At 71.1% G+C, this 55,828-nt stretch carries 54 protein-coding genes and 1 pseudogene (2 of these 55 only partly in view); 32 read left to right on the top strand and 23 right to left on the bottom strand.

The features are described from left to right. The 7 genes from ACFULQ_RS09935 to ACFULQ_RS09965 form a co-directional block, all read left to right on the top strand. A protein-coding gene (locus ACFULQ_RS09935) for an acyl carrier protein (protein WP_030314748.1) crosses the window boundary here: on the top strand, nucleotides 1–211 show its 3' portion. The gene continues 41 nt to the left of window position 1, outside the view; the window shows 211 of its 252 coding nt (coding positions 42–252); its start codon lies off the left edge, out of view; the stop codon is at nucleotides 209–211. Nucleotides 212–215: 4 nt separating this feature from the next. Then, nucleotides 216–668, top strand: a complete 453-nt coding sequence (locus ACFULQ_RS09940) for an SRPBCC family protein (protein WP_383540683.1) — start codon at nucleotides 216–218, stop codon at nucleotides 666–668. Between the two features lie 38 nt (nucleotides 669–706). Next, nucleotides 707–1,660, top strand: coding sequence for a PfkB family carbohydrate kinase (locus ACFULQ_RS09945; RefSeq protein ID WP_383540836.1), 954 nt, complete (start codon nucleotides 707–709; stop codon nucleotides 1,658–1,660). 164 nt (nucleotides 1,661–1,824) lie between these two features. Beyond that, on the top strand, nucleotides 1,825–2,310 hold the full coding sequence (locus ACFULQ_RS09950; RefSeq protein WP_383540684.1) for a methyltransferase family protein: 486 nt from the start codon (nucleotides 1,825–1,827) through the stop codon (nucleotides 2,308–2,310). Nucleotides 2,311–2,312: 2 nt separating this feature from the next. Next, nucleotides 2,313–3,122 carry a cyclase family protein gene (locus ACFULQ_RS09955; RefSeq protein WP_383540686.1) on the top strand — a complete coding sequence of 270 codons (810 nt, stop codon included), beginning with the start codon at nucleotides 2,313–2,315 and terminating at the stop codon, nucleotides 3,120–3,122. A 21-nt stretch (nucleotides 3,123–3,143) separates the two neighbouring features. Further along, nucleotides 3,144–4,418, top strand: a complete 1,275-nt coding sequence (locus ACFULQ_RS09960) for an acyltransferase domain-containing protein (protein WP_383540688.1) — start codon at nucleotides 3,144–3,146, stop codon at nucleotides 4,416–4,418. Between the two features lie 30 nt (nucleotides 4,419–4,448). Continuing rightward, nucleotides 4,449–5,039 (top strand): TetR/AcrR family transcriptional regulator, encoded by a 591-nt coding sequence (locus ACFULQ_RS09965; RefSeq protein ID WP_383540691.1) that lies wholly within the window; start codon nucleotides 4,449–4,451, stop codon nucleotides 5,037–5,039. 45 nt (nucleotides 5,040–5,084) lie between these two features. Here ACFULQ_RS09965 and ACFULQ_RS09970 read toward each other — a convergent pair whose 3' ends face one another. The 3 genes from ACFULQ_RS09970 to ACFULQ_RS09980 all read right to left on the bottom strand — a co-directional run bounded on the left by ACFULQ_RS09970 (nucleotide 5,085) and on the right by ACFULQ_RS09980 (nucleotide 8,635). Beyond that, a complete protein-coding gene (locus ACFULQ_RS09970) occupies nucleotides 5,085–6,284 on the bottom strand; it encodes an FAD-dependent oxidoreductase (RefSeq protein WP_383540693.1) in 1,200 nt (399 codons plus the stop codon). 34 nt (nucleotides 6,285–6,318) lie between these two features. Next, complete coding sequence (locus tag ACFULQ_RS09975; protein WP_383540696.1) at nucleotides 6,319–7,866, bottom strand: MFS transporter; 1,548 nt, start codon at nucleotides 7,864–7,866, stop codon at nucleotides 6,319–6,321. Nucleotides 7,867–7,969: 103 nt separating this feature from the next. After that, a complete protein-coding gene (locus ACFULQ_RS09980; protein WP_383540697.1) occupies nucleotides 7,970–8,635 on the bottom strand; it encodes a response regulator in 666 nt (221 codons plus the stop codon). A gap of 567 nt (nucleotides 8,636–9,202) precedes the next feature. On the opposite strand from ACFULQ_RS09980, the gene ACFULQ_RS09985 reads away from it, so the two are divergent. The 3 genes from ACFULQ_RS09985 (at nucleotide 9,203) to ACFULQ_RS09995 (ending at nucleotide 12,143) form a co-directional block, all read left to right on the top strand. Then, nucleotides 9,203–9,676, top strand: a complete 474-nt coding sequence (locus ACFULQ_RS09985; protein ID WP_383540700.1) for a hypothetical protein — start codon at nucleotides 9,203–9,205, stop codon at nucleotides 9,674–9,676. A gap of 122 nt (nucleotides 9,677–9,798) precedes the next feature. Then, on the top strand, nucleotides 9,799–11,115 hold the full coding sequence (locus tag ACFULQ_RS09990; protein WP_383540703.1) for a beta-xylosidase: 1,317 nt from the start codon (nucleotides 9,799–9,801) through the stop codon (nucleotides 11,113–11,115). Nucleotides 11,116–11,174: 59 nt separating this feature from the next. Further along, on the top strand, nucleotides 11,175–12,143 hold the full coding sequence (locus tag ACFULQ_RS09995) for a WxL protein peptidoglycan domain-containing protein (RefSeq protein ID WP_383540705.1): 969 nt from the start codon (nucleotides 11,175–11,177) through the stop codon (nucleotides 12,141–12,143). A gap of 38 nt (nucleotides 12,144–12,181) precedes the next feature. Here the strand turns inward: ACFULQ_RS09995 and ACFULQ_RS10000 are convergent, their stop codons facing one another. Next, nucleotides 12,182–12,520, bottom strand: a complete 339-nt coding sequence (locus tag ACFULQ_RS10000; protein WP_030314780.1) for a P-II family nitrogen regulator — start codon at nucleotides 12,518–12,520, stop codon at nucleotides 12,182–12,184. Further along, entirely contained in the window at nucleotides 12,517–13,836 is a 1,320-nt protein-coding gene (locus tag ACFULQ_RS10005; RefSeq protein ID WP_383540708.1) for an ammonium transporter, read from the bottom strand. The genes ACFULQ_RS10000 and ACFULQ_RS10005 overlap by 4 nt, the downstream gene beginning before the upstream one ends. Nucleotides 13,837–13,986: 150 nt before the next feature. Here ACFULQ_RS10005 and era point away from each other — a divergent pair, with 150 nt between their 5' ends. Further along, nucleotides 13,987–14,946 (top strand): GTPase Era, encoded by a 960-nt coding sequence (gene era, locus ACFULQ_RS10010; protein WP_383540711.1) that lies wholly within the window; start codon nucleotides 13,987–13,989, stop codon nucleotides 14,944–14,946. 191 nt (nucleotides 14,947–15,137) lie between these two features. Here era and ACFULQ_RS10015 read toward each other — a convergent pair whose 3' ends face one another. After that, nucleotides 15,138–15,992 (bottom strand): helix-turn-helix transcriptional regulator, encoded by an 855-nt coding sequence (locus ACFULQ_RS10015; protein ID WP_383540713.1) that lies wholly within the window; start codon nucleotides 15,990–15,992, stop codon nucleotides 15,138–15,140. 118 nt (nucleotides 15,993–16,110) lie between these two features. Here ACFULQ_RS10015 and ACFULQ_RS10020 point away from each other — a divergent pair, with 118 nt between their 5' ends. Continuing rightward, complete coding sequence (locus tag ACFULQ_RS10020; RefSeq protein ID WP_383540716.1) at nucleotides 16,111–16,965, top strand: NAD-dependent epimerase/dehydratase family protein; 855 nt, start codon at nucleotides 16,111–16,113, stop codon at nucleotides 16,963–16,965. Between the two features lie 70 nt (nucleotides 16,966–17,035). Here the strand turns inward: ACFULQ_RS10020 and ACFULQ_RS10025 are convergent, their stop codons facing one another. From ACFULQ_RS10025 to ACFULQ_RS10040, 4 genes are all read right to left on the bottom strand, one after another. Next, on the bottom strand, nucleotides 17,036–18,274 hold the full coding sequence (locus ACFULQ_RS10025) for an MFS transporter (RefSeq protein WP_383540718.1): 1,239 nt from the start codon (nucleotides 18,272–18,274) through the stop codon (nucleotides 17,036–17,038). Continuing rightward, nucleotides 18,271–19,605: a GH1 family beta-glucosidase gene (locus ACFULQ_RS10030; protein ID WP_383540721.1), complete on the bottom strand. Its 1,335-nt coding sequence runs from the start codon at nucleotides 19,603–19,605 to the stop codon at nucleotides 18,271–18,273. Before ACFULQ_RS10030 ends, ACFULQ_RS10025 begins: the two co-directional genes overlap by 4 nt. A gap of 67 nt (nucleotides 19,606–19,672) precedes the next feature. Beyond that, nucleotides 19,673–19,939 carry a protealysin inhibitor emfourin gene (locus ACFULQ_RS10035; RefSeq protein WP_383540724.1) on the bottom strand — a complete coding sequence of 89 codons (267 nt, stop codon included), beginning with the start codon at nucleotides 19,937–19,939 and terminating at the stop codon, nucleotides 19,673–19,675. Nucleotides 19,940–19,960: 21 nt separating this feature from the next. Continuing rightward, on the bottom strand, nucleotides 19,961–21,028 hold the full coding sequence (locus ACFULQ_RS10040; RefSeq protein WP_383540727.1) for a M4 family metallopeptidase: 1,068 nt from the start codon (nucleotides 21,026–21,028) through the stop codon (nucleotides 19,961–19,963). 319 nt (nucleotides 21,029–21,347) lie between these two features. Here ACFULQ_RS10040 and leuA point away from each other — a divergent pair, with 319 nt between their 5' ends. From leuA to ACFULQ_RS10070, 6 genes are all read left to right on the top strand, one after another. After that, nucleotides 21,348–23,069, top strand: a complete 1,722-nt coding sequence (gene leuA, locus ACFULQ_RS10045; RefSeq protein ID WP_383540730.1) for a 2-isopropylmalate synthase — start codon at nucleotides 21,348–21,350, stop codon at nucleotides 23,067–23,069. Between the two features lie 184 nt (nucleotides 23,070–23,253). Then, complete coding sequence (locus ACFULQ_RS10050; RefSeq protein ID WP_383540734.1) at nucleotides 23,254–23,949, top strand: TerB family tellurite resistance protein; 696 nt, start codon at nucleotides 23,254–23,256, stop codon at nucleotides 23,947–23,949. Nucleotides 23,950–24,224: 275 nt separating this feature from the next. Further along, entirely contained in the window at nucleotides 24,225–26,300 is a 2,076-nt protein-coding gene (locus tag ACFULQ_RS10055) for an MMPL family transporter (RefSeq protein WP_383540737.1), read from the top strand. Continuing rightward, on the top strand, nucleotides 26,297–27,589 hold the full coding sequence (locus ACFULQ_RS10060) for a sensor histidine kinase (RefSeq protein ID WP_383540740.1): 1,293 nt from the start codon (nucleotides 26,297–26,299) through the stop codon (nucleotides 27,587–27,589). The genes ACFULQ_RS10055 and ACFULQ_RS10060 overlap by 4 nt, the downstream gene beginning before the upstream one ends. After that, a complete protein-coding gene (locus tag ACFULQ_RS10065; protein WP_383540742.1) occupies nucleotides 27,586–28,248 on the top strand; it encodes a response regulator in 663 nt (220 codons plus the stop codon). The genes ACFULQ_RS10060 and ACFULQ_RS10065 overlap by 4 nt, the downstream gene beginning before the upstream one ends. A 2-nt stretch (nucleotides 28,249–28,250) precedes the next feature. Further along, nucleotides 28,251–29,483: an exo-alpha-sialidase gene (locus tag ACFULQ_RS10070; protein ID WP_383540744.1), complete on the top strand. Its 1,233-nt coding sequence runs from the start codon at nucleotides 28,251–28,253 to the stop codon at nucleotides 29,481–29,483. Here ACFULQ_RS10070 and ACFULQ_RS10075 read toward each other — a convergent pair. The 3 genes from ACFULQ_RS10075 to ACFULQ_RS10085 all read right to left on the bottom strand — a co-directional run bounded on the left by ACFULQ_RS10075 (nucleotide 29,480) and on the right by ACFULQ_RS10085 (nucleotide 31,956). Beyond that, on the bottom strand, nucleotides 29,480–30,415 hold the full coding sequence (locus tag ACFULQ_RS10075; RefSeq protein WP_383540746.1) for a dihydrodipicolinate synthase family protein: 936 nt from the start codon (nucleotides 30,413–30,415) through the stop codon (nucleotides 29,480–29,482). The two genes, ACFULQ_RS10070 and ACFULQ_RS10075, sit on opposite strands and share 4 nt — an antisense overlap. Before the next feature lie 96 nt (nucleotides 30,416–30,511). Further along, on the bottom strand, nucleotides 30,512–31,432 hold the full coding sequence (locus ACFULQ_RS10080; protein ID WP_383540749.1) for a hypothetical protein: 921 nt from the start codon (nucleotides 31,430–31,432) through the stop codon (nucleotides 30,512–30,514). After that, entirely contained in the window at nucleotides 31,429–31,956 is a 528-nt protein-coding gene (locus tag ACFULQ_RS10085; RefSeq protein WP_383540752.1) for a SigE family RNA polymerase sigma factor, read from the bottom strand. Before ACFULQ_RS10085 ends, ACFULQ_RS10080 begins: the two co-directional genes overlap by 4 nt. Nucleotides 31,957–32,037: 81 nt before the next feature. Between ACFULQ_RS10085 and ACFULQ_RS10090 the strand changes: the two genes are divergently transcribed. Continuing rightward, entirely contained in the window at nucleotides 32,038–32,463 is a 426-nt protein-coding gene (locus tag ACFULQ_RS10090) for a protein phosphatase (RefSeq protein WP_383540755.1), read from the top strand. 75 nt (nucleotides 32,464–32,538) lie between these two features. Here the strand turns inward: ACFULQ_RS10090 and bla are convergent. Further along, a pseudogene (gene bla, locus ACFULQ_RS10095) lies at nucleotides 32,539–33,440 on the bottom strand (class A beta-lactamase). Between the two features lie 150 nt (nucleotides 33,441–33,590). On the opposite strand from bla, the gene ACFULQ_RS10100 reads away from it, so the two are divergent. Then, nucleotides 33,591–34,712: an abortive phage infection protein gene (locus ACFULQ_RS10100; protein WP_383540757.1), complete on the top strand. Its 1,122-nt coding sequence runs from the start codon at nucleotides 33,591–33,593 to the stop codon at nucleotides 34,710–34,712. A gap of 22 nt (nucleotides 34,713–34,734) precedes the next feature. Here the strand turns inward: ACFULQ_RS10100 and ACFULQ_RS10105 are convergent, their stop codons facing one another. Together ACFULQ_RS10105 and ACFULQ_RS10110 are read right to left on the bottom strand one after the other, a co-directional pair. Next, nucleotides 34,735–36,228 carry an alpha/beta hydrolase gene (locus ACFULQ_RS10105; protein ID WP_383540760.1) on the bottom strand — a complete coding sequence of 498 codons (1,494 nt, stop codon included), beginning with the start codon at nucleotides 36,226–36,228 and terminating at the stop codon, nucleotides 34,735–34,737. Between the two features lie 66 nt (nucleotides 36,229–36,294). Then, nucleotides 36,295–36,762, bottom strand: a complete 468-nt coding sequence (locus ACFULQ_RS10110) for a GNAT family N-acetyltransferase (protein WP_383540763.1) — start codon at nucleotides 36,760–36,762, stop codon at nucleotides 36,295–36,297. A gap of 545 nt (nucleotides 36,763–37,307) precedes the next feature. On the opposite strand from ACFULQ_RS10110, the gene ACFULQ_RS10115 reads away from it, so the two are divergent. From ACFULQ_RS10115 to ACFULQ_RS10150, 8 genes are all read left to right on the top strand, one after another. Further along, nucleotides 37,308–37,610, top strand: a complete 303-nt coding sequence (locus ACFULQ_RS10115) for a hypothetical protein (RefSeq protein WP_383540765.1) — start codon at nucleotides 37,308–37,310, stop codon at nucleotides 37,608–37,610. 46 nt (nucleotides 37,611–37,656) lie between these two features. After that, nucleotides 37,657–39,504, top strand: coding sequence for an SCO2524 family protein (locus ACFULQ_RS10120; RefSeq protein ID WP_383540767.1), 1,848 nt, complete (start codon nucleotides 37,657–37,659; stop codon nucleotides 39,502–39,504). A gap of 2 nt (nucleotides 39,505–39,506) precedes the next feature. Beyond that, entirely contained in the window at nucleotides 39,507–40,424 is a 918-nt protein-coding gene (locus tag ACFULQ_RS10125) for an SCO2523 family variant P-loop protein (protein ID WP_383540769.1), read from the top strand. Then, nucleotides 40,421–41,401 (top strand): SCO2522 family protein, encoded by a 981-nt coding sequence (locus ACFULQ_RS10130; RefSeq protein WP_383540771.1) that lies wholly within the window; start codon nucleotides 40,421–40,423, stop codon nucleotides 41,399–41,401. Before ACFULQ_RS10125 ends, ACFULQ_RS10130 begins: the two co-directional genes overlap by 4 nt. A gap of 1 nt (nucleotide 41,402) precedes the next feature. After that, complete coding sequence (locus ACFULQ_RS10135; RefSeq protein ID WP_383540773.1) at nucleotides 41,403–42,371, top strand: SCO2521 family protein; 969 nt, start codon at nucleotides 41,403–41,405, stop codon at nucleotides 42,369–42,371. A gap of 36 nt (nucleotides 42,372–42,407) precedes the next feature. Beyond that, nucleotides 42,408–43,406 carry a hypothetical protein gene (locus ACFULQ_RS10140; protein WP_383540775.1) on the top strand — a complete coding sequence of 333 codons (999 nt, stop codon included), beginning with the start codon at nucleotides 42,408–42,410 and terminating at the stop codon, nucleotides 43,404–43,406. Nucleotides 43,407–43,602: 196 nt separating this feature from the next. After that, complete coding sequence (gene recO, locus ACFULQ_RS10145) at nucleotides 43,603–44,355, top strand: DNA repair protein RecO (RefSeq protein ID WP_383540776.1); 753 nt, start codon at nucleotides 43,603–43,605, stop codon at nucleotides 44,353–44,355. A gap of 19 nt (nucleotides 44,356–44,374) precedes the next feature. Continuing rightward, entirely contained in the window at nucleotides 44,375–45,223 is an 849-nt protein-coding gene (locus ACFULQ_RS10150) for an isoprenyl transferase (RefSeq protein ID WP_383540779.1), read from the top strand. A 34-nt stretch (nucleotides 45,224–45,257) separates the two neighbouring features. Here the strand turns inward: ACFULQ_RS10150 and ACFULQ_RS10155 are convergent, their stop codons facing one another. The 5 genes from ACFULQ_RS10155 to ACFULQ_RS10175 form a co-directional block, all read right to left on the bottom strand. Beyond that, nucleotides 45,258–47,657, bottom strand: a complete 2,400-nt coding sequence (locus ACFULQ_RS10155) for a M4 family metallopeptidase (protein ID WP_383540782.1) — start codon at nucleotides 47,655–47,657, stop codon at nucleotides 45,258–45,260. Between the two features lie 150 nt (nucleotides 47,658–47,807). Beyond that, nucleotides 47,808–48,227: a Fur family transcriptional regulator gene (locus tag ACFULQ_RS10160; protein ID WP_383540784.1), complete on the bottom strand. Its 420-nt coding sequence runs from the start codon at nucleotides 48,225–48,227 to the stop codon at nucleotides 47,808–47,810. A 58-nt stretch (nucleotides 48,228–48,285) separates the two neighbouring features. Further along, complete coding sequence (locus tag ACFULQ_RS10165; RefSeq protein ID WP_383540787.1) at nucleotides 48,286–49,188, bottom strand: metal ABC transporter permease; 903 nt, start codon at nucleotides 49,186–49,188, stop codon at nucleotides 48,286–48,288. Then, nucleotides 49,188–49,970 (bottom strand): metal ABC transporter ATP-binding protein, encoded by a 783-nt coding sequence (locus ACFULQ_RS10170; RefSeq protein ID WP_383540790.1) that lies wholly within the window; start codon nucleotides 49,968–49,970, stop codon nucleotides 49,188–49,190. Before ACFULQ_RS10170 ends, ACFULQ_RS10165 begins: the two co-directional genes overlap by 1 nt. Further along, nucleotides 49,967–50,914 (bottom strand): metal ABC transporter solute-binding protein, Zn/Mn family, encoded by a 948-nt coding sequence (locus ACFULQ_RS10175; protein ID WP_383540793.1) that lies wholly within the window; start codon nucleotides 50,912–50,914, stop codon nucleotides 49,967–49,969. The genes ACFULQ_RS10170 and ACFULQ_RS10175 overlap by 4 nt, the downstream gene beginning before the upstream one ends. 132 nt (nucleotides 50,915–51,046) lie before the next feature. On the opposite strand from ACFULQ_RS10175, the gene ACFULQ_RS10180 reads away from it, so the two are divergent. From ACFULQ_RS10180 to ACFULQ_RS10195, 4 genes are all read left to right on the top strand, one after another. Next, entirely contained in the window at nucleotides 51,047–52,429 is a 1,383-nt protein-coding gene (locus ACFULQ_RS10180; protein ID WP_383540796.1) for a glycine--tRNA ligase, read from the top strand. 114 nt (nucleotides 52,430–52,543) lie between these two features. After that, the gene (locus ACFULQ_RS10185) at nucleotides 52,544–53,551 is read left to right on the top strand and encodes an aldo/keto reductase (protein ID WP_383540798.1); all 1,008 of its coding nucleotides are present in this window, start codon (nucleotides 52,544–52,546) and stop codon (nucleotides 53,549–53,551) included. Between the two features lie 28 nt (nucleotides 53,552–53,579). Then, nucleotides 53,580–54,173 (top strand): TetR family transcriptional regulator, encoded by a 594-nt coding sequence (locus ACFULQ_RS10190; protein WP_383540801.1) that lies wholly within the window; start codon nucleotides 53,580–53,582, stop codon nucleotides 54,171–54,173. A 36-nt stretch (nucleotides 54,174–54,209) separates the two neighbouring features. After that, entirely contained in the window at nucleotides 54,210–55,115 is a 906-nt protein-coding gene (locus ACFULQ_RS10195) for a UTP--glucose-1-phosphate uridylyltransferase (RefSeq protein WP_383540804.1), read from the top strand. Nucleotides 55,116–55,118: 3 nt separating this feature from the next. On the opposite strand, the gene ACFULQ_RS10200 is transcribed toward ACFULQ_RS10195, so the two are convergent. Continuing rightward, nucleotides 55,119–55,325 (bottom strand): hypothetical protein, encoded by a 207-nt coding sequence (locus ACFULQ_RS10200; protein ID WP_383540806.1) that lies wholly within the window; start codon nucleotides 55,323–55,325, stop codon nucleotides 55,119–55,121. Between the two features lie 86 nt (nucleotides 55,326–55,411). Then, on the bottom strand, nucleotides 55,412–55,828 hold the 3' end of the coding sequence (locus ACFULQ_RS10205; protein ID WP_383540809.1) for an MFS transporter. It continues 1,011 nt past the right edge of the window; only the last 417 of its 1,428 coding nucleotides appear in the window; its start codon lies off the right edge, out of view — the gene reads right to left on this strand; its stop codon occupies nucleotides 55,412–55,414.

Raw genomic sequence — 55,828 nt, forward strand, 5'->3', positions numbered from 1 at the left:
CGGGTTCGACGCCGCCGAACTGGCGGACGACCGGCGGCTCGCGGAGGACCTCGACATCGACTCGACCGAACTGGTGGAGATCGTCGTCGCGTTGGAGCAGCACTTCGGGATCGGCATCGACGCCGAGGCCGAGGGCGGGTTCACGGTCTTCGGGGACCTGGTGGAGTGCGTCGGACGACTGCTGTCCGCGGGCAGCACGGTACGGGGGTGACGCGGTGCCGCGCATCGAGAACACCATCGTGATCGGGGCCGACGCCCGGCTGGTCTTCGACCTCACCAACGACATCGAGCGCTGGTCGGAGATCTTCGACGAGTACAGCGGCGCCAAGGTCCTCTCCGAGGAGCGCGAGGGACGCTGGACGGAGATCGTCTTCGAGCTCACCAACGAGGAGGGGGCGAGCTGGCGGTCCTGGCGCATCCTCGATCACCGCGGGCTGGTCGCGGTCGCCGAACGCCGGGATCCGCTCTACCCGTTCCGCTACATGCACCTGCGGTGGAGCTACGAGCCGGTCCCCGAGGGGACGGCGATGACCTGGGTGCAGGACTTCGAGCTCGACGAGAAGTTCCCGGTGCCGCTGGAGACGGTCCTGGAGCGGATGAACACCCACACCCGGCACAACCAGGCCGGCATCAAACGCAAGATCGAGTCCGGAGACGTACGGCCGTGAGGTCCCCGGCGCGGGTCGCGGTGACCGGGTCCATCGCGATGGACCACCTCATGTCGTTCCCCGGCCGCTTCACCGAGCAGCTCGTGCCGGACCAACTGCACACCCTGTCCCTGTCGTTCCTCTCCGACCGGCTGGAGATCCGGCGCGGTGGCGTCGCCGCCAACATCGCCTACGGGCTGGGGCGGCTCGGTGCCGCGCCGGTGCTGGTCGGCGCGGCGGGGGCGGACTTCGCCGACTACCAGGTGTGGCTCAAGCAGCACGGGGTCGACACCGACTCGGTGCTGGTCGTGCCCGGTGAGCACACGGCCCGGTTCGTGTGCACGACGGACGCGGACCACAACCAGATCGCCACGTTCCACGCGGGCGCGATGCGGGCGGCGTACACCATCGCCCTGCGGGACGTGCGCGCACGCGTCGGCGGGCTGGACCTGGTGGTGGTGTCGCCGAACGACCCCGCGGCGATGCTGCGGCACACCGAGGACTGCCGCGGCGGGGGGCTGCCGTTCGTCGCGGACCCCTCGCAGCAGATCACCCGGATGGGCCGGGGCGACGTGCGGTCCCTGCTGGCCGGGGCCCGGCTGCTGTTCACCAACGCCTACGAGTCGGCGCTGCTGCGGGAGTGCACCGGCTGGGACACCGGCCAGGTGCTGGAGCGGGTCGGCGCCTGGGTCACCACGCTCGGCGCGGACGGGGTGCGGCTCGAACGCGCCGGCCACGACCCGGTGGTGGTGCCGGCGGTTCCCGAGGTCGCGGTGGCCGACCCGACGGGCGCGGGGGACGCCCTGCGCGCGGGCCTGCTCGCCGCGCTCACCCACGGCATTCCGCTCATCCCGGCCGCCCGTCTGGGCTGCGCCCTCGCCTCCTTCGCCCTGGAATCCATCGGCACCCAGACCTACGCCCCGCCCGCCCGCGCGGTGGCGACCCGCCTCCGCGAGGTGTACGGGGACCGCACGGCACGGGAACTGGCCTCGGTACTGGGGAGGTCGCGGTGAGCCGGGGACGGCGACCGAAGGCCGGGGGGCCGGTGAAGCGGGGATGGTATCCGAGGGCCGGCGGTCCGGTGGGTGCGGAGCGGCGCCCGGGGACTGGGGACCCTGTCACCCCGCAGCGGCGCCCGGGGACAGGGTCCCCCGGCACCCCGGAGCGGCGTCTTCGCGTGGGGCCGCTGCTGATTCCTCTCGTCGTCGCCGGGGCCGTCCCCCTCGTGCTGGGGCGGTGGCTGTCCGGGCCCCGGCTGCCTCTCGCGGGCTGGCTCTCGGTGGGGGGCGGCGGCGTTCTCGTGGCGGCGGGTGCCTGGATGGTCGCCGATGCCGTCGATCGGGTCTATCTGCGCCAGGCCACACCGCTCGGCGACCGGCCGCCCGAGCGGCTGGTGCGGTCCGGCGGGTACGCGGTGATCAGGAACCCCATGGCCGCCGGGATGACCCTCGTCCTGCTCGGCGAGGCCCTGCTGTGGTCCGCGCCGAGCATCGCCCTGTGGGCCGCGTTCGTGCTGGGCGTCTCCTGGACGGCCGCCCGGCGCGTCGAGGAACCGAGTCTGGCCGAGGCCTTCGGCGAGGAGTACGCCGCCTACCGGCGTGCGGTGCCCGCCTGGACACCCGGCACCCCGGTACGGCACCGACCGCGCACGAACGAGGAGTAGCCGTGTTCGTCGACCTGAGCATCCCCGTCAGCCGCCGGGCCCCCGGCGTCGAGTTCGAGCAGTGGCTCCACCACGACGGCATCCGCCATCTCTCCCGCAGGATCCGGGCGTTGCCCGGCGACAGCCGCCGCGACCGGCTCCGCAACCACCTGCGCTGGCTCACCGGAAGCCGCCGGCTGCGCGAGCGGGACCTGCCGGGCGGCTGCTTCCTGTCCAACGAGTTCTACCGGATGTCCGTCCACCAGGGCACCCACGTCGACGCGCCCTTCCACTACGGCCCCGAGTGCGAGGGACGCCCCGCCAGGAAGATCCTGGACCTGCCCCTGGAGTGGTTCTGCGGACCCGGCGCGGTGCTCGACGTACGCGGCTGCGGGGGCCGGGTGACGGCCGCCGACGTCAAGGAGGCGCTGCGCACGACGGGTGCGGACGTCGGCCCCGGCTCGGTGGTGCTGTTCCGCACGGACTCCGATCTGCGCCTGGGCACCCCCGCGTACTTCACCGAGTCGACCGCCATCAGCCCGGAGGCCGTCGACCACCTCCTCGACCTCGGCGTGAAGGTGCTCGGCACCGACTGCTGGAGCTTCGACGGCCCGGCCCGCCGGATGGTCGAGGACTTCTTCGCCACCCGCGACCCCGAGGCCCTGTGGCCGACCCATCTGCACGGCAGGCAAAGGGAGTTCATCCAGATCGAGGGGCTCGCCGGACTGCGGGCGCTGCCCCGGGGCCCGTTCACCTTCATGGCGTTCCCGATCGCCCTCGCGGACGCCGGCGCGGCCTGGTGCCGGGCGGTGGCCCGAACGGACCCCGAGTGACCCCTCGCGAAGGGCAGCCACATGACGACCCACCCCCGCACCGCCCAGCTCCTCACCCTGTCCGCCCCGACCCCTGAGGCGCTGCGCGAGGCGGCCCGGGAGGCCGCCGCCCGGCTCACCCGGGCCGACGACGCCACCCTGGAGCGGCTGTGCGCCGAGGCCGCGGGAGGGCCGCATTCCAGCCACCGTATGAGCGTCGTGGGCCGGACCCCCGGCGAGCTCGCCGGCCGTCTCCGCGCCCACCTCGCGGGCGAGCCGGTCAAGGAGGTCGCCACAGGTCACGCGGCCCCCGGGCGCACACCGCCGGTCGGTTTCCTGTTCAGCGGCCAGGGCGCCCAGTTCGCCGGCATGGGGCAGGGCCTGTACCGAACGGAGGCGGTGTTCAGGGAGACGTTCGACCGCTGCGCCGAGGCCGCCCGGCCCTTCGTCGCCGTACCGCTGCACGACCTGCTCGACCCCGCCGCCGGTGCCGTGGTGCACCGCCTCGCCCATGCCGCGCTCGGCACGTTCTGCCTGGGCACGGCGCTGGCGGAGCTGTGGCGCAGCTGGGGCGTCGAACCGGCGGCGGTGCTCGGGTTCAGCTTCGGCGAGTACGGTGCCGCCTGCCGCGCGGGCGTCCTCTCGCCCGAGGACGCCGTACGGCTGCTGGGCACGGCCGTCACGTTGGCCGAGCGGGTCACCGACGGCGCGATGGCGGTGGTGGGCCTGGGGGAGCGGGCCGCGCGGGACCTGCTCGCCGACACCGAGCCGTCGGTCGGGATCGCCGCGGTCATCTCACCGCACGAGGTGTCGCTGTCGGGCCGGGCCGAGGCGCTCGCCCGGATCGTGGACCGGCTGACCGCCTCCGGGGTGCGCACCAGCTCCCTGCCGGTGCGGGCGGGGCTGCACTCGCCGCTCCAGGAACCGGCCCTGGCCGAACTGCGGGCAGTGGCCGGCGAGGTCGGCACCCGGGCGCCGCGCATCCCGTACGTCTCCACGGTGACCGGCGCCCAGGTCACCGGGCCGGTGGGACCCGAGCACTGGTGCCGTCACCTGCGGGGCCCGGTGCGGTTCCTGGACGCGCTCCGGGTCCTCGACGCACAAGGCATCCGGATCTCCCTGGAGGTCGGTCCGGGGCGGGCGCTGGCCGGGCTCGGGGCGCGCTGTCTGCCGGGCGGCGGACGGCTGTGGCCGGCCTCGCTGGGCCGCTCCACCGACGGGACCGGCGCGATGCTCTCGGCCCTGGGGCGGCTGCACACGGCCGGGGTGCCGGTGCGCTGGCCCGCGGTCTTTCCCGGGGCCGCGTCCGTGGGATAGGGGCGAGGGCAGCTCTCTATACTGTCCCCGATGGTTGACGAAGAAATCACCCGCTCGGCTCCGGGGCGGCCCCGCAGCGCGGAAGTGTCCCGGGGAATCAATCTGGCCGCACTGGCCCTGTTGCGGGAACGCGGGCCCCAGGGAGTCACCGTGGAAGCGGTGGCCCAGTATTCGGGTTCCGCGAAGACGACCATCTACCGCCGGTACAAGGACCGTTATGAACTCCTGCGGTCGTCGTTGGCGTTCGTCGAGAATATCCCCGAACCCGAAGCGGGGCTTCCGGTACGCGAGAAACTGAACTATTTGCTACGGCAATTCAGGCATGGGTTGGAAGAGGTCGTCGGGCTGCGCGCCCTGGTCGCCCTGTTGCACGGCGACGAGGACCCGGAGTTCACCCGGGCTTTCCGGGAGACCATCCTGCGGCCGCGCCTGGAGACCATCCTCGCCACGCTGCGGGAGGGCGTGGCCGACGGAGAACTGCGGGCCGACGCGGACTACGAGACGGTCGTCAGCATGATGGCGGGCTCGTACATCGCCCGGTACGCGGTCCGGGGCACCCCACCGCCCCCCGACTGGGTGGACTCCGTACTCGACACGATCTGGCCGGCGATCCGCTCCTGAACCGCGAGGCGGGCCCCCGTGCGGTCCGGGCCGCGGGCGATCCCCTCACGCGATGTGCTCCGGGCGCAGGCCCACCCCGATGAAGCGGGCCGTCCAGCGGGTCAGGGACGGGAAGCGGCGGACCAGGCGGGCGGCCAGCGGGCGCTCCACCGTGGAGCGGCGGTCCTTGGGGTACAGGTCGGCCAGCATGTGCACCTGGGCGGTCTGCACCGCCCGCACCGGCAGTTCACGGCGGCGCTGCACCCGGGCCAGCTCGTGCGGGGTGGGGGTGCGTCCGGCGCGCAGGGTGGGTCCGAGCATCCGGGCGGCGGCCACCGCGTCCTGCACGGCGAGGTTGATGCCGACCCCGCCGGCCGGCGACATGGCGTGCGCCGCGTCCCCGATGCACAGCAGTCCCGGCCGGTACCAGGTGCGCAGCCGGTCCACCCGCACGGAGAGCAGCTTCACGTCGTCCCAGTCGCGGATCTCGCGCCCGACCCGGTCGCCGAACGGCGGGTGCACGGAGGCCACGTCGGCCCGGAGCCGGTCCAGGCCCTCCGCCCGTACGGCGTCGTACTGGCCCTGGGGGATGACGTAGGCGATCTGCCAGTAGCTGCCGCGGTCGATGGTGATCAGGACGAAGCCCCGGCCGGTGTGCAGAAAGCTCATGGTCTCCTCGGGGTCGCGGGGGAGGCGGAACCAGAGCACGTCCATCGGGGCCGCGCTGGCCGACACCGGCAGCCCGACGGCCCGCCGCATGGTCGAGTGCCGGCCGTCGGCGGCGAGCACGAGGTCGGACCGGATCTCCAGCGGCCCGTCCGGGGTGTCCGCCCGCACCCCCCGCACCCGGTCGCCCTCCCGGATCACCGAGACCCCCTCGGCCTTCTGGTACAGCCGGAAGCCGGGCAGTTCACCCGCCTTGCGGGCCAGGAAGTCCAGCACGTCCCACTGCGGCATGAACGCGATGTAGGGGAAGGGGCCGCCGATCCGGGAGAAGTCGGCGAAGGTCACCGGACCCGCGGCGGTGCGCACGGTGATGTCGGTGACCTTGGTGTGCGGGATGCGCAGGAACTCCTCCAGGTACCCCAGTTCGTCGATGATCCGCAGGGTCGAGGGGTGCACGGTGTCGCCGCGGAAGTCCCGCAGGAAGTCGCCGTGCTTCTCGAGGACGACCACCTCCACGCCCTGCCGGGCGAGCAGCAGACCCGCCATCATCCCCGCGGGTCCGCCGCCGACGACGACACACCGGGCGGTCTCGGTCTTCATGGAGTGCTCCTGGGGGTCCGGGACCGGTGCGGGGTCAGTGCCCCGCCGCGATCGGCAGGGGGTCGCCGTCGGGTCCGGTCGTGGTGAGGTCGCGGCCGCGGATCAGCGGGATCACGGCGAGCGCGCCGACGAACGCCACCACCGCCGCCACCGTCAGGATCGAGTTGAGTCCGTCGACGAACGCGGTGTGCGCCGCGTCGGTGAAGATCCCCCGCTGCTCCGGGGGCAGCTGGGGCAGTACGGCGCCGATCTGGCCCGAGGCCACGGCGTCGCCCAGTTCGTCCGCCCGCCCCGTCAGCGGGGTGCCGGCGAGGGTCTCGGCGACCGCGTCGCGCACCCGGTGGGCGAAGACCGCTCCCAGGGAGGCGATGCCGAGGGCGATGCCGAGCGAGCGGCAGGTGTTGCTGAGGCCGGAGGCGACACCGACCCGGGCCGGTTCCACCGCGCCCATCGCGGCGGCGACCACGTTGGGGTTGACCACGCCGACGCCGAGCCCGGTGACCAGCTGTCCGGCGAGCAGCGCGGTCCAGTCGTCGGAGGCGTCGAGTCCGCCCATCAGGAGCAGGCCGAGGCCGATGAGGGCGAGGCCCCCGGAGACCAGCCAGCGGGCCGGCAGCAGGGTGCCGGCCCGGGCCGCGACCGCGGAGGCCACGAAGATCGACAGGGTCAGGGGCAGCAGCCGGAGCCCGGCCGCCAGGGGGGCGTGGCCGAGCACGGTCTGGAGGTAGAGCGTCAGGTACAGCAGCAGGGCGAAGGCGGTGGAGCTCATGGCCAGCACGCCGACCGCGGCGCCCGTGGTGGTGACCTTGCGCAGCACGGCCCCCGGCAGGAGGGGGTCCGCGCGGTGCCGTTCGACCAGGACGAACGCGGTCAGCGTGACGGCCGACAGCACGAATCCGCCGACCACCGGGGCGCTGCCCCAGCCCTCCTCGTTGGCGCGCAGCAGGGCGAAGGAGAGGGAGCCCAGCGCGGTGCCGAAGGTGAGGAAGCCGGGCCAGTCGATCCGGCCGGGGTGCTCGGCCCGGGACTCGGCGACCCGGGCGGCGGTGGCGATCAGGGCGAGGACGCCCACGGGGAGGTTCACCAGGAAGATCCACCGCCAGCCGGCCCCCTCGACCAGGACCCCGCCGGCCAGCGGCCCCACGGCGAGCGCGGCCCCGCTGACCGCGCCCCAGACCGCGAGGGCGACATGGCGGTCGCGGTGGTCGGGGTAGGCGGCGGCGAGCAGTGCCAGGGACGTGGCCAGCAACGCGGCGCCGCCCACGCCCTGGAGCACCCGGGCGGCGATCAGCATGAGCGGGTCCTGGGCGATGCCGCACAGCAGTGAGGCGAGCGTGAAGACGGCCATGCCCCAGGAGAAGACGGCCCGCCGGCCGAACCGGTCGGCGAGGGAGCCCGCGGTCAGCAGCACCGCGGACAGGGCCACGGCGTAGGCCGCGACCACCCACTGGAGGTCGGTGAGGGTGGCGTCGAGGGCTTCCTCGATGTCGGGCAGCGCGATGTTCACGATCGTCACGTCGAGCAGCAGCATGAAGCTGCCCACCGACACCACACACAGCGTCCACCACCGGTTGAGCGCCATGTTCCCTCCTCGGCCCGGCAGTTCTGGCCGGGGTCATTTAAATACGCTACGAGGAGCGTAGCGTATTTGCTCAGGAGGGAACAGGGCGCATCCCTGGCACCGGTCAGGGCTCGACGGTGGCCTCGGGGCGCAGATGCAGCGAGCGCCTGGCGTAGAGCGCGGTCTGCACCTGGTTCTGGGTGCCGAGCTTGGCGTAGATGCGGCTGAGGTAGTTGCGCACGGTCTTCGGGCTGATGCCGAGGCGCTTGGCGATGCCGTGGGTGGCGTGCTCGTCGGCCATGAGGAAGAGGATCTGCCGCTCGCGCTCGGTGAGCTGGGACAGCGGCGAGGCGTCGTCCTCCGGGTTGCCCGACAGCAGCTCCAGCACCTGTCCGGCCGCGACCGTGGACAGCGCGGCGCCCTCCCGGTGGACGGTGAGCAGGGTGTCGCGCAGTTCTTCCGCCCCGATGTCGCGGGAGAGATAGGCGTTGGCGCCGGCCGCGAAGGCCTCGCGCATGTAGACCGGCTGCTGGTTGGTGGCGAGGACGACGATCCTGACGTGCCGGAAGTCGCGGCGGATGGCCCGGGCCACCTGGGCGCCGTCGCCTCCCGCGGGGCCCAGCCCCATGACGACCAGGTGCGGCCGCTCCCGCCGGACCATCTGGAGCGCCGACACCCCGTCACGGGCGAGGGAGACCACGGAGAATTCCGCGAATCCCTCCAGAATTTTCTGGAAGCCTTCGGCCACCAGTCGCTCGCTGTCCACGAGCAGAACTCGTATGGATGACATGCGGTCCCTTCGTTCCCCTCAACATTCACTTGCGTGAAGAGAGCACGTGGGTGCAGCGATGATTGCCCCCGTTGACGTCCCCGCTTCCTTCGCTGTTCGATAAGTTCCGGTGAAGACCGATGCTACACGTAGTCGGGGAATCTTTTCGGTCAGTGTGGAGCGCCCTGTTCAGGCACTTTTCCTGCGTTTATGGCTTCTCCGTGCAGGTGGGGGCTTCCGAAAGCGCATCCAGGCCGTCGGCTTGGATGTTCCCGTTCCGAGAACGAAATCCGGACTTTGTTGTTCCGGTCGACTTTTTCTCGTACGACATCCAAATGTCGACGTTCTGAAATTCCGGAGACGTAGTGTCGCCGGGCGGCGATCGGCGGCTCATCAGTGGCCGGTCCGAATATCGCTCTTGTCGAGCCGCGCCCCGTACGCATCAATGGAACCGGTAGTTCCGGCGGACCGTCAGATACCGGCTCCCGTGGCGTACCGCACCACGCCCGTGAAGGCCGGCCGTCCCTCGGGACGCACCCCCGTCCATCCCCACATGGCAGTCCCCACCACGGGAAGGGAACCGGATCCATGAAAGGCATGCGTACAGGCACAGGTGCGGCACTGGTGGTCGGCGCGCTCGCGGCCGCCGGGCTGGCGTTCGCGCCCGCCGCCCTGGCCGTCACCCCGGACACCGCGACCATCGACGCGGACTGCGGCATCTACGGCAGCGGCCAGGCCACCCTCACCGCCACCCAGGACGGCACCGCCGCCACCCTCACGGTCACCTCGGCGATCAACGCCCCGCTCGCGCTCTCCGAGGACTCGATCACCTCGACCCTCACCCTGGTCGACGCGAACGGCGGCACCGCCACGTTCACCGGCACGGAGAACCCGGCCATCGCGGCCGGCGACCCCGTCACCGTCGATCCGCTCAGCGGCACCGTGAACTCCGGGGACAGCCTGGAGGCGTACGGCGGTTCGCTCCAGATCGTCGTCTTCGGCATCACCGTCACCTGCACGGCGACCGGGCCGCAGTCGCCGGGGCCGTTCGTGTTCGACTGAGCAACTCCCCGGGCCGCCGCGGAAACTGATGAATCGTCAGGTTTCCGCGGCGGCTCCATTGACTTCTCACGCAATCCACACATCAATGCCCCCAGTGAGCGCAGAAGGAAGGGGGCACACCCATGGGTTCGACAACCCGAAGACGCCGCTGGGCTTCGTTGCTCGGCGCGACCGCGCTCGCGGTCACGGCGGGTGGCGCGCTGGCCTGTCCGGCCGGAGCCGCCACCGACGTGGACTTCGCCACGCACTGCATCCCGCCCGCCGTCGCGGGCATCCCGCCGATCGACGGCACGACCACCGCCAAGATCACGGTCGACAACACCGGCCCCAAGGTGGGCGACACCGTCACCGTGACCTACACGGTGGTCAAGCCCGCCGCCAGCAACCCCACGGCCCTCGCACTGCCGGCCGACATCATGACCCCGACCGGCAAGGTCACCCTCGGCGGCGCCCAGACCGGTGCCGTGACGGTCGCGGGCCCCAAGAAGAACGACCCGGTGCCCGGCAACGGCGCCTTCCCGTCGTTCTCCATGACCGGCACCTTCAAGGTCACCGCGCCCGGCGCGATCACCCTCTCGCCCGGCGACTACAACATCCACACCAGCTACATCCTCGAACTGGACACCCCCTGCACGGTGATCACCCCGCCCGCCCCGGTCTCCGAGACGGTCACCGCGACCGACGCGAACCCGGTCAACGAGCGTGACATCACCCTCGGTGCGGCCTCCGGGAAGCCCGGTGCGAGCGTCACCGTCACCGGCAGCAAGTTCACCCCGGGCGCCACGGTCACCCTGGCCGGGCGGGCAGGCAGCGCCCAGACCGCGGACACCGCCACGGCGACCGCCGACTCCTCCGGCAACTTGAGCGGTTCGCTCGTCGTCAACGACAAGACGACGACCGGAATCGTGGCCTACGAGGGCAGCGCGTGGAGCGACGCCAAGGGTGCCGGGCCCAAGGCGTACGTCGTCATCGACGACACGCCCGTCCCGGCCGGCAGCCAGAAGATCACCACCACGGTGAAGGCCGGCACGCTGTCCATGTCCCAGACCGGGGACACCGTCAGCCTCTCGGCGGTGGACTACGGCACGGGCGGGGCCTCGACCGGCAACCTCAACCAGGTGACGGTCAAGGACTTCCGCGGCGGACCCGCCGGCTGGTCCCTCACCGGCAAGGTCACCGACTTCACCGGACCCGGTGCCAAGATCGGTGCCGGTGCGCTGAGCTGGAGTCCCTCCTGCGCCACCAAGGCGGGCAGCCCGAGCACCTGCCAGGCCGGTTCGGCCGGCGCGGTCGGATCCTCGGGGGCGACCCTCGCGTCCACCCCCAACGCGGCACTCACCGGCGGTGAGTTCACCGTGGACGCCGGACTCTCCCTGAACGTACCGGCGTTCACCCCGGTCGGCACGTACTCCGGCGTGCTCACCCTCACCCTCAGCTGAACCGTACGGGCGCCCGCACCCGCCCGTCCGTCCCTCTCCACCCGTGGGGGTCCGCACCCATGCGCAAGCTGTACGTCCTCCTCCTGAGCCTGTTCCTGGCCGGCGCCGCGTCCGTGCCCGCGCACGCCGCCGACAACGGCAGCTGGTCCGTGTACCCGGCCGCCTCCCGGATCGCGGCGCGGCCCTACTTCTATCTCTCCGCCGATCCCGGGCAGAGCATCGACGACAAGGTGGTCGTCACCAACAAGACGGCCGAGCCGCTGAGTTTCCGCCTCTACGCCGCCGACGCCTACAACACCGCCCGCGACGGCGGCTTCGCCGTGCGGACGGTCGCGGAGAAGCAGCGCGGGGTCGGGGCCTGGGCGAGGCCCGCGAGGTCCCGGGTGACCGTCCCCGCGCACGGCAAGGTCACCGTGCCCTTCACGCTGTCGGTGCCCGAGGGTGCCGAACCGGGCGACCATCCCGGCGCGCTGGTGGCGCTGGACGAACGGGTCGACAAGGGCGACGGCACGGTGGCGCTCGGTGTGCAGCGGGCCGTGGCCGCGCGGATCTACCTGCGGGTGGGCGGGCCCGTCGTGCCGGCGATCGCCGTCGAGGACGTCCGCTTCAGCCATCACCAGCCGCTGGTACCGGGGTTGGGGGACAGCGGGGCGACCGTGTCGTACACGCTGCGCAACACCGGGAACGTCACGCTGAACCCGAAGGTGGAGCTGCGGGCCACGGGGTTGTTCGGGCGGACGCTGCTGGCGCGTGACCTCGTGCGGATTCCCGGTGAGCTGCTGCCCGGGCAGCGGGTGCGGCTCAGCGAGCCGTGGCGGGGGGCGCCGCAACTCGACTGGGGAGAAGTGAAGTTGACGGCGAGCGCGAAGGACACGCGGGAGTCGGCGAGTGCGAGTTTCGTTGCGTTGCCGTGGTTGGTCGCGGTGGTGCTGCTCGTCGTGGGTGCCGTGGGAGGGGGGACGTGGGTTCGTCTCCGGCTGCTGCGCCGTCGTGGCTTGTCGCGCCCACCCGGCGGAGCCGCACTCTGAAACAGCCCCGCGCCCCCAAAAGCTTCCGTCCCCTTGGCTCAGAGGGCGTCCGGGCCCCGCTCGCCCGTCCGCACCCGCACCACCGTCTCCACCGGCAGCGCCCACACCTTGCCGTCGCCGATCTTGCCCGTCCGGGCCGCCTTGACGACCGCGTCGATGACCGCGTCCGCGTCGGCGTCGTCCACGACCACCTCGATACGGACCTTGGGGACCAGGTCGACCTGGTACTCGGCGCCGCGGTACACCTCGGTGTGGCCGCGCTGCCGGCCGTAGCCGCTGGCCTCGGTCACGGTCAGGCCGTGGACGCCGATCTCCTGGAGGGCGGTCTTGACCTCGTCGAGGCGGTACGGCTTGACGATCGCGGTGATGAGCTTCACTGGGCCTTGGCCTTCTGGGCGGAGGGGACGGTGGACGCGCTGACCGGGGCACCGTGGCCCAGGACGCCGTGATCGTATGCGGTCTCGGCGTGCACCGTAAGGTCCAGGCCGGTGTGCTCGTGCTCCTCGTCGGCCCTGAAGCCCATGGTCCTGTCGATCAGCTTGCCGAGGCCGTACGTCACGGCGAAGGCGTACGCCCCCACGGCGACCACGGCCACCAGCTGCTTGCCGAGCTGGGCGAGCCCGCCGCCGTAGAGCAGGCCCTCGGCGCCGCCGGTCATCGCCTTCTCCGCGAAGACGCCGATCAGCAGGGTGCCGATCACGCCGCCGACCAGGTGCACTCCGACGACGTCGAGGGAGTCGTCGTAGTTCAGCCTGAACTTCCAGCCCACCGCGTACGAGCAGACGACACCCGCGGCGAGGCCGACGACGAGCGCGCCGAGCAGGGAGACCGAGCCGCAGGACGGGGTGATCGCGACCAGGCCCGCGACCGCGCCGGAGGCCGCGCCCAGGGTGGTGGGGTGGCCGTCGCGCCGCTGCTCGACGAAGAGCCAGCCGAGCAGGCCGGTGCAGCCGGCGGCGAGGGTGTTGAGGAAGGCGGCCGCGGCCAGTCCGTTGGCGCCCAGCGCCGAGCCCGCGTTGAAGCCGAACCAGCCGAACCAGAGCAGGCCCGCGCCCAGGACGACCATGGGGAGGTTGTGCGGGCGCATGGCGTCCTTCTTGAAGCCGAGCCGCGGGCCGAGGACCAGCGCGAGGGCGAGACCGGAGGCGCCGGAGGTGATCTCGACGGGCAGGCCGCCCGCGAAGTCGAGCGCGCCGAGCCCCTCCAGGATCCAGCCGCCCGGCCCCCACACCCAGTGGGCGACCGGAACGTATACGAGCAGCGCCCAGACCGGGACGAACACCAGCCACGCCCCGAACTTCGCGCGGTCCGCGATCGCGCCGCTGATCAGGGCCGCCGTGATGATCGCGAAGGTGAGCTGGAAGGTCGCGAAGAGGAGGGTGGGGACGGTGCCGTGGACGCTGTCCGGCCCGAGGCCCCTGAAGCCGGCGTGGTCGAGGCCGCCGAGCAGTCCTGCGAAGGTGTCCTCGGAGAACGCGAGGGAGTAGCCGGCGGCCAGCCACACCACCGTGACCAGGGCGATCGACACGAAGCTCATCATCAGCATGTTGAGGACGCTCTTCGTGCGGACCATGCCGCCGTAGAACAGGGCCAGGCCCGGGGTCATCAGCAGGACGAGGGCGGTGGCGGCGAGCAGCCAGGCGGTGTCGCCGGTGTCGATGCGCGCTGCTGCTTGTGCGGCGGCGAAGGGCATGGGGTCTCCAACGAGGTGGGGGCTCGTCAGAGGGTCACCGCTGTGTATTTCTGCCGGCGTACGTATATGTTTCCGAGGCGTTTCATTGCGTACGGGTTACCGGAACCTCACCGTACGGCGGGGGTCTGTGGATCAGGGAGAATGGGCCGTATGAGCGTTCGTAGTCAGTCATCCGAGCCGTCGCCCGCGTCGCAGGCACCCCACCGCGCCGGCTTCGCCTGCTTCGTGGGCCGCCCCAACGCGGGCAAGTCCACCCTCACGAACGCTCTGGTCGGCCAGAAGGTGGCGATCACCGCCAACCAGCCGCAGACCACGCGGCACACGGTCCGGGGGATCGTGCACCGGGAGGACGCCCAGCTGATCCTGGTCGACACGCCTGGGCTCCACAAGCCGCGCACGCTGCTGGGCGAGCGGCTGAACGACGTCGTACGGACGACCTGGGCCGAGGTCGACGTGATCGGCTTCTGTCTGCCGGCGAACGAGAAGCTCGGTCCCGGTGACCGCTTCATCGCGAAGGAGCTGGCGTCGATCAAGAAGACGCCGAAGATCGCGATCGTCACGAAGACCGACCTCGTCGACTCCAAGACCCTCGCCGAGCAGCTCATCGCGATCGACCAGCTGGGCAAGGAGCTGGGCTTCGAGTGGGCGGAGATCGTGCCGGTCTCGGCGGTCGGCGACCAGCAGGTGGGTCTGCTGGCCGACCTGATCGTCCCGCTGCTGCCGGAGGGCCCGGCGCTCTACCCCGAGGGCGACCTCACGGACGAGCCCGAGCAGGTCATGATCGCCGAGCTGATCCGGGAGGCGGCCCTTGAGGGCGTCCGCGACGAGCTCCCGCACTCCATCGCGGTGGTCGTGGAGGAGATGCTCCCGCGCGAGGACCGCCCCGCCGACAAGCCCCTCCTCGACATCCACGCCTTCGTCTACATCGAGCGCCCCAGCCAGAAGGGCATCATCATCGGCCCCAAGGGCAAGCGCCTGAAGGAGGTCGGCATCAAGAGCCGCAAGCAGATCGAGGCGCTCTTGGGCACGCCGGTCTTCCTGGACCTGCACGTGAAGGTGGCGAAGGACTGGCAGCGGGATCCTCGGCAGTTGCGGAAGCTGGGGTTCTGAGCTGGGTGGGACTGCGGCGGCAGCCGTCTGTGCGGGCGCGTTGATGACGTCGGTGTCGGGTGTCGCAAGCAGGTCGGGGCACTGCACGCCGGCCGCGCGGCGGTAGCCGCATATCGATGCAGCCTGGACCTGCACGTGAAGGTGGCGAAGGACTGGCAGCGGGATCCTCGGCAGTTGCGGAAGCTGGGGTTCTAGGGGGTTGCCTGCTGGGGGGTGAGGTCCTGCAGACCCACCACCCGCAGCAGTTCAAGGCGTTCGTACGCCTCTGTTCCCGGGCGGGCCGTGTGGACGACCAGGAGGTGGTGGTGTTCGTGGCTGACCATGACCTCGCAGTCGAGTTCCAGCAGGCCCACCACGGGGTGCACGAAACGCTTCGTGGCCTTGTCGCGCTGGGACACCTCGTGCTCGTCCCACAGCTGGGCGAACTCGGCGCTCAGGGCACGGAGTTCGGCCACCAGCGCGGCCGGTTCGGGGTCGTCGGGGCGGGCCGCGGCCACCGCGCGGAGGGTGGCGACCTGGGTGCGGGCGTGGTCCGCCAGGTCCTCCTCGGGGAACAGCGTCCGCGCGCCCGGGTCCAGGAAGAACCGCCGGACCAGGTTGCGCTCCCGGCGCGGGCGTGACATCACGTCCCCCACCAGCGCCTTCGCCATCGCGTTCTGCGCCAGCACCTCCCCGCAGTCGTTGACCACCTGCGCCGGGGTGTCGTGCAGCCGGTCCAGGATCAGCAGCAGCCCCGGCCGGACATGCGCCGACGCCGTCTCCCGACGCGGCGGCTCCTCGCCGACCAGGTGGAACAGATGGTCCTGCTCCACCGCGGTCAGCCGCAGCGCCCGCGCCAGCGCCGTCAGCATCTGCCGGGACGGCCGGGGTCCCCGGGACTGCTCCAGCCGGGTGTAGTAGTCCACCGACATCCCCGCCAGCTGCGCCACCTCCTCCCTGCGCAGTCCGGGCGTACGACGCCGCGGACCCGGCGCGAGGCCCACGTCGGACGGGTTCAGCCGGGCACGGCCGCGGCGCAGGAAGTCGGCGAGTTCGGCTCGGTTCACCCCTCCAGCGTGCGGCACCCCGCCCGTCTTATCCAGGGACCGCCGGTCCCCCGATCGAGAGGTCTCTCCCGGTGCCGGCGCGGCCGTTCCACGCTGGTCCGGACGAGAGGAGCAGAACATGCTGACATTGGTGACAGGGACGACGGGACAGGTCGGCCGGCGCTTCGTACCGAGGCTGCTCGCGCAGTCCCGGCCGGGGGAGCGGGTACGGGTTCTCGTGCGGGACGCCTCACGCGGGGAGCCCTTCGCGGAACTCGGCGCCGAGGTCGTCGTAGGAGATCTGCGGGACGCGGAAGCGCTCGGCAAGGCCGTCGCCGGCGTGGACGCGGTCGTGAACGTGGCCGCCGCGTTCCGGGGCGTGCCGGACGAGGAGGCGTGGGCCGTCAACCGGGACGCGGCGGTGGAGCTGGGGCGGGCCGCGGTGGCCTCCGGCGTTCAGCGGTTCGTGCAGGTCAGCACCGGTCTGGTGTACGGCACCGGGCGGGGGCGGCCGCTCACCGAGGACGACGAGAGCCGGCCCGGCGGCCACATGTGGGGCGCCTATCCCGCGTCCAAGGCGGAGGCCGAGCGGGAGCTGTTCGCCTTGGATGGGCTCGATGTGCGGGTGGCTCGGCTGCCCTTCGTGTACGGCGAGGGGGACCCGCATCTCGCGCAGTCGCTGATGTGGGCGAAGGACTGGGCGTCGGCGCAGCGGCTCCAGGTGGGACACCACGTGGATGTGGCGCAGGGGTTGTTGCGGATTCTGCACGCGCCGGGGATCTCGGGGCGGATCTACAACATCGCCGACGACGCGCCGGTGACGGCGGTGGAGTTCCATCAGCTCAACGGGGTGGAGGTTCCGGCCGAGTTGTACGAGCGGACTGATCCGGATCCGTGGCTGGCGATCATGTCGACGGAGCGGATTCGGCGGGAGCTGGGGTATCGGCCGGTGTATCCGTCTGTTTATGCGGCTCGGGAGGCGGGGGCGCTCTGAAAGACGGGCCGATTGTCGTCTGCCGGCCGGTGGGGGCTTGTCGCGCAGTTCCCCGCGCCCCTAAAAGCCTCTAGTCGACGTTCTTTATGCGGTCGACCAGCACCGCTCCCGCCAAACCCACCACCGCCGCCACCCAATACAGGACCCGGTATCCCCCCAGGTGCGTCACGATCGGTGCTGCCAGTGCTGGGGCCGCCACCTGGGGTAAGGCGTTTGCCACGTTGATGACGCCCAGGTCCTTTCCTCGGTCCAGGGCCTTGGGGAGGACATCCGTCATCAGGGCGAAGTCGACCGACATGAAGACCCCCAGCCCCACCCCCAGCAGGGCCGCCACGATGATCGCGCTCGGCCAGGTCTGCCATACGGCGAGCAGGGCCGTCGCCACCGCCATCAGGATGCCGGACCAGCGGACGAAGGGCTTGCGGCGGCCCACGCGGTCGGACCAGATGCCGCCGACCACGACCGTGGCGAGCAGGGCCACGCTGTCCACCGCCGTCAGGATCAGCACGCCCTGTTCGGGGTCGTCGTGGTGGAGGCGGTCCCGCAGGTAGTAGAGGAGGTAGAGGATCACCAGCGCGTTGCTGAGGTTGATCAGGAAGCGGGTCAGCCAGGCCCAGGCGAAGTCGGGGTGGTCGCGCGGGCTCAGCCAGAAGCCGCGCACGAACGACGGCCAGGACCACGGTGGTTGGTCAGCGGCCGCCAGTCTCAGGTCACGGTGGCGCAGTACGTACGGCAGCACCCCCGCCACCGCGAACACCGCGCACGCCGCATAGCCTGCCGCGATGCCGCCCGCCGCCGTCGCGAGGCCGGTGCCGACGACCGCGCCCAGGATCTGGGCCGCCCCGATCCAGCCGCCCACCACGCCCCGCTGGAGCCGCGGCACCCGGTCCGGCACCGCCGCCGTGACCGCCGCGAAGGCCGCGTTCAGGGTCAGCTGGACCAGGCACCAGCCGAGGGTCATGAGCCACAGCCCGTTCGCCCCGGCGAGCACCAGCAGCGACAGGGCGCCGCCCGCCGCCCCGGCCACGATCCAGGGGCTGCGGCGGCCCCAGCGGGCCGTGGTGCGGTCCGACAGGGCGCCGAAGAACGGGTTCGCCACCAGCGACACCACCGCGCCCACGCCCGTCACCCACGCCAGCAGGGTCTCCTTCGACATGCCGGTGCCGGGCGCGAAGTCCTCCGCCTGGCGGGCCAGCAGGATCTGGAGGGGGCCGTACCAGCCCACCCAGATCGCCACGTTGGCGAGGGACAGGGACGCCGTCCAGCCCTTGCCGACCCGCTCGACCGGTTCCGTGAGAGCCGTGCTCACCTCTGGGCCCGGAGCAGGTCCCGGTACCAGCCGTACGATGCCTTCGGGGTCCTCGCGAGGGTCTCGAAGTCCACGTGCACCAGCCCGAACCTGCGTGCGTACCCTTCCGCCCACTCGAAGTTGTCCATCAGCGACCACACGAAGTACCCGCGCACGTCCACACCCGCCTCGACCGCCTTGTGCAGGGCGCGGACGTGACCGTCCAGGTAGGCGATCCGGTCCTGGTCGTCGACGCCCTCGTAGGAGCAGCCGTTCTCGGTGATGACGACGGGCGGGAGCCGGTCGCCGTAGCGCTCGTGGAAGGCCGTGAGCAGTTCCGTCAGGCCCTCGGGGACCACCGGCCAGCCGAAGTCCGTCACCGGGACGCCCTCGATCTCCTGGACGGAGAAGGGGAGTTCGGCCGGGATGGTCAGACCGCCGAACTCGATGTCCTCGCCCTGCGGGGCGCCCACGCGGGTCGGCGCGTAGTAGTTGACGCCGTAGAAGTCGAGCGGCTCGGAGATGACCTTGAGGTCGGCGGCCACGTCGCCCGGCATCAGGTCGCCCAGCCCGGAGGGGTATTCGCCCAGCAGGATCGGCTCCGCGAACAGGCGGTTCAGCAGCAGGTCGTAGAAGTCGGCCGCCTCGACGTCCGGTTGGTCCTGGGACGCCGGCCAGGTCGGGCCGTGCGAGTTGGCGATCCCGATGTCCGTCGCGCCGGACGCGCGCAGCGCCTGTACGGCCAGGCCGTGGCCCAGGAGCTGGTGGTGGGCGGCGGGCAGCGCGTCGAACATCAGCTGCTTGCCGGGGGCGTGGGCGCCGAGCGCGTGGCCGAACAGGGTGTGCTCGGCGGGCTCGTTGAGGGTGATCCACTTCTTGACGCGGTCGCCGAGACGGTCGGCGACCACGGACACGTACTCGGCGAACCGGGAGGCGGTGTCCCGCTCCAGCCAGCCGCCCTTCTCCTCCAGGGCCACCGGCAGGTCCCAGTGGAACAGCGTCGGGACCGGACGTACGCCCGCCGTGAGGAGTTCGTCCACGAGACGGTCGTAGAAGTCGAGGCCCTTGTCCGCGCGCACCCGCGGCCAGGAGACCGAGAAGCGGTACGCGTCCACGCCCAGGCCCGCCAGGAGGGAGACGTCCTCGCGGTAGCGGTGGTAGTGGTCGCAGGCCACCTCCGCCGTCGAGCCGTCCTTCACCCGGCCCGGCTCGGCCGTGAACGCGTCCCACACGGACCGCTCGCGCTCGTCCGCCGCGCCCTCGATCTGATGGGCCGAGGTCGAGACCCCCCACAGGAAGCCGTCGGGGAACCGGGGCATCGCATGCTCTTCAGTCGCCATGCGCCGGATCATCGGTACCGGCGGGTAGGTAAGTCAACGGGCAGGTGTGAACAAGGAGTTACGCGCCCTCTTTGAGTACCTACGCGCCTTCCTTGAGCACCTTCGAGATCAGTTCCCGCTGTTCTTCCGTCAGTCGGGGATCGGCCGCGTACACCGTCTTCCCGTCCACGGTGATCTCGTAGCTGAAGCCGTCCGGGACGCCGATCGGGCGGGTGCCCCGGCCGGCGGCGAGCGCCTTCTCGGCCAGGGCCTGCCATGCGTGGGCATCGGGCCGCCCGGAGGTGTCGACCTCCTTGTGCCGCTCGATGCCCGCGAACCCGCCCGTGCGCCGTACCTGAATACGCATGGGTCCCTGTCTAGTACGGACTCACAGGATCCGCACCCCGACCTGTTCCCAGGCTTTCGAGACGGCCTGGAGTTCGTCGCCCTCGTTGTAGCGGGCCTTCGCCGCCGCGAGCGTGAGCTTCGCGAAGTCGGTGAACAGGGCCCGGTCCGAGAGCTCCCCGCCGGTCAGCACGTCGTACCAGATCTGGCCCGCGCGCTCCCAGGCGTGGCCGCCGAGGGCGTTCGCGACCAGGTAGAACGCGTGGTTGGGGATGCCGGAGTTGATGTGCACGCCGCCGTTGTCGCGGCCGGTGCGGACGTAGTCGTCCATGGTCGCGGGCTGCGGGTCCTTGCCGAGCACGTCGTCGTCGTATGCGCTGCCCGGCTCCTTCATGGACCGCAGGGCCTTGCCGGAGACGCTGGGCGCGAGGAGCCCGGCGCCGATCAGCCAGTCGGCCTCGGCGGCGGTCTGGCCGAGCGTGTACTGCTTGATGAGCGAGCCGAAGACGTCGGACATCGACTCGTTGAGGGCGCCCGGCTGGCCGTAGTACGTGAGGTTGGCCGTGTACTGTGTGACGCCGTGGGTGAGTTCGTGGCCGATGACGTCGATCGGGATGGTGAAGTCGAGGAAGATCTCGCCGTCGCCGTCGCCGAACACCATCTGCTCGCCGTTCCAGAAGGCGTTGTTGTAGTTCTCGTCGAAGTGGACGGTGGCGTCGAGCGGGAGGCCGTCGCCGTCGATGGAGTGGCGGGCGTAGCCCTTCAGGTAGAGGTCGAAGGTGGCGCCGAGACCGGCGTAGGCGCGGTTGACGGTGGCGTCCTGACCGGGGTCGGAGCCCTCGGCGCGGACCTTCGTGCCGGGCAGGTCGCCCCGGTGCCCGGCGTCGTAGATCGTCCGCAGCGGCTGGTCCGACGGGGCCTTTGCCGTCGGCGCGGCCGCGAGGCCGAACTCGGTCGTCACGCGGCGGCGGCCGCGCAGTTCGCTGTCGCGCATCAACGTCTGCTGCGCGGGACCGGAGAGTGCGGGGTCGTCGTTCCGGGCGAGTTTGTCCAGGACGTGCGGCGGAACGACGGTGCAGAAGACGGGCTCGAAGCCCCCGTTTGTCGTCATGTCCGGCACCCTTGCACTGGGTCATGACCGTGTCACTAGTCGCAACCATGATTGGTGAAATATGCGGACAGGGACGTGCACGCTCCGTGACGAAGTGGTATGGCGCACTTTTTGTCCCGTTTATCTCCCTGGTCCCGCATACTGATACGGCGCCCCGCAGCGGAACCGGCTCGGCTAGCATGCTTCGCATCATGCGTTTCGGGCTGCTTCTTCTTAGCTGCCGCGGCGAGGGCCTGTAGTCCAGGTCGACTCCCTCCCCGCGGAGCTTCGTGTTGCGTGTCGGCCGTCCTTTCCGGACATCCCTAGGAGCCCCGCAATCATGGCGAACCGCCAGCAGCCCAGTTCCATGCCGATCCACAAGTACGGCCAGTACGAGCAGGTCGACATCCCGGACCGCACCTGGCCGGACAACCGGATCACCGTCGCCCCCCGCTGGCTCTCCACGGACCTGCGCGACGGCAACCAGGCCCTGATCGACCCGATGTCGCCCGAGCGCAAGCGCCGGATGTTCGACCAGCTGGTCAAGATGGGCTACAAGGAGATCGAGGTCGGATTCCCGGCGTCGGGCCAGACGGACTTCGACTTCGTACGGTCGATCGTCGAGGAGCCGGGCGCGATCCCGGACGACGTGACGATCTCCGTGCTGACCCAGGCCCGCGAGGACCTGATCGAGCGGACCGTGGAGTCCCTGAAGGGCGCCAAGCGGGCCACCGTCCACCTGTACAACGCCACCGCGCCGGTCTTCCGCCGGGTCGTCTTCCGGGGCTCCAAGGACGACATCAAGCAGATCGCCGTCGACGGCACCCGCCTGGTCATGGAGTACGCGGAGAAGCTGCTGGGCCCGGAGACCGAGTTCGGCTACCAGTACAGCCCCGAGATCTTCACCGACACCGAGCTGGACTTCGCGCTGGAGGTCTGCGAGGCGGTGATGGACGTCTACCAGCCGGGTCCGGGCCGCGAGATCATCCTCAACCTGCCCGCCACGGTGGAGCGTTCGACCCCCTCCACGCACGCGGACCGCTTCGAGTGGATGCACCGCAACCTGTCCCGCCGCGAGCACGTGTGCATCTCGATCCACCCGCACAACGACCGCGGTACCGCCGTCGCCGCCGCCGAGCTGGCGCTGATGGCCGGCGCCGACCGCGTCGAGGGCTGTCTGTTCGGACAGGGCGAGCGCACCGGCAACGTCGACCTGGTCACCCTGGGCATGAACCTGTTCTCGCAGGGCGTCGACCCGCAGATCGACTTCTCCGACATCGACGAGATCCGTCGTACGTGGGAGTACTGCAACCAGATGGAGGTCCACCCGCGCCACCCGTACGTGGGCGACCTGGTCTACACGTCCTTCTCCGGCTCCCACCAGGACGCCATCAAGAAGGGCTTCGACGCGATGGAGGCCGACGCGGCGGCTCGCGGGGTCACCGTCGACGACATCGAGTGGGCGGTGCCGTACCTGCCCATCGACCCGAAGGACGTCGGCCGCTCCTACGAGGCCGTGATCCGGGTCAACTCGCAGTCCGGCAAGGGCGGTATCGCCTACGTCCTGAAGAACGACCACAAGCTGGACCTGCCGCGCCGGATGCAGATCGAGTTCTCCAGGCTGATCCAGGCCAAGACGGACGCCGAGGGCGGCGAGGTCACCGGCTCGGACATCTGGGCGGTCTTCCAGGACGAGTACCTGCCGAACCCCGAGAACCCCTGGGGCCGTGTCCAGGTCAAGAACGGCCAGTCGACCACGGACACCGACGGCGTGGACACGCTGAAGGTGGAGGCCACGGTCGACGGCGTCGACACCGTCCTGACCGGCTCCGGCAACGGCCCGATCTCCGCGTTCTTCGACGCGCTGGCGAAGATCGACATCGACGCCAGGCTGCTGGACTACCAGGAGCACACGATGAGCGAGGGCGCCTCCGCGCAGGCCGCCTCCTACATCGAATGCGCGATCGACGGCAAGGTTCTGTGGGGAATCGGCATCGACGCGAACACGACGCGTGCGTCCCTGAAGGCGGTCGTCTCGGCCGTCAACCGAGCCGCTCGATAATCCCTCTGACCGGGGGTTTTGGGGCCTTGATCGCTGTATACGGCGATCAAGGCCCCGTCGTTTATCGGCCATCGGGGCGTGGAGGTCACGAGCAGGTCTCGTCCGGGGTGCTGACTCCACCTCCCTCCTGTGGCTAACATCACGCAAGCGCGGCGATGTTGCCGCGAGGTTGCGGAGGTGTGACGTGCTGCCTGGACGGGGACGAAACGGCCGTGCTGCCAGGCCTGCGCGCCTCCTGGGCACCCGTACCGCGTGGACGACCGTCGGCGACGGCGAGTTCTTCTGCCCCGGGTGCGGAGGCGACCGCAACTACGAGCGCCTGACCGGCCGCCGCCGCTTCACGCTGCTCGGCGTCCCGGTCCTGCCGCGCGGCGACACCGGGCCGGTGGTGGAATGCGCGGCCTGCGGGCGCCACTTCGGCACGGACGTGCTGGACCACCCCACGACCACCCGCTTCTCGGCGATGCTGCGGGACGCCGTGCACACGGTCGCCCTCGCGGTCCTCGCGGCGGGCGGCACCTGCTCCCGCACCTCCCTGGAGGTCGCGGCCACCACGGTCCGCGCGGCCGGCTTCGAGGACTGCACCGAGGACCAGCTGGAGACCCTGGTGGAGGCCCTCGCCGAGGACACCGGCCGGGTCTACGACCGCCCCTGCGGAGCCGGCCTCGCCATAGAGCTCCACGAGGCCCTGGACCCCCTCGCCCCGCACCTCGCCCCGGCGGGCCGCGAGTCGATCCTCCTCCAGGCGGCCCGCATCGCCCTGGCGGACGGCCCCTACACCCCGGCCGAACGCGACGCCCTCTCGACGGTCGGCACGGCCCTGACGATCTGCGCGGACGACGTCACCCGACTCCTGGCAGCGGCCCGCACGCCGTCCTGACAGGCCCGTACCGGTGGCCGCGGATCGGTCCTCCTGCCGGCTGCCGGTGCACCCGCGGGGGAGCGGGACGTCCTCGCCACGGCCGGCTCAGCCCTGACGCCGGGACAAGCCGCTCACCGTGGCCCCACACCGTCCCGATACTCCCCGGGGAGTAGTCCGCGCCCCCGGTCACCCCCGGCAGTAGCCGTCAACTCGCCCTGCCGTCCGACGAACACGCGCCCTTTCGGCGGAAGTCTGGAACCGCATCGGACATCCGACCGGAGGGAGGCCCGTCGATGGGGGCCGCAAAGATGAGCGCACGGCGACGGCGTGCTGTGCCCTGGCTCGTGCTGGGACTGTGGATCGTCGTCCTGGTGGTCATGGCGCCGTTCGCGTCCAAGCTCGGCGACGTGCAGCGGGACCGGGCCGTGGACTATCTCCCGGCGAGCGCCGACTCGACACAGGTCGCGAGGATCCAGGAACAGCTGCCCGGGGGCGAGGCCACCGAGATGGTCGTCGTCTACCACCGGGACGGCGGACTGACGGCGGCCGACAAGGCGACCGCCGCCCGGCAGATCGCGCGGATCGCCGACGCGCACGCGCTCACCGCCGAGCCGCGGGGCGTTCCGTCCAAGGACGGGACCACCGTGATGTATCCCGTCACCAGCACCGAGCCGGGCGCCGACGAGAAGGCCCGCGACCGCCTCGTCAACGACGTGCGGGTCATCGCGAAGGGCGAGGACGGGCTCGACGTCGAGGTCGGCGGGGAAGCAGCCCTCTCCACCGATGCCGGCGAGGTCTACGACTCGCTCGGCGGACCACTGCTCTACACCACCGCCGGGGTCGTCGCCCTGCTCCTGATCCTCATCTACCGCAGCCCGCTGCTGTGGCTGGTGCCGCTCGGCGTCGCGGGCACGTCGGAGTTCCTCGCGCAAGGCGTGGCCTACGGGCTCAACCAGGGCTTCGGGACCTCCGTCACCGGCCAGAGCGCCGGCATCATGACCATCCTCGTGTTCGGCGCCGGCACCGACTACGCGCTGCTCCTCGTCTCCCGGTACCGGGAGGAGCTACGGCGCACCGAGCGGCCGTACGACGCCATGGCGGCCGCGCTGAAGGGCTGCGGGCCCGCCGTGCTCGCCTCCTCCGGGACCGTGGCCGCGGGACTGCTGTGCCTGCTCGCCGCCGACCTCAACAGCAGCCGCGGAATGGGCCCGCTGGGCACGGTCGGGGTGCTGGTCGCGCTCGCCGCGATGATGACGCTGCTGCCCGCGATCCTCGTGATCCTCGGCCGCCGGGTGTTCTGGCCGCTCGTCCCGCGCTACGGCAGCACCCCCAAGGCCCGCCGCTCCCTGTTCGCCGCGATGGGCAGCTCGGCCGGACGGCGGCCCCTCACCGTGCTGGCCGGCGGGGCCGTGCTGCTCGGGACGCTCGCGCTGGGCGTGCTGAACCTGCCCGGCAGCCTCAAGCAGGAGGACTCGTTCACCACCAGGCCCGACGCCGTCGCCGCCATGCGGACGCTCGCCGCGGCCTACCCGGAGCAGGGCACCCAGCCCATCACCGTCATCACCCCGGCCGACCGCGCCGACGCAGCCCTCACCGAGATCCGCGGCACCGAGGGCGTCGACAGCGCCGGCAGGGGACGTACCGGAGACGGCTGGACCGAGATCTCCGTGACCGCCAAGGACGCCCCCGAGTCCGCCGGGGAGACCGCGACCATCAAGGCCCTGCGCACCGCACTCGACGGCTCCTACGTCGGCGGGCCCAGCGCCGAGCAGCTCGACCTCAAGGACACCAACAGCCGGGACACGATGATCGTCGTGCCGATCGTCCTCGTCTCCGTGCTGCTGATCCTGATCGCCCTGCTGCGGTCCCTCGTCGCGCCGCTGCTCCTGGTGGCCGCCGTGGTCGCCGTGTGGGCCGCGGCCCTCGGCATCGGCGGGCTGGTCTTCGGGCCGGTGTTCGGGTTCGAGGGCACCGATCCCGGGCTCGGGCTGCTGTCCTTCGTGTTCCTGGTCGCCCTCGGCGTCGACTACGGCATCTTCCTGATGCACCGCATGCGCGAGGAGTCCCTGGCCGGCGCCGAACCGGAAACCGCCGCCCTCACCGCGCTGCGCACCACCGGCGGGGTCATCGCCTCCGCCGGACTCGTCCTCGCGGCCACCTTCGCGGTGCTCACCAACATGCCGCTGGTCCAACTCGTCGAGCTGGGCTTCGTGATCGCGGTGGGCGTGCTCCTCGACACCTTCCTCGTGCGGCCCTACCTGGTCACCAGCGCGGCCGTCGCACTGCGGCGCAAGGTGTGGTGGCCGGGGGCGCTGTCCCGGGCGCCCGAGCCGCCGGTACCGACCGAGCGCCAGCCGGAACCCGTGTGACGAGGTCACTCCTGGGCGCCCTCCCCTCCCGGAAGGGCGCCCTCCGCCCCGACGTCCCGGAAGATGACACCGTGCAGGAGACCACGAGACCCAGGCTGGGCGAGCGGATCATGGCGGCCGTCAACCGCGACCCGCGGACCGCCCCGCACGGCACCCGCAACGACGCGTTGCTCGCCCTCGCGCTGGCGGTGGCGGCCGTGTGCGCCGCGCACCTCACCCACGAGGCCCGCGACCCGGACGCCCTCGGGTGGACGCTGCTGCTGGCCGCCCATGTGCCGATCGTGTGGCGGCGGCGCCGCCCGATGCTCGTACTGGCCGCGGTGGTGGCGCTGATCACGCCCTACCACGCCCTCGACTACAACCACTTCCCGCCCACCCCGGTCGCCTACGTCGCCCTCTACACGGTCGCCGTCACCGGCCGCCCGCTGCGCACGGTCCTGACGGGCGTCACCGTCGTCGCCCTCGCCGTGAGCGTCATGCTCACCATCAGCACCCACCAGGCCCTCGAACTGCTGGGGACCTCCGGCTGGATCATCGCCGTCCTCTTCTGCGGCATCGACGTCCGCTACTACCGCCAGTACGTCGCCTCCATCGTCGAGCGCGCCGTCCGCGCCGAGCGCACCCGCGAGGAGGAGGCCCGCCGCCGGGTCGCCGAGGAACGCCTGCGCATCGCCCGCGACCTGCACGACCTGCTCGCCCACAGCATCACCCTGATCGGCGTGCAGACCTCCGTCGCCGCCCACGTCCTGGCCGCCGACCCCGAGCGCCTGGACCGGGAGACGGTCGCCAAGGCCCTCGACGACATCGCCGGGACCTGCCGCACCGCACGCGGCGAACTCCGGACGACCCTGGAGGTGCTGCGCGACCACGACCCCCAGGACACCCGCGGCCCACTGCCCGGCCTCGACGGCCTGCCCGACCTCGTCGCGGCCGCCCGGCTCGCGGGCGCCCGCGTCGAACAGGACCTGCGCATCCGCACCGACCCGCCGCCCGCCGTCGGCGCCGCCGCCTACCGGATCGTCCAGGAGGCCCTCACCAACGCGGTCCGGCACGCGGGACCCGAACCCGCCGTACGCCTCAGGCTGTACGACGAACCCGGCGCCCTGCGGGTGTCGGTGACCGACGACGGCACCGGGCCCACCCCCGGCGGCACCCCCGGTTTCGGACTGGTCGGCATGCGCGAGCGGGCCCGCAGCGTGGGTGGCACACTCGACGCCGGACCACGCCGGGACGGCGGCTTCGAGGTGACGGCGGCGCTGCCGCTCACCATGGGGGAGGGAACCGTATGACCATCCGCGTGCTGCTCGCCGACGACCAGACCCTGGTGCGGGCCGCGTTCGCCATGCTCGTCGAGTCGGCGCGGGACATGGAGGTCGTCGGGGAGGCGGGCAGCGGGCGGGAGGCCGTGGGGGCGGCCCGCGAGGTGCGGCCCGACCTGGTGGTGATGGACATCCGCATGCCCGACCTGGACGGCATCGAGGCGACCCGGCTCATCGCGGCCGACGAGACGCTCGCCGGGGTGCGGGTGCTGGTCCTGACCACCTACGACACCGACGAGAACATCGTCGAGGCGCTGCGCGCGGGGGCCTCCGGGTTCCTGGTGAAGGACACCCGCCCGGCCGAACTCCTCGACGCCATCAGGACGGTGGCGGCCGGTGAGGCGCTGCTCTCGCCGGGGCCGACGGCTCGGCTGATCGAGCGGTTCCTGCGCAGCCCCTCACCGGCCGTGACGGGCGGGCCCGAGTGCCTGTCGGAGCGGGAGCGCGAGGTGCTGGCCCTGGTCGCGCGGGGCCTCAACAACACGGAGATCGGGGAGGCGTTGGGCCTCAGCCCGCTCACCGCGAAGACCCACGTCAGCCGGATCATGGGGAAGCTGGGGGCCCGGGACCGGGCCCAGCTGGTGATCGTGGCCTACGAGTCGGGGATGGTGACGCCGGGGACGCTGTGACGGTGATCCTCCTGAGCCGCACGCTCCTTGCCACCGCCGTCCCCCTGAGCCGCACGCTCCTTGCCACCGTCGTCCTGCTGACCCCGCTCACCGCGACCGGCACGGCCTCGGCCGCACCCGACCGCACCCCGGCCGACTGTGTCTCCTCCGTCCCCTACGTCTCCGGTCAGGGCGGCTACGCCGTCTACCGCATCCCCGCCGCCGTCGTCACCGGCCGGGGCACGGTCCTGGCCTTCGCCGAGGGGCGGCGGGACGGCGTCTCGGACACCGGCGACATCGACGTGGTGCTCCGGCGCTCCACCGACGGCGGCTGCACCTGGGGCCCGCTCACCGTCGTCTCCGCGGGGGACGGCGACACCCGGGGCAACCCGGCGCCCGTGGTGGACCCGCGCACCGGCGAGATCGTGCTGCTGACCTGCTACAACAGCGGGTCGGTGACCGAGGCGCAGATCATGCGGGGCGAGGTGGACGAGGAGCGGGGCCGAAGGGTGTTCGTCCAGCGCGGCTCCGACGACGGGCTGCGCTTCACCGCCCCGCGCGAGATCACGGCCACCGTGAAACCGGCCGGCTGGCGATGGTACGCCACCGGCCCCGGACACGCCGTGGCCCTCACCCGGGGCCCGCACGCCGGACGCCTGGTCGTCCCGGCCAACCACTCCGGCACCCCGCCCACCGGCTCCACCGACACCGGCCGGGAGGCCAGGTACTACGGCGGTCACGCCCTGCTGAGCGACGACGGGGGCCGCAGCTGGCGGCTCGGGTTCACCGACGAGACGTACGACGGCCTGGTCAACGCCAACGAGTCGGCCGCCGCCCAACTCCCCGATGGTCGGCTCTACTTCGCCTCCCGCGACCAGAGCGGCAGCAGCCCCGGCAACCGCCTGGACAGCTACTCCCGCGACGGCGCCGAGACCCTGGACCGCCCCTACGCCGTCCAGCCCACCCTGGACGACGTACCGGTCGTCCAGGGCAGCGTCCTCCAACTCCCCGGCACCGGCGCCCCCTTGCTCTTCTCGGGCCCGTCCGTCCCGACGGCCCGCCGGGCGATGGCGCTGTGGAGCAGCCGGGACGGCGGACTGACCTTCCGCAAGGCACTGACCCTCTCGGAGCAACGGGCCGCCTACTCCGACCTGGTGCCGATCGGCCGGCACCAGGTCGGGGTCCTCCACGAGACGGGCACGACGGGGCCGTACGAGTCGATCGTGTTCCGGCGCGTCCCGGTGGAGGGGCTCTAGAGCAGTCCGGCCGCGGTCAGGAACTCGCCCACCCGCCCCACCTCGTCCTCGGACAAGGGCACTTGGGGCTCCGCCGTCGCCGGGCAGTCGATCACGCCCCGCAGGTGCAGCGCCGCCTTGAAGGCGCCCAGCGCCGACGACGAGGCACCCATGCGGGCCGGGTCGCCCACGCCCACCATGCCGTACAGGGCGCACAGCCGCTCCTGTTCGGCCCGGGCCGCCGCCAGGTCCCCCGCGCGGAACAGCCCGTAGAGACGGACGTACCCGTCGGGGTCCACGTTGGCGAGGCCGGGCACCGCCCCGTCCGCGCCCACGGCGAGGGCAGCGTCGACGATGAGCTCGGAGCCGGTCAGGACGCTGAAGCCGCTGATGCCGGGACGGACACGGGCGCCGGAGACGACCCTGCGGAAGCCGGCCAGGTCACCGCTGGAGTCCTTGAGGCCGGCCAGCACGCCCTCGGCGGCCAGGTCCAGGACGACGTCCGCGGGGAGTTCGGTGTGCACGCCCGTCGGAAGGTCGTAGGCGAGGACCGGGACCGGGCTGCCCGCCGCGATCAGCCGGTAGTGGCGGGCGATCTCCGCCGGGTGGGTACGGGTGTAGAAGGGGGCCGTGACGACGACCGCGTCGGCGCCCGCCGCCGTGACGGCCCGCACATGGTCCAGGACCCGGGCCGTCGTCATGTCGATCACCCCGGCCAGCACGGGGAGTTGCCCGCCGACGTGCCCGGTCACCGCCTCGACCACCAGCCTGCGCTGAGCGTCCGTCAGGAAGGCCACCTCGGAGGAGGTGCCGAGCACGAACAGCCCGTGCACCCCGCCCGCGACCAGATGGTCGACGAGCCGGAGCAGCGACGGCACGTCCACCTCGCGGTCCGGTGTCAGAGGCGTGCAGACGGGCGGGACGACACCGGTCAGCGGGGCGGGAAAGGTCATCGAGGCTCCTTGGGATCGACCGTCCACCGATCTTCCCGCACAGGCCGAGGGGGCGCCGACCCCTGTACGGCGCCCCCTCCCGATGAGATCCCGCCGCTACATCGTCTGCTGGTACGACGAGTCCTCGTCGGAGTCGTAGATCAGCTTGCCGTTCTTGTCGTAGCCCTTGACGTGCGGGTTCTTGGTGACCTGCTCGTTCAGGGTGCCGCCGGCGACGAACCAGCCGTGGTCGAGGACGGCCTCACTGCTGGAGTCGCCGTAGGAGACGGTCACCTTGGCCACCGTCGGCTCGACCGTGCCGACGAGGCCCCAGCCGAACGGCAGTTTCCAGTTGCCCTTGTCCATGAAGGACTGCTGGTAGAGCTTGTTGACGTTGATGTCGACCAGCACGGGCGGGGAGTCCGGCAGCTGGTCGCTGCCGACACTGGTGCCCAGACCGGAGGCCTCGCCGTTCTTGATGCTGCAGAGCAGCCGGGTCTCCTTCGGCTGCTCCTTCACGGCGACCACCCAGATGCCGTCACCGGGCGAGTTGGAGTCACCGGTGCTGTTGAGCGCCAGGATGATCCGGTACTCGTCGGCCTTGCCCAGGTCCGTGTTGGCGATGCCGCCGTGGGTCACGCGGTCCCGGTCCCAGGCGAGACACTTCTCCAGCCCCTGCGCCGCCTGCTCCAGCGTGATCCCGTCCCGCAGCTGACCCGCCGTCGCCGGTCCCGCAGGGCCGCTGGGCGTGGGGGAGGGCGTGGGCGCGGCCGTGGGGCTCGTGGACGGCGCGGCCGGTGTCGCCTTCTCCGCCGCCCCCGCTCCCGAGCCGCCCAGCGCGATCGCCGCCACCGGCACCGCGGCCAGCGTCACCAGGGCCGCCCCGGCCAGCACCACCCGCCGGCGCCGCTCGGCCACGCCCTGGCGGCGGATCTGCGGGTACGGAGCCGACGAGGGGCGGATCGTGTAGGCGTCCTCGCTGAGCAGCTCCCGCAGTTGCTCCTCGAAATCCCGCTCCTCTTCACTCATCTCGCTCATTTCGTGCCTCCCTGCGGGGCGCGGTCCATGACCTGCGCGAGCCCCGGATACGTACGCAACTTCGCCAGTCCCTTGGACGCCTGGCTCTTGACCGTGCCCTGCGAGCAGCCGAGCACCTCGGCGACCTCGGCCTCCGACAGGTCCTCCCAGTAGCGCATGACGATCACCGCCCGCTGCCTCGGCGGCAGCCCGGCCAGCGCGCCCAGCAGCACACCCCGCTCGTCGACCCGGGCCACCGCCTCGTCCCGGCCCGCCCGCTCCGGCGGCGCGTCCGTCAGCGCCTCCTTCACGCGCCGCTTGCGGAAGCGGTCGCTGTTGCACGTGACGAGCATCCGCCGGACGTACGCCTCCGGGTTGTCACTGCCCGAGACGCGCCGCCAGGAGCGGTACGCCTTCGCCAGCGCCGTCTGCGTCAGGTCCTCGGCGTGATGGGCGTCGCCGGTGAGCAGATAGGCGGTCCGCACGAGGTGCGACCACCTGGCTCTGACGAATTCCTGGAACCGATCCTCTTGTTCGGCCTGCATCAAGCACCCTCCCTCGCCCCTCAGACCACAAGGCGAGTGGATTCGGTTGCCCGTGCGACGGCGGCGGGTTCGAATGTCCCCATGAGCGGGTGGGACGAACAGGGGCCGGGCATCCTCCGGTTGCCGTCCGGACGCCTGGTGCGGGGCCGCGGCCTGCGGCACCGGCTGGATCCGGCCGCGCCGACACCGTCGTACGGCGTCTATCTGCTCGGTGGAAGGCCTCCCGAGGTCCCCTGGGAGTCTTGTTGGCTGCGCTGGCCGGACTTCCGGCTGCCCGCGGACCGCACGCGGGCCCGCGAAGTGCTCACCGAAGCCTGGCGGCGGTCCGCCGGCGAACGCGTGGAGATCGCGTGCGGCGGAGGCAAGGGCCGCACGGGAACGGCCCTTGCCTGTCTGGCGGTTCTGGACGGGGTGCCCGCCGCGGAGGCGGTGGCCTACGTCCGCGCGCACTACGACCGACGAGCGGTGGAGACGCCCTGGCAGCGTCGGTACGTCCGGCGCTTCTGAAGGCCTCTGGACGCCTCTGAGCTCTTTTGGCTGCTCCTGGCTGCTCCTGGCTGCATCTGGACGCTTCTGAAGCCGTCAGCCCAGGGCGTCGGCGACGACCGCGGCCGCGTCGGCGACCAGGGCGTCGTCGCGAACGGCGTCCGGTTCGGGCATGGTCGACAGGACGGACAGGACGATCGGATCGCCCTTCCCGGTCCACACGACACCCACGTCGTTGGCGGTGCCGTAGGAGCCGCTGCCCGTCTTGTCGGCGATCGTCCAGCTCTTCGGCAGACCCGCGTGGAAGCGGTTGACGCTGGTCGTGTTGGAGAGCAGCCAGTGCGTGAGCAGCGCGCGGTCCCGGCGGTCCAGGGCGTCGCCGAGGACCAGCCGGCCGTAGGTGCGACCGATGGCGTACGGGCTCGTCGTGTCCGTCAGCCGCCACGGCTCGGCGGTGTTGAGCTCGGGCTCCCAGCGGTCGAGGCGGGTCGTCCGGTCACCGAGGGAGCGGGCGAAGCGGGTGATCGCGGTGGGGCCGCCGAGTTCGCGCAGGAGGAGGTTGCCGGCCGTGTTGTCGCTGTAGGTGATGGCCACTTCGGCGAGTTCGGCGATCGTCATGCCCTCGGCGAGGTGTGCCGCCGTCTGATCGGAGCCGGGCTGCACCAGGTCGGCCTCGGTGTAGTGGATCCGGCGGGCGAGCACCTCGCCGTGCCGGTCGAGGTCGCGCAGGACGGCGGCGGCCGCGAGGGCCTTGAACAGGGAGCACATCGGGAAGCGCTCGTCGGCGCGGAAGCGGACGGACTGCTTGGTCGTGAGGCGGTGCGCGAAGACGCCGAGGCGGGCGTCGTAGCGGTGCTCCAGGGCGCGCAGACGGGCGGTGATGTCGTCGGCCGCGTGGGCGGGGTGCCGGTGAGGAGCGTGGCTGTGGCGGCCGTACCGGCCGTTCCGGCCGTTCCGGCGAGGAAGGTGCGTCGGGACAGGTTTCCGGAGCCTAAGATCTCGCTCTCCTTCGTACGGGGACGGGTGCCGATCTCTTCAATGATCGACGCCGACGGTCATCCCTTGGTTGCGTGGCCGTAGACGATCGGCGGACGCCGTGGACCATCGGCGGACGGACAGGCCCGGCCCGCGGCCGACACAGTGGCGGCATGGAGAAGACCACGGGGATCAACCGGGCGCAGTTCCTGGCGGGAGCCGCAGGGGTCGGGGCGGGGGTGCTGCTGCCGGCGGGCCGGGTGGAGGCGGTGGCACGAAAACCGGGACTCCAGCGTCACGGTGTCGTCTACACCGTCGGCGCCGGCGAGACGCCCGGCACCGCCTGGAGCGCCGCCCGGATGCGCGGTGACATCCGGGCCATCCACGACGACCTGCACGCCGACACCGTCGACGTCACCGGCGACGGAGTCGAACGCCTCACCGCCACCGCCGCCGAGGTGGCCGAACGCGGGCTGCACGTCTGGCTCCAGCCGACCCTCGGGGACGTCCCGCAGCGGGACATCCTCGACCACCTGGCGGAGACGGGCCGGTTCGCGGAGCGGCTGCGGCGGCAGGGGGCGAGCGTGGAGCTCAGCGTCGGCTGCGAGTTCTGGCTGTTCGTGCCGGGCATCCTGCCGGGGGACACGGCCCTGGAGCGGATCGAGAACCTCATGAAGGGCACCTACGACCCGGTGCGGATGCAGCGCGCGCTGGACCGCTTCACCGCGAGGGCGGCCAAGGTGGGCCGCTCGGTCTTCCACGGCCGCCTGAGCTACGCCGCCGCCCAGGACGACAAGGTCGACTGGAACCTGTTCGACGTGGTCGGCATCGACTACTACTCCTACTTCCCCCAACCCCGTGACTACGTCCGCGAGTTGCGGCAGTACCTGCGCTGGGGCAAGCCCGTCGCCATCACCGAGTTCGGGACCTGCACCTTCGTCGGCGCCCCCGAGGCGGGCGGCATGGGCTGGGACATCGTCGACTACGACAAGGACCCGCCGGAGATCAAGGGGCACGTCGTCCGCAGCGAGCGCACCCAGGCCCGCTACCTGACCCGGCTCCTCGACGTCTTCGAGTCGATGGGCCTCTACGCGGCGATGGCCTTCGAGTTCCTCACCGCGGACGCCCCGCACCGCCCCGACGACCCCCGCCACGACCTGGACATGGCGAGCTACGGCATCGTCAAGGCGATCAAGGACCGCCCCGACGACCCGCGTTCGAACTGGCACTGGGAACCGAAGGAGGCGTTCCACGCGCTGTCCCACCGCTACGGAAGGTGCGGTCGGCGGCGCTAGGGATCCCGGCCGGGTCGTGCCGTCAGCGGCAGTAGCGGTCCCGGTCGGGCCGCTCGCCCGTGGCCAGGAAGCGGGAGACGATCGCGTCCCCGCACGCGGTGCCGTTGTCGAGGTAGGCGTCATGGCCGGTGGAGTCGTTGACGACCATCACGGCCCGCCGGCCGAGCGCCTCACGGAGCTTGAGGGCGCCGCTGAGCGGGGTGGCGGGATCCCGTTCGTTCTGCACCATCAGGATGTTGGACGGCCCCCGGTCGGAGACGTGCACCGGCGCCTCCCTCGGCTCCCACGGCCAGGCGGTGCACGGCATGGCGTTCCTCGGCATGCCCCCGGTCAGCGGGAACTCGGCACGGCTCCTGGCCACGCCCGCGCGGTAGACCGCCGGGTCGCCCGGCCAGTCGACGTCGTTGCAGATGGTGGCGGCGCCGACCGCGGTGACGTTCTGGAGGACGGCCTCGGGCGGACCGGCCGGCGCGGGCGGCACGGTTCCCTTCCGGGCGGCGAGGATCAGCCTGGCCAGCGCCGGGTAGTCGTCGGGGTCGTAGAAGGAGTCGAGCATCGCCTGGCGCAGGACGTTGCCGTTCAGCTCCCCGGGGTTGGCGCCCGGCCAGGGGATCGGCTCGCGGTCGAGGCGGGCGGCGAGCTCCAGGAACAGCGGGCGCACCTCGGCGGCCGTGTCGGCGAGGCGGTCCGGGTTGCCGGGCGCGGCGGCCCACCGGGCGAACTCCGGGAAGTTGTCCTCGGCGCCCCGCTCGAACGCGGCGAGCCAGGCGCGCTCCGCGAGCACGGGGTCCGGGTTGTCGTTGCTGTCCAGGACGACCCGGTCGGTGCGCTTCGGGAACAACTGGAGGTAGGCGTCGGTGACATAGGTGCCGTACGACACGCCCCATACGGACACCTTCCGCTCGCCGAGCGCGGCACGCACACGGTCGAGGTCGCGGGCCTCGTTGAGGGTGCTGATGTGCCGGATCAGTTCACCGCCGTTGCGCGCGCAGGCCTCGGCGACGCGCTGTCCGGCGGCCATGTTGGCGTCGACGGAGCCGTCCGCGGCGGGCCAGGGCAGCAGGGTGGTCCGGGCCAGGTCCCGCTGTTCGAGACCGCAGTCGACGGCGGTCGAGGGCGCCATCCCGCGGGGCGCGAACCCGACCAGGTCGTAGGCCTCGCGGACCTTCTTCGGCAGCTTCTGCCCCTTGCCGGAGGGGTCGTTCATGCTGTCGCCGCCGGGCCCGCCGGGGACCAGCAGCAGGACACCGCGCCGGGCGGCCGGGTTCTCGCTGGGGATACGGGAGACGGCGATCTCGACCCGCGGACCGCCCGGGTCGGCGTAGTCCATGGGCACGGACACGGTCGCACACCGCTGCCGCGGATCGATCCCACTGCCCTCGCAGGCGGTCCATTTCAACGCCGGGCGCCCGGAGACGGCGGAGGAGGCGGCGGAGGCGGACAGCGGGGTCACGACCCCGAAGACGACCCCGGAGGCGGCGGCGATCAGGGCGAGGCTTTTCGTCATCTGCTTCATGGGTACGAGCCTCGTGGATCTCCGACGAGGGTCCCATCCGGTCAACTGCCCTATGTTCCAGGGGGATTACCCCAGGTTCAGCGTCATGATGAGACGATCCTCCCCGGGACCCAGGTAGTTCCTGTGCACCCCTTGCTCCGCCGTGAAACCCAACGACCGGTACAGGGCGACGGCCGCGACGTTGTCCGGCTCCACGGTGAGCCGAACCTCACGGATCCCTTCCTGGCGCAACTGCCGCAGCACTTCGAGCATCAGGCGACGGCCCAGTCCGCGGCGCTGCCGGTCCGGTGCGACGCACAGACTCACGACCCAGCTCCCCTGACGGTCGGAGGTGGTGGCGAAGTACACGTAGCCGTGCAGGCGCATGCCGTCGTCGAGGACCAGCAGGCTTTCGGGGCGCATGTCGAAGAACTGACGCAGGACGAAGTAGGGGTACGGGGTGGCCTGGAAGACCTCGTTGTCGAGACGGTAGAGGTCCGGGAGGTCCTCCTCGCGGGCCGCGCGCATCTTCAGGGCGGGACGAAGAGTATGCATCCTGCCAGAATTGCCCTGCGGGACACGGGACTTCAAGCCGAAGATTTCCGATCTTGGTACCGTGAGGCAATGCATCTGGGATCACCCGGAAACCTCTCGCAATTGAACGCGGAAGCCCCCTGGGACGCATTCGACCCACAGGCCTACGTCAATCACAACTACAGGGACGTGATCCCTGAGGACGCGGCGATCATTTCCATCGTCCGCGCCCACTTCGCTGATCATTTCCGCGCGACTCCGATCCGTCCGGCCCGGGGCATCGATGTCGGCGCCGGAGCCAACCTGTATCCCGCCTTCACCATGCTGCCCTGGTGCGAGGAGATCACCCTGCTCGACCGGGCGCAGCCCAATGTGCGCTACCTCCAGGGCCAGCAGTTCTGCTACGACGCGAGCTGGGACGCGTTCTGGGACCTGCTGTGCCAGGACGAGGCGTACGCCGGGCTCGCGGGGGATCCGCGCGAGAGGTTCGCCGAGGTCACCCGGGTGGAGCGGGCAGACCTCTTCGCTCTGACCGGCCGACGGGAGCGCAGTGGTCGCTGGGAACCATGTTCTTCGTCGCCGAATCCCTCTCCACCAGCCACGAGGAGTTCCGGCACGCCGTCGAGTGCTTTCTGCTGTCGCTGGAGCCCGGAGCACCGTTCGCGGCCGCGTTCATGGAGCACTCCCAGGGATACTTCGTCGGCGAAACGCATTTCCCCGCCTGCGACGTCGGTGAGCCGGAGATCCAATCCAGCATCGAGGCCCATGCCGAAGGGCTCAGAATGTTCACGGTCGGGCAACCCGACGCGGTGCGCCCCGGTTATACGTCCATGATCGTGGCTTGCGGATTCCGCGCCAGGGGTAACTAGAGATTCTCCGAAGGCGGCACGGAACTGGATCGTGAGGGGGCACGCGATGCAGATCAAGCCACGCCAACATCTGCTGGACATCTGGCAGGCGATGGCCCGGCACTCATTCCAGAACGGGGAGTGGGCCTGGGGCGAATGGGGCGGGGAGAGCAGTGTCGCCGACGCGGAGCGCCTCCTCTGCCTCCTCTATCCGGCCACGGAGATCCCGGCGTTCCGCCTGGACGACCCGGACACCACGGGGGACGACGTCCAGCAGGCCCTGAAGAAGGCCGGCGGACGGCTGGGCGTCCCGGTCAACCTCGTCACAGCCGCTTCCCAGTTCATGCAGCGGCACACCGGTGACGACAAGAGGCCCACCTTTGCCGGGGGCCACTACTTCAGCACCCAGGACGAAACCCGGGACATCACCCAGGAACAACGTCAGGTGGGCGTGGTCGACTCCTTCTCCATGTCGATCACCCTGTGCCTCGCCACCCTCGGCTTCCTCAGGGCCTACGAGACCAGGACCCGGCGCATGGACGTCCAGGAGGCGATCGCCGAACTGCGCCAGGCCACCAGCAACCGGCTCACCGCCGCCATGGTCAGCCTGCTGCGCTCCTTCATCGTCAACGTCTTCGACACCGACTCCGACCAGGGCGGTTCGCTCTCCGAACTTCTCGGCCAGGGGCGGCTGTCGCATCGTCAGGTGCTGATCAAGTTCCAGAACCGCTTCCGTCACCTGCGCGCGTCGCTCAACGAGAGCGTGGTCCTCGGTATCGACGTCCAGGAACGCCTCAAGGACGAGAACCAGCTCTTCGAGTGCGGCTGGGCGTGGAGCATCGTCAAGGACGCCCCTACGGTCGTGACCAGTGAGCCCATCGGGCCGCAGCCCGAGGGCGTCGCCGGCGAGGTGCCCTATCTGTACTTCACCGTGGTCGCGCTCGACGGCATCCAGGACCTGTTCTCCGAGCGGACCCTGACCCTGGGCCTGCTCAACGCCGAACAGCAGAAACTCGCCGAGGCGCTCCGGCTGCGCTGGGAGCTCACCCAGCAGTACTGGTCCGGCATCGCCCGCTTCAACGACGAACGCTGGCCCCTGGAGGACATTCCCTGGCGTACGACGGGACAGGCCCTGGAGTCCGAGTACTTCTCCCTCTCCGTCGCCGCCATCCTCGTCCACGACCTGATGCGGCGCCGGGCCACCGACGACGACCTGACCCGCACCGTCGTCGTCATGGAACGCCTCGCCGAACGCGGCCGTGTCACCAGCCGGATGACCCTCGAGGATCCGATGATCCTGCTGCACGACCCGGGTGTCAGCCTGCCGCTTCAGGGCAGCGAACGACTTGGCCCGCTCCTGCAGTGGTCCATGACCGACTTCTCGGCACAGCTGTTGAAGCGGACCGTTCAGCTGTGCACGCTGTCGCGCAACCTCGCCTCGCACGACAGGCTGCTCGCCCTCGCCGAGGACATCTTCGACCACATGTGGGGGCGCCGTATCCGCGACGGCGAGGGTGTCGGCCTGTGGGACAACATCCACGCCGCCTATCCCAGCGCGAAGATCCACCAGCGGAGGGTCCCGGTGTCCTGGAGCATCACCGAGCGGGTCACCGAGGTGATGGTCCAGGCCCACGCGATGTACCGGCAGCCACCGATCCGCAGCCTTGAACTCAGCGAGGGGGCAAGGGCGTTGCTCAGTGAGGCGGCCCATCTTCTGGGCAACGAACAGATGGAGCCCGCGCCCACGGACTCCGGCCTGTACGGAATGGAGCTCAGGAACATCGAGGTCAAGTTGCGCCGGGCCCGCCGACTCGTGGACGAACAGCCGGGCACGGCCTACGCGTTGACTCTCGACGTGCTGGGACAGCTCGACTCGCTCGCCCGTGCCCGGGAAGCCGCGGACCGGGGAGTGTGACCGTGCTGATCTTCGCAGCCTCCGACAAGGGCGGCGCGGGCCGTACCGTCACCAGTGCCAACCTCGCCTACCGCCGTGCGCTGGCCGGGGACGACGTGTGCTACCTGGACTTCGACTTCGGCTCGCCCACCGCGGGGGCCGTGTTCGACGTGGCCGACGCCCTCCGGTCCACGGAGGACCGCGGCCTGCACGCCTATCTGACGGGGCAGGGCAGCGAGCCGGCCCGGATCGACGTCTGGGCCGCCACCGAACACGAGGTGCTGCGCCGACCGCCGCCCGGGTGCGGCCGGCTGGTGCTGATGCCGGGCGACGTCAGCGGCGGCGAGTTCGCCACCAGCGACGACCACCTGCGCCGCTGCGTCGACCTGCTGATGAGGCTGGACTACGAGTTCGAGCTGGTCGTCGTCGACCTCAGTGCCGGCCGCTCGTACGCCGTCGACATGGCTCTGGAGGCCACCGCACAGCCCGAGACGAGCGCGGTCACGGCGCGCTGGCTGGTCTTCCACCGCTGGACCCGCAAACACGTGGCCGCCGCGGCGAGCCTCGTCTTCGGCAGGCGAGGCATCATCGCGGGCGGTGTCGCGCGCGGCCATCACGAAGAGGAGTTGCGCGCCGCCATCCGCTTCGTACGGGCCGCCGTACCCGATCCCGACTCCTCGCTGTGGTCACAGGTCTCACCCACTCAGTCGGCATGGATGCGCAAGACGGACAGCGACCTCAAGCACCTCGCGTCCGCCCTGGGCATCGGCTACAGCCAGGTTCTCGGCTCCGTGCCGCTGGAACCGGTCCTGCAGTGGCGGGAGCAGCTCATCACCGACGAGGACGTGCTGGACAGCCAGATCGCCAACGAGGAGACCTGGCAGGCGCTGAGCCGGCTCGCGGCACGCCTGACCGACGACAAGTACTGGGAGCAGGCGTGACCGAAGCCGTCTTCCGGGAAACCACCGCGGAGTCCCGCACCCAGTCCGTGCCCCTGTCCCATCTCTCCCTCGAACTGGGCCATCTCTACATGGAGGACTTTGAAGCGGGCCCCGGGCGGCTGCGCGAGCACTTCGCCGAGGTGCGGATCTGGGTGGACGCCGCACGAGCCTCCGCCGCCCGTCGCGGCAAGCGGCCCCGCATCAGCACCTGCTTCCTGATCGACGACTACTTCACCCGCTTCTCCACCCCGGCCGACCTCGTTCCGCATGTGCTGCACGAGGCCGAGCGGGCCGGACTCGTCATCGACTACCTCGCCCGCGAGTCGGCCTGCGCCGTCGCGGACCGGATCGAACTCGCCGAGTCCGTCATGCACCGGCTCGTCGAGTCGCCGCCACCGGGCAGCTACGGCTCCCGCCCGGCCGTCAGCCAGACCGGCTGGCTTGCCAACGGCCAGCGCACGCCCACCACCGCACGCAGCGCCCTGGGCGAGGTCAAGGGCTGGCAGCCGCCCCTTGAGATCGCGGCCCGCAACCACTCGCTTTTCATGGACGTGGAGTTGTGGTCCGAGAAAGACGGCCGACGGCTGTGGTCGTGCCCCTTCCTGGCCGCCGTATGGCAGCTGGCCCGGCTCGGACTCCTACGGCACCTCGGTGCACCCGTGCTGGTGCCGCGGCCCTGGAACGGCGAGGGCTTCCCGCACGACTGGGACCAACTGCCGCCGCTGCTCGGGCTCAACGGCTCGGCGGCCCCCTTCAGTGCCTACCGCACCTGCACGCTCCTACCGAACCGCTTCCTCGCCGTCGAGGACGCGGTCAGGCTCATCCTCGACCAGACGGACGTCGATGCACAGGCCCTCCGGCAGGTGGCGGAACGGTCGGCGCGTGAAGGGTTGGCGGTCCCCGCGGCGATCGCCCAGCGCGCGACCTACGTCTTCTACGAGGGCCCCGCCGACGCCGGTTCGTCCGAGGAGGGCTGAGATGGCACCTCTCCGGCCACCCGGCCCCGCGGTGCTCGTCTGCGGGGAGGTACGCACCTGTCTGCTGCCGTCCTCCCAGGCGCTGGACAGCAGGGCCGCCGCCCAGTTGCTGAGACTGCGCGCCGACGAACCCGTCCTGTTGTCCGAGCGGCCCAACCTGTACGCCCGTTCGCCCGAGCGCCTGACCGGGGTGGACTGCTGGTTGCCGACCTCCAACGGCGCGAGGGTCCGGGCCGTCGGTACGGTGGCCGTGCGCGCCGCGCTCACCGAGGGCCGGCTGTTGCAGGCCACGGCGTACTTCAGCGTCCGGGCCTCCGGGCCCGACATGCGCCGCCCCTGGGGGCAGTACCTCGTGCAGCCGGGACTGGTCGAGCCGTTCGGGAAGCTTCCCGCGGAGGCCGTGGCGGACGGCGTGCTGCGAGGCGCAGGACGCGGCGAGCTGGCTCTCGGCATGATCGCCGAAGGCCTGCTCGCCCAACTCCTGCGGCATCCCCTGCTGGATCGCAACGCGCCCTTCAAGTCCCGTCGTACCCAATTGCGTTGGGTGGCGCACCGGGGGACTGAGGAAGCCGGGGCCGCGCTGGAACGCTTCACCCTGGCCGAGGACGGATTGCGGACCATGGCGCTGAGGCTGCCGGAAGACCTCCCGGCCGCCTCGGCGGCGGGCCTGAGCGAGGATCTCGCGCTGCACGACTGGCTGCTGACGACCGTCGGACACATGCTGGACACCAGCCGGATCGGCGCGGCCGACGGACCCTCGGCGGTTCTGGCGCTGCGCCCGGCCGTCGACCATCTGTTGCACCTGTGGATGCCGCGCGCCCGGGTCGACCCCGCCCTGGGGCACCTGTGGGACGTGCTGGAACAGACACCGGGGTTCACCCGCCAGTGGCAGACCCATGTGCAGCGCATCCGCGACCAAATGGCCCTCCAGGCCATCCCGTTGCTGCACCAGGCGCTGTCACCGCGCTGACCCGGTGGCCCGACGATTCCGGCGGAAGAGGCAGGCATGGACGGAGAACCGGGCACCCCGCGCGGCGCGGCGGGCGGGCTGCGCATACCCCCGGTGGTGCTGAAGGTCCTGATCACCGTGGCCGTGGGGACGGCCACCTACGTGATCACCAACCTGATCGACCAGTCCGAGGCGGAGTTGTGGCAGGTCGCCCTGGCCGTCATCATCGGCGGCGCGACGCTGATCGTGCAGTACATGGTGGACTTCGAACAGCGTCTGGTCGCGGTGGAGGCAGGTCAGGATCAGAACAGGACCGACCTGCGGGAGCGGCTGACCGAGCACCGCGACGAGATGACGGAGTTGGTGGACCGGGGCTTCCGGCGGGTCGGAGAGGTGACGGCGCTGTTCGGCACGCTGGAGGACTCGGGGGTGCCGTCCGACGAGGTCTCTCGGCTGATCAGGGGGGCCGCGCAGGTGGGAGCGCAGGGCCAGGGCCTCATGCAGGAGTTCGTACGGGCCGAGATCACCCGGCTCGCCTCGATGATGACGGCCCTGACCTCCCGGACCGCCGACTGGCCGGGTGAGAACAACGACACGCTCATCGACCTCACCCAGTGCGCCCGCCAGAGCATCGACGCCACCAGCAGCTTCGTCGACCTGGCCTTCTGGAAGACCGCACCTGCCAGGCACTATCTGGACGTGCAGCGAGAGGCGATCCGGCGCCATGGTGTGAAAGTCAGGCGGCTGTTCATCGTGACTGTTCCCGACGAGGTCAACGACGACCTGGACGAGATCCTCGCCGACCAGAGAGACGCGGGCATAGAGGCCGGGGTGCTGGTCCTGTCCCAACTGCCGTCACGCGTCAGGGTGGGCGAGACACTCGACGTCGTGATCTTCGACGGGGAGCTCTGCTTCGAGATCATCACGGATGTGCGGCAGCTCAACCCCAAGGCGAGACTGGACGCCCGCGTGGAGAACGTCACCCGACGCACCGCCCGCTTCGACGAGCTCTGGGACGCCTGCGCGGAAGGCCCTCCGGAACTCCGCGGACGCTGACGGCCTTGCCGGGCGCGCCAGAGCCGTTGCGATCCGCGGCGCCGGTTCCGACCTGACCCAGTCCCCGGGTAGGCGAGAATGGCCCCATGAGTCTGTTCCGCGACGACGCCATCGTGCTGCGCACCCGGACGCCGGGCGAGGCGGGCGGAGTCGTGCCGGGGGGCCTCGCCCGGCCGACGACCCGCGGGAGTGTCCGATGAGTCTCTTCCGGGACGACGGGGTCGTGCTGCGGACGCAGAAGCTCGGCGAGGCGGACCGGATCATCACGTTGCTCACCCGTGGGCACGGGCGGGTGCGGGCCGTGGCCAGGGGGGTGCGGCGGACCAAGTCCAAGTTCGGGGCGCGGCTCGAACCCTTCTCCCACGTCGACGTGCAGTTCTTCGCGCGCGGGAGCGAGCTGGTCGGGCGGGGGCTGCCGCTGTGCACGCAGAGCGAGACCATCGCGCCGTACGGTGGCGGGATCGTCTCCGACTACGCCCGGTACACCGCCGGGACGGCCATGCTGGAGACCGCCGAGCGGTTCACCGATCACGAGGGCGAGCCCGCCGTGCAGCAGTACCTGCTGCTCGTGGGGGCCCTCAGGACCCTCGCCCGGGGTGAGCACGCCCCCCACCTCGTCCTCGACGCCTTCCTGCTGCGCTCCCTCGCCGTCAACGGCTACGCCCCCAGCTTCAGCGACTGCGCGAAGTGCGGGATGTCCGGCCCGAACCGTTTCTTCTCCGTCGCCGCCGGAGGCTCCGTCTGCGTGGACTGCCGGGTGCCCGGCAGCGTCGTACCCTCGCCGGGGACCCTGGAACTCCTCGCCGCGCTGCTTACGGGAGACTGGGAGACCGCGGACGCCAGCGAGCCGCGGTACGTCCGGGAGGGCAGCGGCCTGGTGTCCGCCTACCTGCACTGGCATCTGGAACGCGGGCTCAGGTCCCTGCGTTACGTAGAGAAGCAACCCTGAGAGGGAGACGAGAACCACCATGGTCGTACGCGGGATCCTCGGTCGTCAGCGCCGTGAGTACAGGGCGCCCGAGCCGCACCCGTCCGGCGCCCGCGCGCCGAAGCTCCCCGGAGAGCTGATCCCCGAGCACGTGGCGATCGTCATGGACGGGAACGGCCGCTGGGCCAAGGAGCGCGGCCTGCCGCGGACGGAGGGGCACAAGGTCGGCGCCGAGCGGGTGCTCGACGTCCTTCAGGGCGCGATCGAGGCCGGCGTGAAGAACATCTCGCTGTACGCCTTCTCCACCGAGAACTGGAAGCGCTCGCCCGACGAGGTCCGCTTCCTCATGAACTTCAACCGCGACTTCATCCGCAAGACCCGCGACCAGCTCGACGAGCTCGGCGTCCGGGTGCGCTGGGTGGGCCGGATGCCCAAGCTGTGGAAGTCCGTCGCCAAGGAGCTCCAGGTCGCCCAGGAGCAGACCAAGGGCAATGACAAGCTCACGCTGTACTTCTGCATGAACTACGGCGGACGTGCCGAGATCGCCGATGCCGCGCAGGCCCTCGCCGAGGACGTGAAGGCGGGCCGCCTCGACCCCGCCAAGGTCACCGAGAAGACCCTCGCGAAGTACCTGTACTACCCGGACATGCCCGACGTGGACCTGTTCCTGCGGCCCAGCGGCGAGCAGCGCACCTCCAACTACCTGCTCTGGCAGAGCGCGTACGCCGAGATGGTCTTCCAGGACGTCCTGTGGCCCGACTTCGACCGCCGCGACCTGTGGCGGGCCTGTGTCGAGTTCGCCTCCCGCGACCGCCGCTTCGGCGGGGCCGTCCCCAACGAGGAGCTGCTCGCCATGGAGGAGGCGATGAAGGGCGACCCGGAGGCCTGAGCCCCCGAGCCGCCCTTCACCGACTACGAAGGACTCAGCTGGTCGTCACCGCCGTGTCGTCGATCACGAAGCTCGTCTGGAGCGAGGAGTCCTCGACCCCGGTGAACTTCAGCGTGACCGTCTGACCGGCGAAGGCCGACAGGCTGAAGGACTTCTGGACGTAACCGCTGGCCGCGTTGAGGTTCGAGTACGTGGCCAGGGTCGTCGACCCGGCGGTCACCGTCAGCTTGTCGTACTGCGTGCTGGTGGTGGTCTCCGCCGTGTCGATGTGCAGGTAGAAGGTGAAGGTCGTGCCCGTGCAGCCGCTCGGGACCGTCACCGACTGGGACAGCGTGTCGGTGTGGGTGGAGCCGTAGCCGTCCAGCCACGCCTTGTAGGAGCCGGTACGGGCGGCCTCACCGCTGGCGTTGGTGATCACCCCGCTGGACGCGGTCCAGGTCGTGTTGCCCGACTCGAAGCCCGCGTTGCCCAGCAGCTGCGTCGAGGTGCAGCTGCCGCCGCCGGAGGCGTTCACCGTCCAGGTGAAGGACGCCGTGCCGGTCGCCCCCGTGCTGTCCGTCACCGTGACCGTGGTGCTGTAGGTCCCGGCCGTGGTCGGAGTCCCGGAGATCGCGCCGGTGGACGAGCTGATCGACAACCCGGTGGGCAGACCGGAGGCCGCGTAGGTCAGTGAGCCGCTGTTGGTCGAGCTCGCGCTGATCTGGAGGCTTACGGCCGTCCCGACCGTGCTGGTCTGGCTGCCCGGGTTGGTCACCGTCACACCGGTCGACGGCACGGTGATGTGGCTGCCGACGTTGATGCCCGCGAAGGCGTTGCCGACCCCGGCGTACTGGGTGGAGCTGGTGCCGTACAGCGCCGCGGCCGCGTTCAGGGCGGCGGTGCGGGCGCCGGCGTAGGTGGTGCTGGACGTCATGTACGTCGTCAGCGCCTTGTACCAGATCTGGAGGGCCGCGGCCCGGCCGATCCCGGCGACGGCGACCCCGTCGGAGGTCGTGCTGGTGTAGGTGACGCCGTTGATGGTCTTGGTGCCGCTGCCCTCGGAGAGCAGGTAGAACATGTGGTTCGCGGGCCCGGACGAGTAGTGCACGTCGAGGTTGCCGACCCCCGAGTACCAGCTGTCCGCCGAACTGCCGTCCTTGCTCGGCTTGTCCATGTACCGCAGCGGCGTGCCGTCGCCGTTGATGTCGATCTTCTCGCCGATGAGGTAGTCACCGACGTCGGTGGAGTTGTTGGCGTAGAACTCCACGCCGGTGCCGAAGATGTCGGAGGTGGCTTCGTTGAGGCCCCCCGACTCACCGGTGTAGTTGAGCCCGGCCGTGTTGGAGGTGACGCCGTGGGTCATCTCGTGCCCGGCCACGTCCAGCGAGGTCAGCGCGTGCGTGCCGCCCGAGCCGTCGCCGTAGGTCATGCAGAAGCAGTCGTCGTCCCAGAAGGCGTTGACGTACGACGAGCTGTAGTGGACGCGGCTGTAGGCGGCCACCCCGTCGTTCTTGATGCCGCTGCGCCCGAAGGTGTTCTTGTAGAAGTCCCAAGTCTCCTGGGCGCCGTAGTGCGCGTCCACGCCGGCGGTCTGGGTGTTGGAGCCCGAGCCGGTGCCCCAGACGTCGTCGGCGTCGGTCATCAGGGTGCCGGTGCCCGAGGTGCCGTTGTTGAGGCTGTACGTCTTGTGGCCGCCGCGCGAGGTGTCGTACAGCTGGTACGTCGACCCGGACAGCGTGGTGCCCAGGGTGACCGAGCCGCTGTACTGGCTGTTGCCGGTGCCGGTCTCCACGCCCTCGAAGCGGGAGAGCTCGGCGCCGGTCGTGGCGTCGGTGATGACGTGCAGCTTGCTGGGGGTGCCGTCGTCCTGGAAGCCGGAGACCACCGTTTCCCAGGCGAGCTTCGGGGTGCCCGAGCCCGCCCAGATCACCTTGCGGGCGCTCTGCGCGGCGGGCTTGTCGGCCTTGAGCGCCTTGGCGGCCTTCAGCGCCTTGGACTCGGCGGACGCCTTGCCGAAAGTCGCGGTCGTCGACTTCACCGAGACGGTACGGCGGTTGTTGTTGAAGGTCGTGCTCACGGTGCCGGCGGCCAGCGAGGCCGGGGGTGTGTGCACGACCAGGTCGCCGCCGAGGACCGGCAGGCCGTCGTAGGTGCGCTCGTAACGGGTGTGCAGGGTGCCGTCGTTGTCCTTGACGACGTCCTTGACGACCAGTTTCTCCTTGGCTCCGAGGCCCAGGGAGTCGGCGGTCGCCGCTGCCTTGCCGGACGCGCTCTTGATCAGCGCGGTGCGCTGGGCCGGGGAGAGCTTGGCCTCCAGGCCTCCGGCGCGCAGCGGGCTGGGGTGGGGGGAGGCGGGCCCGGCGGCGGCGGGGACCGTCTGGACGCCTACGGCGAGGAGGGACGCGGCGGCCACCAGGGACGCGGCGACGGCGGATCTTCGTGGGGAGGGTCTCACTCGTACTCCTACTGCGACGACGGGGGTGGAGGTGCCGTGCGGGAACTGCGTGAGAGCTGGAGGGAGCGTGGCACGGTTGTCCGGGTCATGTCATGCAGTGGAGTGAGAGCCAAGGGTTATCCCTCGGCTCCGATGTGTGTTTGCTGTGGGTCAGCTCTGGGCGGCGGTCGCGCAGTCCGCGCAGGTGCCGAAGATCTCCACGGTGTGCGCCACGTTGACGTATCCGTGCTCGGCGGCGATCGCGTCGGCCCACTTCTCGACGGCCGGACCCTCGACCTCGACGGCCTTGCCGCAGACCCGGCAGACCAGGTGGTGATGGTGGTCACCGGAGGAGCAGCGGCGGTAGACGGACTCGCCGTCGGAGGTGCGCAGGACGTCGACCTCGCCCGCGTCGGCGAGGTTCTGGAGGGTGCGGTAGACCGTGGTCAGACCGACCGCGTCGCCCTTGTGCTTGAGCATGTCGTGCAGTTCCTGCGCGCTGCGGAACTCGTCGACCTCGTCGAGGGCCGCCGCCACGGCGGCCCGCTGCCGGGTGGCGCGGCCCTTCACGGGCGGTCCAGCGGTCGTCACGGGTTCCTCCTTCGTTCGGCGCCTGCCGGGCCATTGTGCCAGCCCGGCCTGTGCCTGGTCAGACGCCGGCCGTGCCCTCCGGCTCCCGAGTGGCCGGAATTGCACACTCCGCGGGGTCCCCGGCCGGCTGCCGGGCGGCCGCCGCGCGGGCGCGGCGCCTGGCCAGCGGGGTGGCGAGGGCGGTCAGCAGGATGAACGCGGCGATGGTCAGCAGCACGATCGTCGCACCGGGCGGCACGTCCTGGTAGTACGAGGTCACGGTGCCGCCGATCGTGACCGTCACCCCGATCGCGACCGCGATCGCGAAGGTGGCCGCGAAGCTCCGGCTGAGCTGCTGGGCCGCCGCCACCGGCACCACCATCAGCGCGCTCACCAGCAGCAGTCCGACCACCCGCATGGCGACGGTCACCGTGACCGCGGCCGTGACCGCGGTGAGCAGGTTGAGCGCCCGCACCGGAAGTCCGGTGACCCGGGCGAACTCCTCGTCCTGGCTGACCGCGAAGAGCTGCCGGCGCAGGCCCAGGGTGACCAGCACCACGAACGCGGCCAGCACGCAGATCGCCGTCACGTCCGACTCGGAGACCGTGGACAGTGAACCGAACAGGTAAGAGGTCAGGTTGGCGTTGGAGCCGCCGGGCGCGAGGTTGATGAACATCACGCCGCCGGCCATACCGCCGTAGAAGAGCATCGCGAGGGCGATGTCACCCCGGGTCTTCCCGTACCAGCGGATCAGCTCCATGAGGACCGCGCCGAGCACCGAGACCAGGGTCGCCATCCACACCGGCGACCAGGAGAGCAGGAAGCCGAGGCCGACGCCGGTCATCGCGACATGGCCGATGCCGTCGCCCATGAGGGCCTGGCGGCGCTGGACCAGGTAGATGCCGACGGCGGGGGCGGTGATGCCGACCAGGACGGCCGCGAGCAGGGCCCGCTGCATGAAGGCGTAGTCGAGGAGGTCCATCAGCTCAGCAGTCCTGTGCGCATCGGCTCGTGCTCGGGGGAGTGGGGGTGGACGTGGTCGTGGCCCGGCAGGGCGTGCTGGCCGACCGCGCGTGGGGGAGGGCCGTCGTGCAGGACGCAGCCGTCCCGCAGGACGACCGCGCGGTCGATCAGCGGCTCCAGGGGGCCGAGTTCGTGCAGCACGAGCAGGACCGTGGCGCCCTGGGCCACCTGCTCCTTCAGCGTCCGCGCCAGCACCTCCTGGCTGGCCAGGTCCACGCCCGCCATCGGCTCGTCCATGATCAGCAGTTCGGGTTCGGCGGCGAGGGCGCGGGCGATCAGGACGCGCTGGTGCTGGCCGCCGGAGAGGGCGTTGACGGAGTCCTTCGCGCGGTCCGCCATGCCGACCAGCTCCAGGGCCCGGCGCACGGCCGCGTGGTCGGCCTTGCGGAGCATGCCGAAGCGGGCGCGGGAGAGCCGACCGGAGGAGACGATCTCGGTGACGGTCGCGGGGACCCCGCCCGCGGCGGTGGTGCGCTGCGGGACGTAGCCGATGCGGGCCCAGTCGCGGAAGCGGGCGCGCGGGGTGCCGAAGAGCTCGATCTCCCCGGCGGACACGGGCACCTGGCCGATGATCGCGCGGATCGCGGTGGACTTGCCGGAGCCGTTGGCCCCGAGCAGCGCGACGACCTCACCGCGCTCCACGGTGAGGTCGATACCGCGCAGGACGGGGCGCGAGCCCAGGTCGGCGCGGACCCCGCGCAACGCGATGGCGGGCTCGGTCATGCCGTCCTCCGGTGTCATTTCGCTCCCAGGGCGCTCTGGAGCGCCTTGAGGTTGGCTTCCTGGACCGAGAAGTAGTCCTTGCCGCGGGACTTGGCGGTGATGCCCTCGATCGGGTCGAGGACGTCCGTCTTCAGCCCGGCGTCGGAGGCGATGGTCTTCGCGGTCTTGTCGCTGACGAGCGTCTCGTAGAACACGGTGGTGACGCCGTCGGCCTTCGCCATCCTCTCAAGGTCCCTGACGCGGTTGGCGCTGGGCTCCGACTCGGGGTCGAGGCCGTTGATGGCCTCCTCGGTGAGGCCGTAGCGCTCGGCGAGGTAGCCGAAGGCGGCGTGGGTGGTGATGAAGACCTTGGAGTCGGTGTTCCTCAGCCCGTCCTCGAACTGCGTGTTCAGGGCGTCGAGCCTCTTCACCAGGGCCGCGGTGTTGGCCTTGTAGGCCGCCGCGTGGTCCGGGTCGGCCTTCTCGAAGGCGGCACCGACGCCCTGGGCGACCTCCGCGTACTTCACCGGGTCGAGCCAGATGTGGGGGTCCTTGCCGCCGGCTTCCTCGCCGTGTTCGTCGTCGTGCTCGGCCGCGTGGCCGCCGACCTCGTTGCCGTGCTCCTCCAGGGAGGTCAGCGTGGCCGCGTCGATCGTGGTCCCGACCCCGGACTGGGCCACCGCCTCGTCGACGGAGGGCTGGAGGTTCTTGAGGTAGAGCACCGCGTCGGACTCCTGGAGCTGCGCGGTCTGCTTGGCGCTGATCTCCAGGTCGTGCGGCTCCTGGCCGGGCTGGGTCAGGCTGGTGACGTGCACGTGGTCTCCGCCGATCTGCTCGGCGAGGAAGGCCATCGGGTAGAAGGACGCGACGACGTCGAACTTGTCGGTGTTGCCCGCGGCGGCGCTGTCGGTGGAGCACGCGGAGAGGGCGGCGAGGGCAGCGGCGGCGGCGACCGCGGGTATCAGGCGTCGTCGTACGTTCATGACAGTCATTTTCATCAAATATGGAAACCGTTGTCAACAAAGCCTCGGACCGCGAACCGATTTGATACCGGGGGTGGAAGCGCCGGTAACCTGAGGCATTCGCTGCCGTCCATTCGTCATGAAGAGAGCACCGTGGCCGCCGACAAGATCGACACCATCGTCAGCCTGAGCAAGCGCCGGGGCTTCGTTTTCCCCTGTAGTGAGATCTACGGCGGTCAGCGCGCCGCCTGGGACTACGGACCGCTGGGTGTCGAGCTCAAGGAGAACCTGAAGCGTCAGTGGTGGCGCTACATGGTGACGTCGCGTGAGGACGTGGTCGGTCTCGACTCGTCCGTGATCCTGGCCCCCGAGGTCTGGGTCGCCTCCGGTCACGTGGCCACCTTCACCGACCCGCTGACCGAGTGCACCTCCTGCCACAAGCGGTTCCGCGCGGACCACCTGGAGGAGGCCTACGAGGCCAAGCACAAGCGCGCCCCGGAGAACGGCCTGGCGGACGTGAACTGCCCCAACTGTGGCAACAAGGGCCAGTTCACCGAGCCCAAGCAGTTCTCGGGTCTGCTCTCCACCCACCTCGGCCCGACCCAGGACACCGGCTCGGTCGCCTACCTGCGTCCGGAGACCGCGCAGGGAATCTTCACCAACTTCGCCCAGGTGCAGGTCGCCTCGCGCAAGAAGCCGCCGTTCGGCATCGCGCAGATGGGCAAGTCCTTCCGCAACGAGATCACGCCCGGCAACTTCATCTTCCGCACCCGCGAGTTCGAGCAGATGGAGATGGAGTTCTTCGTCAAGCCGGGCGAGGACGAGAAGTGGCAGGAGTACTGGATGGAGCAGCGCTGGAACTGGTACACCGGCCTGGGCCTGCGCGAGGAGAACATGCGGTGGTACGAGCACCCGAAGGAGAAGCTCTCCCACTACTCCAAGCGCACCGCCGACATCGAGTACCGCTTCCAGTTCGGCGGCAACGAGTGGGGTGAGCTGGAGGGTGTGGCCAACCGCACCGACTACGACCTCACCGCCCACTCCAAGGCCTCCGGCCAGGACCTCGTCTACTACGACCAGGAGGCCGGCGAGCGCTGGACGCCGTACGTCATCGAGCCCGCGGCCGGTGTCGGCCGCGCGATGCTGGCGTTCCTGCTCGACGCCTACGTCGAGGACGAGGCCCCCAACGCCAAGGGCAAGCTGGAGAAGCGCACGGTGCTGCGCCTCGACCACCGTCTCGCCCCGGTGAAGGTCGCGGTCCTGCCGCTGTCCCGCAACGCCGAGCTGTCCCCGAAGGCCAAGGGGCTCGCCCAGGCGCTGCGCCAGCACTGGAACATCGAGTTCGACGACGCCGGTGCGATCGGCCGCCGCTACCGCCGCCAGGACGAGATCGGTACGCCGTACTGCGTCACGGTCGACTTCGACACCCTCGAGGACAACGCGGTGACGGTCCGCGAGCGTGACTCCATGAAGCAGGAGCGGGTCTCCCTCGACCAGATCGAGGGCTACCTCGCGGGGCGCCTCGTGGGCGCCTAGTCCCCGACCGGAACGCCGGGTGGGCCATGTCGGCCCGCCCGGCGTTTTTTCATGCCTGGGGGTGACAGCTGACAGATATTGAAATCTGTCAGCTGTCATGCCAGAGTGGAGCGCATGACGATACGCACCCGAACCCTCGGCACCACCGGCCCCCAGGTCTCCGCCCTCGGCCTCGGCTGCATGGGCATGTCGCCCATGTACGGCGACGTGGACCGCACGGAGTCGATCGCCACGATCCACGCCGCCCTGGAGGCGGGCGTGACCCTGCTCGACACCGGCGACTTCTACGCCATGGGCCACAACGAGCTGCTGATCGGCGAGGCCCTGCGCACCGCCCCCGCCGCCCGCCGCGAACAGGCCCTGCTGAGCGTGAAGTTCGGTGCGCTGCGCGGCCCGGGCGGTGAATGGTCGGGCTACGACGGCCGCCCCGCCGCCGTGAAGAACTTCGCCGCGTACTCCCTCCAGCGCCTCGGCGTCGACCACATCGACGTGTACCGCATCGCCCGGCTCGACCCCGACGTCCCCATCGAGGAGACGGTCGGCGCGATCGCCGAACTGATCGAGCAGGGCTACGTCCGCCACGTGGGCCTCAGCGAGGTCGGCGCCGAGACCATCCGCCGGGCCGCCGCCACCGCGCCCATCGCGGACCTCCAGATCGAGTACGCCCTGATCTCGCGCGGCATCGAGGAGGAGGTCCTGCCGACCACCCGTGAACTGGGCATCTCCATCACCGCCTACGGCGTCCTGTCCCGCGGCCTCATCTCCGGCCACTTCTCCGCCGACCGGCAGCTGGCCGCGAACGACTTCCGGGCCCACTCGCCCCGCTTCCAGGACGGCAACCTCCAGCACAACCTGAACCTCGTCGAGGCGCTCCGGAAGATCGCCGAGCAGAAGGGCGTCACCGTGGCGCAGATCGCCATCGCCTGGGTGCTGTCGCGGGGCGAGGACATCGTGCCGCTCGTCGGCGCCCGCACCCGGGAGCGGCTCGCGGAGTCGCTGGGCGCCCTGGACGTCGTACTGGACGCCGACGACCAGCGCGCGATCGAGGACGCCGTGCCGGCCGACGCTGCGGCGGGCGAGCGCTATCCGGCCGCGCAGATGACCCACCTGGGCAGCAAGTAGCGGCCACCGTGCCAGGTACCGTCAGGACATGGCACCGACCACCGAGACCCTGACCGCCGAGCGCATCCTCGAAGCCACCGAGGAGGTGCTGCGCCGGCACGGCCCCGCGAAGGCCACCGTGGTCGACGTGGCCCGCGCGCTCGGCGTCAGCCACGGCAGCGTCTACCGCCACTTCCGCACCAAGGCCGCGCTCCGCGAGGCGGTCATCAAGCGGTGGCTGGACCGTACCTCCGAGGCCCTCGCCGGCATCGCCGCCGACGAGGACCGGGCGCCGGGGGACCGGCTGCGCGACTGGCTCGCCGCCCTCTTCGAGGCCAAGCGCCGCAAGGCGTACGACGATCCGGAGCTGTTCGCCACCTACATGGTGCTGACCAGGGAGGCCGGCTCGGTGGTCGACGAGCACATCGACGACCTCACCGGCCAGCTCACCCGGATCATCGAGGCGGGAGTCGCCTCCGGTGCCTTCGCCGCCGGGGACCCGGCGGCCGAGGCCCGCGCCGTCTTCCAGGCCACCGGCCGCTTCCACGACCCCGCGTACTTCACCGTGTGGCAGCTGCCGGAGGCCGACGACGACTTCGCGACGCTGGTGGAACTCCTGCTGAGGGCCCTGCGCACGGACTAGAGTGTGCCGCCCGGCCGAAGAGAGGCGAGCGCGCCGATGTCCCCGACCATCCGCAGGGCCGTGATCCCCGCCGCCGGCCTCGGCTCCCGGCTGCTGCCGCTGACCAAGGCGACGCCGAAGGAGATGCTCCCGGTCGGCGACAAGCCGGTCGTCGAGCACACCGTGCGGGAGCTGGTGGACTCCGGCATCACCGACATCACCATCGTGGTCTCCGGCGGCAAGTCCCTGATCCAGGACCACTTCCGCCCCAACCCCGCCCTGGTCGAGCAGCTGCGCGCCGACGGCAAGACGGCCTACGCGGACGCCGTCGAGGAGATCGCCGAACTGGCCCGCCGGGGCCACATCACCTACCTCGACCAGCACGGCCCCTACGGCAACGGCACCCCGGTCCTCAACGCCGCCCGCTCCTTCGGCGACGAACCCGTCCTCGTGCTCTGGCCCGACGACGTGTTCGTGGCCGAGGTGCCGCGCGCCCAGCAGCTCATCCGCGCCTACGAGCAGACCGGCTGCCCGGTCCTCGCCCTTCTGCCGATGGACCCCACCGAGTCCCAGCGCTACGGCGTGCCCGTCGTGCAGGAGGACCTCGGCGGCGGCACCCTGCGCATCACCGGCCTGGTCGAGAAGCCCGACCCCGCCGCCGCCCCGTCCGCCTACGCGGCGATCGGCGGCTACGTCGTCACCCCGGGCATCATCGACGAACTGCGCGAGCGCACCCGCCGCTGGTACGAGCACCGCACCGGCGAGATCTACCTGACCGACGCCATCAACGCCTACGCGGCGACCCGGGCGGTGTACGGCCAGGTCATCCAGGGCCGCTGGTACGACACCGGAAATCCGGCCGACTACCTGGTGGCCCAGATGGCGCACGCCCTGGCCCACCCCGAGTACGGACCGCTGCTGCGGGGCCTGGTCGCCGACCTGGACACCCCCGACGGCGCCTGAACCTCACCCCTCCGCCGGATCCACCGTGGCCTGGTGCGCCTCGGCCAGATGCTCCTCCGCCTTCAGCCAGGGCAGGAACTGCGCGGCCCTGCGCCAGCCGCAGGTCTCGCATCTGATCATGCGTTGCGGGCCCTTGCGCAGCACATGGACGACGTGCTCCCGCCCGTGCTGGTCCCAGCGGCTCACCTTGCTCGTGTTCGTCTGCAACATGTGCCTCGCCTCCGGCAAGGAGTGTGCAGCAAGAACAACATCAACAGCAGTATCTTCACGGGGCGTTCGCCGCGACTTGAGCCGCGTCAGGTCATCGTGCGCGGCAGCCGCAGGCTCAGCACGCCCGTCAGCGCCACCCCGGCCAGCTGCACGAGCAGGGTCGTCACCAGGGCGTCCCGCATGCCCAGACCCGGCACCAGGGCGAGGAAGAGGCTGCCCAGCGTGGCCACGCCCAGCGCCAGCGAGGCCTGCTGGGTGGTGACCATCACGCCGCTGCCCACCCCGGCCCGCGCGGGCGGCACCTCGGACAGCACGAGCCGCAGCACCACCGGGAGCTGGAGCGCCTGGCCCACCCCGGCGATCGCACCGCCGGGCAGCAGGGCGAGCAGGCCCAGGTCGGGCCAGGAGAGCCGGGCGGCCAGGATGATCAGGCCGAGACCGACCCCCTGGATCAGCGCGCCCGCGGTCACCACCCGGGTGCCGTAGCGGGCGATCAGCCGGGG

This window comes from Streptomyces sp. NPDC057253, assembly GCF_042669125.1.
In the GTDB taxonomy this organism is placed as follows: Bacteria; Actinomycetota; Actinomycetes; order Streptomycetales; family Streptomycetaceae; genus Streptomyces.

Excerpts from the sequence above, each read along its gene's own strand:
- ACFULQ_RS09945 (WP_383540836.1), top strand. The coding sequence starts at position 707 with ATGGACCACCTCATGTCGTTCCCCGGCCGCTTCACCGAGCAGCTCGTG.
- ACFULQ_RS09960 (WP_383540688.1), top strand. The coding sequence starts at position 3,144 with ATGACGACCCACCCCCGCACCGCCCAGCTCCTCACCCTGTCCGCCCCG.
- ACFULQ_RS09965 (WP_383540691.1), top strand. The coding sequence starts at position 4,449 with ATGGTTGACGAAGAAATCACCCGCTCGGCTCCGGGGCGGCCCCGCAGC.
- ACFULQ_RS09970 (WP_383540693.1), bottom strand. The coding sequence starts at position 6,284 with ATGAAGACCGAGACCGCCCGGTGTGTCGTCGTCGGCGGCGGACCCGCG.
- ACFULQ_RS09975 (WP_383540696.1), bottom strand. The coding sequence starts at position 7,866 with ATGGCGCTCAACCGGTGGTGGACGCTGTGTGTGGTGTCGGTGGGCAGC.
- ACFULQ_RS09980 (WP_383540697.1), bottom strand. The coding sequence starts at position 8,635 with ATGTCATCCATACGAGTTCTGCTCGTGGACAGCGAGCGACTGGTGGCC.
- ACFULQ_RS09985 (WP_383540700.1), top strand. The coding sequence starts at position 9,203 with ATGAAAGGCATGCGTACAGGCACAGGTGCGGCACTGGTGGTCGGCGCG.
- ACFULQ_RS09990 (WP_383540703.1), top strand. The coding sequence starts at position 9,799 with ATGGGTTCGACAACCCGAAGACGCCGCTGGGCTTCGTTGCTCGGCGCG.
- ACFULQ_RS09995 (WP_383540705.1), top strand. The coding sequence starts at position 11,175 with ATGCGCAAGCTGTACGTCCTCCTCCTGAGCCTGTTCCTGGCCGGCGCC.
- ACFULQ_RS10005 (WP_383540708.1), bottom strand. The coding sequence starts at position 13,836 with ATGCCCTTCGCCGCCGCACAAGCAGCAGCGCGCATCGACACCGGCGAC.
- era (WP_383540711.1), top strand. The coding sequence starts at position 13,987 with ATGAGCGTTCGTAGTCAGTCATCCGAGCCGTCGCCCGCGTCGCAGGCA.
- ACFULQ_RS10020 (WP_383540716.1), top strand. The coding sequence starts at position 16,111 with ATGCTGACATTGGTGACAGGGACGACGGGACAGGTCGGCCGGCGCTTC.
- ACFULQ_RS10030 (WP_383540721.1), bottom strand. The coding sequence starts at position 19,605 with ATGATCCGGCGCATGGCGACTGAAGAGCATGCGATGCCCCGGTTCCCC.
- ACFULQ_RS10035 (WP_383540724.1), bottom strand. The coding sequence starts at position 19,939 with ATGCGTATTCAGGTACGGCGCACGGGCGGGTTCGCGGGCATCGAGCGG.
- ACFULQ_RS10040 (WP_383540727.1), bottom strand. The coding sequence starts at position 21,028 with ATGACGACAAACGGGGGCTTCGAGCCCGTCTTCTGCACCGTCGTTCCG.
- leuA (WP_383540730.1), top strand. The coding sequence starts at position 21,348 with ATGGCGAACCGCCAGCAGCCCAGTTCCATGCCGATCCACAAGTACGGC.
- ACFULQ_RS10055 (WP_383540737.1), top strand. The coding sequence starts at position 24,225 with ATGGGGGCCGCAAAGATGAGCGCACGGCGACGGCGTGCTGTGCCCTGG.
- ACFULQ_RS10065 (WP_383540742.1), top strand. The coding sequence starts at position 27,586 with ATGACCATCCGCGTGCTGCTCGCCGACGACCAGACCCTGGTGCGGGCC.
- ACFULQ_RS10075 (WP_383540746.1), bottom strand. The coding sequence starts at position 30,415 with ATGACCTTTCCCGCCCCGCTGACCGGTGTCGTCCCGCCCGTCTGCACG.
- ACFULQ_RS10080 (WP_383540749.1), bottom strand. The coding sequence starts at position 31,432 with ATGAGCGAGATGAGTGAAGAGGAGCGGGATTTCGAGGAGCAACTGCGG.
- ACFULQ_RS10085 (WP_383540752.1), bottom strand. The coding sequence starts at position 31,956 with ATGCAGGCCGAACAAGAGGATCGGTTCCAGGAATTCGTCAGAGCCAGG.
- ACFULQ_RS10090 (WP_383540755.1), top strand. The coding sequence starts at position 32,038 with ATGAGCGGGTGGGACGAACAGGGGCCGGGCATCCTCCGGTTGCCGTCC.
- ACFULQ_RS10100 (WP_383540757.1), top strand. The coding sequence starts at position 33,591 with ATGGAGAAGACCACGGGGATCAACCGGGCGCAGTTCCTGGCGGGAGCC.
- ACFULQ_RS10105 (WP_383540760.1), bottom strand. The coding sequence starts at position 36,228 with ATGAAGCAGATGACGAAAAGCCTCGCCCTGATCGCCGCCGCCTCCGGG.
- ACFULQ_RS10110 (WP_383540763.1), bottom strand. The coding sequence starts at position 36,762 with ATGCATACTCTTCGTCCCGCCCTGAAGATGCGCGCGGCCCGCGAGGAG.
- ACFULQ_RS10115 (WP_383540765.1), top strand. The coding sequence starts at position 37,308 with ATGTTCTTCGTCGCCGAATCCCTCTCCACCAGCCACGAGGAGTTCCGG.
- ACFULQ_RS10120 (WP_383540767.1), top strand. The coding sequence starts at position 37,657 with ATGCAGATCAAGCCACGCCAACATCTGCTGGACATCTGGCAGGCGATG.
- ACFULQ_RS10135 (WP_383540773.1), top strand. The coding sequence starts at position 41,403 with ATGGCACCTCTCCGGCCACCCGGCCCCGCGGTGCTCGTCTGCGGGGAG.
- ACFULQ_RS10140 (WP_383540775.1), top strand. The coding sequence starts at position 42,408 with ATGGACGGAGAACCGGGCACCCCGCGCGGCGCGGCGGGCGGGCTGCGC.
- recO (WP_383540776.1), top strand. The coding sequence starts at position 43,603 with ATGAGTCTCTTCCGGGACGACGGGGTCGTGCTGCGGACGCAGAAGCTC.
- ACFULQ_RS10150 (WP_383540779.1), top strand. The coding sequence starts at position 44,375 with ATGGTCGTACGCGGGATCCTCGGTCGTCAGCGCCGTGAGTACAGGGCG.
- ACFULQ_RS10165 (WP_383540787.1), bottom strand. The coding sequence starts at position 49,188 with ATGGACCTCCTCGACTACGCCTTCATGCAGCGGGCCCTGCTCGCGGCC.
- ACFULQ_RS10170 (WP_383540790.1), bottom strand. The coding sequence starts at position 49,970 with ATGACACCGGAGGACGGCATGACCGAGCCCGCCATCGCGTTGCGCGGG.
- ACFULQ_RS10175 (WP_383540793.1), bottom strand. The coding sequence starts at position 50,914 with ATGAACGTACGACGACGCCTGATACCCGCGGTCGCCGCCGCCGCTGCC.
- ACFULQ_RS10185 (WP_383540798.1), top strand. The coding sequence starts at position 52,544 with ATGACGATACGCACCCGAACCCTCGGCACCACCGGCCCCCAGGTCTCC.
- ACFULQ_RS10190 (WP_383540801.1), top strand. The coding sequence starts at position 53,580 with ATGGCACCGACCACCGAGACCCTGACCGCCGAGCGCATCCTCGAAGCC.
- ACFULQ_RS10195 (WP_383540804.1), top strand. The coding sequence starts at position 54,210 with ATGTCCCCGACCATCCGCAGGGCCGTGATCCCCGCCGCCGGCCTCGGC.
- ACFULQ_RS10200 (WP_383540806.1), bottom strand. The coding sequence starts at position 55,325 with ATGTTGCAGACGAACACGAGCAAGGTGAGCCGCTGGGACCAGCACGGG.